Genomic DNA, 55125 nt, shown 5'->3' with positions numbered 1-55125 from the left:
GGTGTCGCCTGCCAACCTCTCTGCGGTGTACCGCGGCCGCCCCCTCTGCCCTCCCCGGCCCGGCGCGCCCCCTCTCCAGCCTCATGGCATGCCATCTCTCCAGCCTCATCCTGAGGCGCGTAGCCCGCAGGGCGGAGCCTCGAAGGACGGGGCTGGCCACCTTGCCGATGCCGTGGCATCCAAGCCACCCGCCCTCGTCCTTCGAGGCCCCTGCGGGGCACCTCAGGATGAGGGCTGATCGTTGTGCGTGTCGCCTGCCAACCTCTCTGCGGTGTGCGGTGGCCGCCCCCTCTGCCCTGCCGGGCATCTCCCCCACAGGTGGGGAGATTACGAGTGGCCGGACCTTCGCATCCCTCCACCGTTTCATCGAGCAGCAACGCCGGTTGTGGGGAAGCCCGTGAGCCCAGCCAATCTCCCCACCTGTGGGGGAGATGCCCGGCAGGGCAGAGGGGGCGGCACGGCACACCCTCGCTCCAGCCTCATTCTGAGGTGCGTAGCCCGCAGGGCGGAGCCTCGAAGGACGGGGCTGGCCACCGCAGCCACCCGCCCTCGCCCTTCGAGGCCCCTGCGGGGCGCCTCAGGATGAGGGCTGATCGTTGTGTGTGCCGCACCCTCCTACCTCATTCCTGTGCCTGTCACAGGAATCCAGCCACCGCGCGTCGGCGCGGTGATTGACTCTTACCAAGCTTGAAATGTCTCCCCCGCCCAAGGACTTGGGCGGACTGGATTCCTGTGACATCCCTCGGGCAACGCCCTGAGGACACAGGAATGAAGGAGGTTAGGTGGGTGAAACCACAGGTACGCCGAATTCGAGGCACCGTCAGCATGTTGAGCCTGCCGCACCCTCTCCCGGCCCTTCGCTTTGGCTCAGGGCGTTCGCCACTGCAATCGATTCACTGGATCGATTGCTGCCGCCTTTGGCGGCACCGCGGCTCACCCACCGGCAATCCCCAGCAGTTCGGCGTCCAGCGCCTTCAGATAATCGCCGGCGATCGCGGCGCTGAAGCCGAGGTCGTGTTGGCCGTAGCGGGAGGCGACGCGGATGTCGACGAAGGTGGTTTCGGCCTCTTCGCGGAGCCGAATGAGGATATCGAAGCGCAGGCCGAGGATCAGCGTGCGGTTGGTCGCCTGCAGCGTCACGCCGTTGGCGCCGCGGATCAGCTTGGCGACATCATCGTCATAGGGGCGCGGCGTCGGCACGGGGATCATGCCGGGCGCATCGGCAACGGCCTCGTCGCCGGCACCGGGCTTTGCCGGCCCGTCCTCCGGGTCGCGGTCCGGCTCGCTGGTGCCGGTGCTCCGGACGATGGTGAAGCCGCTCTGCTTGGCAACCTTGCGCACAGCTTCCAGCACGCGGTCGAGCGCGCCCTCATAGCGCCGGCCGGTCAGCTCGGGATAGGCGGCCAGCTGCTTTTCGCGATCCTCCGGCGTCACCGGATTGCGCTTCAGCCAGATCTGGTCGGCGTTCGGGGCCGACAGCCAGTCCGGCACCGAGACCGGATCGGTGGAGACGTCGTAGATATCCGGCAGGCTGAGATATTGCTCGGCGGCAAAGGCGCCGATCGTAAGCGGAAAGGCGGCATAGATCAGCGCGGCAAGGGCCGCCAGCCCGCCTTCGGCGCCCGATGTCCAGAGGCTGCGCAGACCGACGGCGGCCAACAGGGCGGCCAGCAGTCCGCAGCCGGCGGCGGCGATCAGGAGCAGCACGAGATAGGGGGTGGCCAGCCCGCCGAAACGATGGGCGATCAGCACCGCCAGCGCCAGCACCAGCGAAAACGCCCCGAGCAGCCGCGCAAAGCGGGCGGCGCTGGAAACGGGACGGTCGTAACGGATGGCCATCAAACTTACCGGTTGCTCGTCAGCGCCGCGCCTTCAACCACGCAAATCGCTATATCCCTGTTTAGAGCATGATGCCGAAAAGTGTGAAGCGGTTTTCGGACGACATTATCGTCTATTTCTTTGATTTGGATCCGGATTCAGATTTTAGGCCAGCCCGGCCTAAAATCATCCGGATCTGGGCAAGATTCGGCTGAATTGAAACTGTTGTCTTGGAATATCGGCCGGAATTCTCCCGAGACGGTCGAGGCGATGGCCGGGCCACTTCATGAGCCCTTGCTGATATGGCAAAAAGGGGCCATTCTGCCGCGGTTTCATCTCCGAATTCAAAGGCAAGGAGAGACGGGATGATTTCACCCGAGATAGCAGCGAGGCCGCAGGCGTCTGCGCTTGGCGGGATCGACCACGGCGAACCGATGCTGCCGATGGAGCTCGTCGAGCTCGAACTTTCGCTCGAAGGATATGCCGGCGGCGATGCCGGTTTCTGCGAGGCGGTGCGCCAGGCGGCGAACCGGGCGGGCGGCGAATTGCTGTTCGACCTGCCGGCCGGCGGCCTTATCGCCGATTGCCGGCGCATCGCGGTGCTGCGCATTCCCGATGGCGGCAGCGAGATGCGCGTCGTGCTGGCGCTGCTCGATTATGCCGGCACCGAAATCCGCATGCAGGCGCCGGATGAGGAGACCGCGCATCTGGTGCGCTTCGCCGACGCCTTCGTCGAGCTGCTGGAGCGGATCTGACGTTCTGAATTAACGCCGTTCCGCCGCAGCCTCCGCCAGGCTGCGGAAGGGAAACTTGCGGCCGCATTCGCATTTGAGCATGAAGCTCTCCTGATGGTTGGACGGGCGCTGCACGCCAAAACCGCGCGGCAGCTGATCGACCTTGAAATCCGGGTGCTTGCGCTTGGGATCGTCGATCTCCGAGGCCTCGGCAAAGCCCTCATTGCCGCATTGCGGGCAGTTCAGTTTTTTCGAAAATCGATCGCGGATCGCCATGCTCGTCCTCATGCTTGAGGCTCTCCTCATACAGAGGAATGCCGGCGCGTGAAAGTGGAACCATATGCCAGGGATGCCGTTCCTTTTTTGAAAAGGAGGCGATCATGCCGAACAGAGATCCCATCCCAACACCGACAACCGACACCCCGCGCGGCCCGACGCCGACGCCTGGCATTCCTGACCCCATCCAGCAAAAACCGCCGCTGACACCGGTGCAGGACCCTGGAGATACGAAGAACCCGCAGGATCCGCCGCTCGATCCGGCACTGCTGCCGATCGGGGATCCGGCCGGGGCGGCGTAGCCCTTTCTCCCTCTGGCGGCGAGTTTGGCGAAAACGCCAACCACATTCTCCGTCATCCCAGGCCTTGAGCCTGGGATCCATGCCACTGCCGCTGATGGATGCGGCGTGGATGCTCGGCTCAAGGCCGAGCATGACGGAGGCTGGGGTGGGCAGGAGAAACCATTCACAGGTAGACATCCCTGTCGGCCATCCGCCAGCGAAACCAGGGGCACGCCCGCGGCCCGGAGCTTGACGCCCGCGCCCGAATGGCATTTCCTCAGGGAAAAGCAAGGAATACCGCCATGCGCGTCCCTCTCCTCATCACCCTTCTCGCCACTATCGCCGGCCTATCCGCCTGCCAAACGATGACGCCGGAGGAGCGGCGGGCGGCGGATGAGCAGCGGTGTCTGAGTTATGGCTTCCGCCGCGGCACCGATGGTTTTGCCACCTGCCTGCAGCGCATCGATCTCGACCGTCGGGCCGAATCGCGGGCGCAGAGTGCGGAGATGATGCAGAGCATGGCCTGGGATCTGAACGGGCCCTATATCTACCGCGATCGCTGGCGGTATCATCATTGATCCCCGGCGCCCAACGGGCTGCCGCGGGCTGACTATTTCCCCCGGAGGTCTTTCAGACCGCCAGATATGACCGCCTGCGCCGCCGCCAATCGGGCGATCGGCACGCGGAACGGCGAGCAGGAGACATAATCCAGCCCGATCGTCTCGCAGAATCGGATCGAGGCCGGGTCGCCGCCATGTTCGCCGCAGATGCCGAGTTTCATGTCGTTGCGGGTGCGCCGGCCGCGTTCGGCGGCGATGCTGATCAATTCGCCGACCCCGTCGAAATCGAGCGAGATGAAGGGATCGTGCTCGATGATGCCCTTGCGCTGATAGGTGGGGATGAAGGCGGAGGCGTCGTCGCGCGAAATGCCGAAGGTGGTCTGCGTCAGGTCGTTGGTGCCGAAGGAGAAGAATTCGGCGGCTTCGGCGATCACATGGGCGCGCAGCGCGGCGCGCGGCAGCTCGATCATCGTGCCGACGAGATAATCGATCTTCATGCCGGCCTCGGCCATGACATCGCCGGCGACCTCGTCGATGCGGGCCTTGACGTAATCGAGCTCGGAGCGCAGGCCGACCAGCGGCACCATGATCTCGGGCACGACGGCGGCCCCGGTCTCCTTAGCTGCTTCAACCGCCGCCTCGAAGATGGCGCGGGCCTGCATCTCGACGATCTCAGGATAGGAGATCGCCAGCCGACAGCCGCGGTGGCCGAGCATCGGATTGAACTCGTGCAGGGCATCGACGCGCTGGCGCAAGGCCTGCGCCTCCATGCCCATGGCGAAGGCGACTTCGGCCACCTCGTCATCGGTCTTCGGCAGGAATTCGTGCAGCGGCGGGTCGAGCAGGCGGATCGTCACCGGCAGGCCGTGCATGACGGTGAAGAGGCCGGTGAAATCCAGGCGCTGCATCGGCAGCAGCCTGTCGAGCGCCAGCCGCCTGCCCTTCTCGTTCTCGGCCAGGATCATTTCGCGCATCACATGGATGCGCTCGCCCTCGAAGAACATGTGCTCGGTGCGGCAAAGGCCGATGCCCTCGGCGCCGAAGGAGCGGGCGGCGCGCGCATCGGCCGGCGTATCGGCATTGGTGCGCACCGTCATGCGCCTGGCGCGATCGGCCCAGCCCATGATGCGGCCGAAATCGCCTGACAGTTCCGGCTGGATCATCGGCACCTCGCCCTTCAGCACCTGGCCGGCCGAGCCGTCGATGGTGATGATATCGCCCTTCTTCAGGATGACGCCGACGCCGAGCAGCCGCTCGTTGCGCTGATCGATGCGCATGGTGCCGGCGCCGACGACACAGGGGATACCCATGCCGCGGGCAACGACCGCCGCATGGCTGGTCATGCCGCCGCGCGTCGTCAGGATGCCTTCGGCGGCATGCATGCCGTGAATATCCTCGGGGCTGGTCTCGACCCTGAGCAGAATGACCTTGCGGCCCTCGGCCTCGGCCTCCACCGCTTCCTCGGCGGTGAAGACGATGGCGCCGGTCGCGGCCCCCGGCGAGGCCGGCAGGCCGGTGCCGATCACCTGGCGGGTGACACGCGGATCGATCGTCGGATGCAGCAGCTGATCGAGGCTGGAAGGTTCGATGCGCAGCACCGCCTGCTCCTCGGTAATCACCTTCTCATCGACCATGTCGACGGCGATCTTCATCGCCGCCCGGGTCGAGCGCTTGCCGGCGCGGGTCTGCAGCATCCACAGCTTGCCGCGCTCGATGGTGAATTCGATATCCTGCATGTCGCGGTAATGGATCTCGAGCTCGCTGCAGATGCGGCAGAGCTCGCGAAACGCCTCCGGCATCAGCTTTTCCATCGAGGGTTTTTCCGAGCCGGAGGAAATACGCCCCTCCTCGGTGATGCTCTGCGGCGTGCGGATGCCGGCAACGACATCCTCGCCTTGCGCATTGACGAGGAATTCGCCGTAAAGCGCCTTTTCGCCAGTCGAAGGGTTGCGGGTGAAGGCGACGCCGGTGGCCGAGGCATTGCCGAGATTGCCGAAGACCATCGCCTGGATATTGACCGCCGTGCCCCAGGCTCCGGGAATATTGTGGAGCTGGCGGTAGGTGACGGCGCGCGCGCTCATCCAGCTTGAGAAGACCGCGCCGACCGCGCCCCAGAGCTGAACCTCGGGATCCTGCGGGAATTCCTGCTCCAGTTCCTCCTCGATCAGCCTTTTGTAGAGGGAAACGATATGCTGCCATTCGGTGGCGCTGAGTTCGGTATCGGTTTCATGGCCGAGCTTGGCCTTCTCGTCTTCGAGAATCTCTTCGAAGGCATCGTTGCCGAGGCCCATGACCACGTCGGCATACATCTGGATGAAGCGGCGGTAGCTGTCCCAGGCAAAACGCGCGTCGCCGGCATCATGGCCGAGCGCCTGCACGGTCTCGTCGTTGAGGCCGAGATTGAGCACCGTGTCCATCATCCCCGGCATGGAAACACGGGCGCCGGAGCGCACCGAAAGCAGCAGCGGCTGGCTGCCGGAGCCGAAGCGGCGGCCGGTGATCGCCTCTATGCCTGATATGCCGGCGCGCACCTCGGCCTTCAGCCCATCCTCGATATGGCGGCCGTTCCTGTAATAGGTGTTGCAGGCATCGCCGACGATCGTCAGCCCCGGCGGAACCGGCAATCCCAGCGCGCACATTTCCGCCAGATTGGCGCCCTTGCCACCCAGAATCTCGTGATCGCGCGCCCGGCCCTCAGCCTGCCCGTCGCCGAACGTATAGACCCACTTGGTCATCTTCCCCCCAACACCAAACCGGGATTAGCTTAATCCGTTGGTGTTGAAATGAAAATCGACAAATGCGGCGGAATGTTGCGTTGCACAATAAATCTTCGGCGCCGCGGCGTTCGAAACGATTGAAACATCGCCGGACAGCAAAGGCGGCATAAAAAAAGCTTTGCGGGACTGCAACAGGTCCCGCAAAGCCTTGTTTCCGTCCGGCCAGGAAAACCGGACGGGGGGTCCCTCAACCCAGGGCACTTTCCTCAAATAATGGAATGCCCTATCGCTTCATCTTCACGCAATTCCTGTGAAAGCCGCTTGGCGCGTTTCGCAGGAATTGCCCCAGATTTCCCGGTCCTTGCCCTCTGCCCGGAAAACCGCATGCAAATTCGACAATAAGCAACGTTGACCGCCCACGCTTGCGCTGAAGCATCAGGTTGCGTTGAAACAACTTCTAATGCAAGTCATCGCAAAGAGCATCACCCAAATGGGGTACAGAGCGCAAAGAAGCCGACCTTTTTTGGTGCTTACGCGAATTCCGGCGAAAAGTGCGGGCGTTTTCAGCCGGATCCGGTCTTCGGCCTGACCATTTCAGCCCATGATACAGGCAATTTTTCCGTGCCGGATATCACGCCTTATGGCGAGTTGTTACTGAATATGATCGCGCCCTCCCGCCAGCCGCCCTCATACGTTGCTCCGCCTCCTCCATCTTCGTCATTCGAGGCACCTGGGATCCATGGGCTGGTGCTGGTGGATGCCCATGGATCCTCGGGTCAAGCCCGAGGAGGACGGAGGGTGGGGTGGCCTCTGCGGCAAGATAGCAAGGGGTGGCCGGATACGAATGCAGTAGGCGCCTCATGCCTGCCCGCCCCTCCTGCAGTCCGCATCCTCAACTGCCCCCCGCCTCCTGCCTCCTGCCGATCCGCCCCCTCAAACTCTGTCATCCCAGGCCTTGAGCCTGGGATCCACGGTCTGGCGCCGGCGGATGCCGCATGGATCCTCGGGTCAAGCCCGAGGAGGACGGAGGGTGGGGTGACCTTTGCGGCCAAATGGTGAGGGGTGGCCGGATGCGAATGCGCTGGCGCCTCCTGCCTGCCCCCTGCCAGTCCGCGCCTCCTGGCCGTCCGACTACTGCCAGTTTGCGCCTCCTGCCCCGCTCGCCCCCCAATCTCCGTCATCCCAGGCCTTGAGCCTGGGATCCACGGTCTGGCGCTGGTGGATGCCGCATGGATCCTCGGGTCAAGCCCGAGGAGGACGGAGGATGGGGTGGCCTCTGCGGCAAAACAGCGATCGCCGGATAGGAATGCGCTGGCGTCTCCTTCAGTCCGCGCCTCCTGCCGGCACGCCCTCAAGCAAACCCTCAAGCGATCTCGCGCAGGCGTTCGGCGGTCTGCAGGTCGACGGAGACGAGGGTGGAGACGCCCTGTTCGGCCATGGTGACGCCGAAGAGGCGGTTCATGCGGGCCATGGTGATCGGGTTGTGGGTGATGATGACGAAGCGGGTTTCGGTGGAGGCCGCCATTTCATCCATCAGGTTGCAGTAGCGCTCGACATTGTGGTCGTCGAGCGGCGCGTCCACCTCGTCGAGCACGCAGATCGGCGCCGGATTGGTGAGGAAGACGGCGAAGATCAGCGCCATCGCCGTCAGCGCCTGCTCGCCGCCTGAGAGCAGCGTCATCGTCTGCGGCTTCTTGCCGGGCGGCCGGGCCAGGATCTCCAGGCCGGCTTCCAGCGGATCGTCGGATTCGATCAGCTGCAGTTCGGCGGTGCCGCCGCCGAAAAGATGGGTGAACAGCCGCTGGAACTGGGCGTTGACGATGTCGAAGGCGGCGATCAGCCGTTCGCGGCCCTCGCGGTTCAAGCTCTGGATGGCGCCGCGCAGCTTGCGGATCGCATCGATGACGTCGTCGCGCTCCTTGATCAGCGCTTCGAGCTTCTCGCTCAGCTCCTTCTGCTCCTCGTCGGCGCGCAGGTTGACGGCGCCGAGGCGCTCGCGCTCGATCCGCAGGCGCTCGAGCTCGCGCTCGACCTCGCGCGGGTCGGGAAGCGCCTGCATAGCCGGGCGCCCGGTCAGCTGCAGCGCCTCGTGCGGCGCGACGTTCAGCACTTCGCGGATGCGGCTTTCGCTTTCCTGCCGCTTCTCACGGGCCGAAACCAGCCGCTCCTCGGCGCGGCCGCGGCGTTCGCGGCATTCGGCAAGCTCCGACAGTGCAGTGGCCGCCTGGTGGTCGGCCTCGCGCTGGATGCGTTCGGCCTCGGCCAGGAGATCGCCGGCATTGCGGCGCGCCTCTTCGGCCTTCTGCAATTCGGAGAGCAGAGCGCGGCGCTTGTCGTCGAATTCATCCGGGGCCATTTCGAGTTCGGCCGCCTCTTCGCGCGCCTCTTCCTCGCGCTCGCGCAGCGTTGCGACCTGATCCTCGCCGCTGGCCGCCCGCTGGCGCCAGGTCTCGCGCTCCTGCCCGATCGCGACGATGCGGCGGCGGCGGGCCTCGTTTTCCCGCGCCAGGCTTTCGTGGCGGGCGCGGCTTTCGGCAAGCGCGCCGCGATCGGTCGCGACCTCCGCCTGCTGGAAGCGCAGCCGCTCGTCTATCGCGGTGAGATCCGGCGCATCCTCGAGCTCGATGCGGGCATTCTCTTCCTGGATGCCGATCTCCTCCAGCTGTGCGCCCAGCTGGCTGACCGCCTCGCTAACGACATCGCGGCGGCGGATCAGATCGCCGGAGGCACGCTCGGCCGCGACCAGCGCTTCGCGCGCCTCAGCGAGATGACGGGCCGACAGCCGGCTCATGTCACGGGCTTCAGCAAGCCGGCGCTCTTCCACCCGGATCGCATCAGTGGCGGCGGCCTGCCGCTCCTCGGCTTCGGCAAGCACGTCGCGGGCAATAGCCGCCTCGCCTTCGAGTTCGGTGAGGCGGTTCTTCTGGGCAAGGCGAAGCGCTGCAGCGCTCGGCGCGTCGGCGCCCGTCACGTGACCGTCCCAGCGATAGACGGCACCCGTTTTCGTCACCAGCCGCTGGCCGGGCTGCAGCGCCGCCATCAGCGCCTGCGCTTCGCCCTCACCGACCAGGCCGATCTGACGCAGACGGCGCGTCAGCGCTGCCGGCGCACGGACATGGGCAAGTAGCGGTGTGGCGCCTGCGGGAAGCGCAGCATCGCCGGCACCATCGCCATTCTCAGACCAATGGGCCGGCGCTTCGGCATCGAGCGGCGATTCCAGATCGTCGCCGAGGGCGGCACCGAGCGCGGTCTCGAAGCCGCGATCGACCTTCAATTCTTCGGCAACCGGGGAAAATTTGCCGGCCGCGGCACCGGCGGCAAGCATGCGGGAAATGGTGCGGGCCTCGGTTTCCAGCGCATTGAGCGCCGAGCGGGCCTGATCGACGGGCGCGCGCGACAGCACCTCGGTCTGGCGGGCCGATGCCAGCGCCTGCTCCACGACCTGGACGGCGGCTTCGGCATCGGCAAGGGCGATTTCGCCGGCCTCGACGATGGCGCGCTTTTCCTCGGGATCGGGCAGGCCGGCGATCTTGTCGCCGATGGCTGATAGTTCGTGGTTCGCCTCGTCCATCTGCCGCTCGAGGCGCATGCGCCGGTCGGCGAGATCCCGGATGGCGCGTTCCAGCTGGTTGCGGCCGGCCGCGGCCTCGGCGCGCTCGGCCGTCAGCTGGGTGAAGATGCGCTCGCTGTCGGCAAGTTTTGCCGCCGCTTCCTCGAAAGCTTCGCGGGTTTCCTCGGCATAACGGCCGGAATCGGCGAGCACTTCCGCAATCTCGGCCTCTTCGGCATCGAGCCTTGCCAGGATGACGGCATTGTCGGCCACCAGCCGCTCCTCGCGGCGAATATCTTCGCCAAGCTGGGCAAGACGGCGGGTCAGCTCGTCGCGGCGGCGCAGGATGCGGCCGGCATCCTCCTCCAGCTGGCTTCTGGCGATCTGCAGGCGCTGCAGGGCGGCGGCAGCGCGCGCCTCGCCTTCGCGCAGTTCCGGCAGCTTCAGGCTGGCGATGCCCTGATTCTTCGCCGCCTCCATCTGCATCTGCGCCTTTTCGGCAACGACTGATGTCGCCTGGTTCAGCGCGCTGTCGGCCTCGGCTTCGGCCTCCTTGGCCTGCACCCAGCGGATATGCAAGAGCATCGCTTCGCGGGCGCGGATATCGGCCGACAGCGTCTTGAAGCGGTTCGCCTGGCGGGCCTGGCGCTTCAGGCTCTCGATCTGGCTTTCGAGCTGCGAGGTGACGTCGTCCAGGCGCTCGAGATTGGTTTCGGCGGCGCGCAGCCGCAGTTCGGCCTCGTGGCGGCGCGAATGCAGGCCGGAAATGCCGGCCGCCTCTTCGAGCAGCTGGCGGCGGGCCTGCGGCTTTGCCTGGATCAGCTCGCCGATACGCCCCTGCCCGACCATCGAGGGCGAACGGGCGCCGGTGGAGGCATCGGCAAACAGCAGCTGCACGTCCTTGGCGCGGCTTTCCTTGCCGTTGATGCGATAGAGCGAACCCTGCTCGCGCTCGATGCGGCGGGTGACCTGGATCTCGTCGGCATCGTTGAAGGCGGCGGGCGCGGTGCGCGTCGCGTTGTCGAGATAGAGCGCCACTTCGGCGGTGTTGCGGGCCGGGCGGTTGCCGGAACCGGAGAAGATCACGTCGTCCATGCCGGAGGCGCGCATGTTCTTGTAGGAATTCTCGCCCATCACCCAGCGCAGCGCCTCGACGAGGTTGGACTTGCCGCAGCCGTTCGGGCCGACGACACCGGTCAATCCCCGCTCGATGATGAATTCCGTCGGCTCGACGAAGGATTTGAAGCCGACCAGGCGCAGCTTGTTGAACTTCATGCGGAAAAATCCACGGCAGGAAGCCCCCTCATCCGCCCTACGGGCACCGACCGGGGTTGAGCCACTGGTCTCAACCCGTCCTTCGGACCCCCGCTGGGGAGAAGAGGGAATCGAGACGTCGCGGCACATCCCCTTCTCCCCAGCGGGGAGAAGGTGCCGGCAGGCGGATGAGGGGGCCAGACCCGCAAACTGCGCTGAAAACAAAAAACGGGCGCACGGCTTTCGCCGTCGCCCGTCTTCGTCAAACGGTCCGGTTCAGATGAGGCTGTCGATGAGCTTCGACAAGGTTTCAACCGGCATGTCTCCAGAGTAGCGCTTGCCATTGATGAGGAAAGTCGGCGTGGCGTTGACGCCGAAATCCTTGGAGCCTCTTTCCCGCGTGGCGTTCACTTCATCCAGAAGCTTCTGGTTCGTCAAGCATTTCGTGAAGCTATCCTCAGTAAATCCGGCCAGCTTCGACATCTGCAGCAGCGCGGCGCGGCCGTCATCGGCGGCGGCCCAGACCTGCTGCTGCTTGAACAGCATCGAGACCATCGGGAAATACTGTTCCGGCGTGCTCAGTTGCTCCGGATTGGAGGCGCTGCAGCGGGCGAGCATGAAGGCGGCGGCAGCGCGCGGATCGAAGGGGAATTCGCGAATGATGAACTGCACCTTGCCGGCGTCGACATATTTCTGCTTGATCGCATCGAAGGTGGTGTTGTGGAAATGGGCGCAGTGCGGGCAGGTCATCGACATGTATTCGACGATCTTGACCGGGGCATCGGCCTTACCAAGCGCCATCTCCGGCAGCGCGCCGGGCTTCAGCACTTCGGCCATATCGACATCGCCATCCGACTGCGGCATTTCGGTGGCGGACGTCGCCGCCGTCTCAATGGTATCGACATTGGTGCCGTCGGCCATGGTCTTGCCGGACGAAGCATCGGCAGCGTCCTTGCTGTCGTTGCAGGCGGCAAGCGCTGCGGCAGCTGCGGCGATGGCGATGCCACCCAGGAGGCGGCGTTTCGTCAGTTGCATTTCGGACATCTGCATGGGTTCCCCATAGGAATGAGAGTGACGGCGTGACTGTGCGATATAACGGCTGACGGCCGCTCACAAGCCACGCTTCACCAACTTCCTTCAAAGAATTGTGACCGTGATGGGACCGCTAGGCAAAATTGCGAGCGGGCGGCTCGCGTTTCATCGGTAGATGTCACGGCGGTTGCCGATACGCACGATGAGGATTCGCACCGCCCCATCGTCGATGCTTGCGATCACGCGATAGTCCCCGACGCGATATTTCCAGAAATCACCGAGTTCGGACCCTTTGAGCGCCTCTCCGATGGATCGTGGATCGTCCAGCCTTGCAACGCGATCATTCAGAAATCGGAGGATTCGGCGAGCCGCCTCATGTCCGAGCTTCTCAAGCTCACGCTCGGCTGCCCTGTGAAACTCAATTCTCCACGCCATGACGCGTCATCAACTCGGCCAGCGAAACGGTATCACTCTCCCCTCCCCGAAGCTCTTCGAGGCGTTTTTCGGCGAGATAGATATCCTCGAGATCATCGAGATGTTCGAGGATGGCCTGACGGGCATAGAAGCTCTTGCTGCGGCCGGTCCGCCTGGCAAGCTCATCGAGTCGTGCTTCGATTTCGGGTGGCAACCGCAAGGCCAGCATGATCTTTCTCCTGTCTGCTATACAAATATAGCACCCGAAGCGCCCGGTCACCAGTAGCCTCGCGGATATGCATGCGTGTTTCCGGGACGCTCTGATCAAGCAGAGTGCTTGTAGACGCGCCAAACTCAGGCATCTTTCCCGTCACCGCCCACTCCCCCGCTTGCCCATCACCGCGGTCCCCAACCGCTGGATTGCCTGGCGCAGCTTGTCGCCCTCGATGCCTTCCATCATGCCTTCGAGCTTACGGGCGGCTTCGCCTTTCAGCGGCGGCGGGGTGCGGGAGCGGCGAGCTGCTTGGGAAACCGGCTTCTGAACGATGCGGATCTGGTGGACGGCGGAAAAGCCGAAGAAGCTGTTGATGCGCTGGATGAGTTCGCCCTGGGCATGGGTGAGGAAAAGCGCGCGCGCGCCTTCGCAGGCGATCGTCAGCACGCCGGGACGAAAGCTGCCGTCATCACCGCCGCCGCGCGCCCAGGCGATCTTTTCCGGGCGGGTGCAATCGGCGAAATCCTCGCCGGCGATTTCGCTCCAGGAGCCGAGCAGCGCGGTGTTGATGCCGGCGCGGCGCGCCAGGACGGGATCGATCAGCCCGTTCGCCAGCTCGGAAATCTGCTTTGCACCTTTGCGTGGAGAACTCATCGAAACCCTTGGACACCTCTGCCAATCGCACAGGCAATTCGCATCACCGGCTTGATCGCGCGGCATTGCTTCGCCAAGTATAGGCACTTCCCGCGATCCCGGCAAATCATGACGATCACCACACCCGACACGCCCTCCGCACAGCCCCTGCTCGACTGGTACGACCGCCATCACCGCGACCTGCCCTGGCGCGTTTCGCCCGGCATGGCGGCGCGTGGCGCCAAGCCCGATCCCTATCACATCTGGCTGTCGGAGGTGATGCTGCAGCAGACGACGGTGCAGGCGGTCAAACCCTATTTCTCCCGGTTTCTGCAGCGCTGGCCCGAGGTCACCGATCTTGCCGCGGCCGAGAACGACGCTGTTATGGCGGCCTGGGCCGGGCTCGGCTATTACGCGCGAGCCCGCAATCTGAAGAAATGCGCCGAGGCGGTGGCGCACCAGCATGGCGGCGTCTTTCCCGATACCGAAGAGGGGCTGAAGTCGCTCCCCGGCATCGGCGACTATACGGCAGCGGCCGTCGCTGCCATCGCCTTCAACCGGCAGGCGGCGGTGATGGACGGCAATGTCGAGCGGGTGATCTCCAGGCTCTATGCGATCGACACGCCGCTGCCGGCCGCCAAGCCGCTGATGAAGCAAAAGGTGGCGCTGCTGACGCCGGCGAGCCGGCCCGGCGATTTCGCCCAGGCGATGATGGATCTCGGCGCGACGATCTGCACCCCGAAGCGGCCGGCCTGTTCGCTCTGTCCGTTCCGTGGGGCCTGCCAGGCGCTGAAGCTTTCCGATCCCGAGCTCTTCCCCGTCAAGGCGGCAAAGAAGGAGAAGCCGGTGCGGCAGGGTGCTGCCTTCGTCGCCGTGACCGAGGATGGCGAGATCCTATTGCGGCGGCGCGCCGAAAGCGGCCTGCTCGGCGGCATGACCGAGGTGCCGACGACGGGGTGGACGGCGCGCATCGACGGCGAGACGTCTTCTGCGGCCGCGCCCTTCGAGGCGGCATGGCAGGCCTGCGGCACCGTCATCCATGTCTTCACCCATTTCGAGCTCAGGTTGTCAATCTGGCGGGCGGCGATTGATGGCAGGGCAAAAACGCAGGACGGCCCGAATGACGAATGGTGGGAGCCGGTTACAAATCTTGAGGCGCAGGCCTTGCCGACCGTCATGAAAAAAGCGATCGCAGCGGCTATTCCTCGCGCGTTCAAAACATCCAAGGGACGACCATGACCACCGACATAAAGCATATTGTTTTCGATATCGGCAAAGTCCTCATTCATTACGATCCGAATCTGCCCTTCAGCCGGCTCATTCCCGACGAGACCGAGCGCAACTGGTTCTTCGCCAACATCTGCACCCACGACTGGAACATCGAGCAGGACCGCGGCCGCACCTGGGAAGAGGCCGAAGCGCTGCTGATTGCGGAGCACCCTGCCCGCGAAGAGCATATCCGCGCCTTCCGCAAATACTGGCACGAAATGGTGCCGCACGCCTATGAGGACAGCGTCGCGATCCTGGAAGGGCTGATCGCCGAAGGCCGCGACGTGACGATGCTGACCAACTTCGCCTCCGACACTTTTCGCGAGGCGCAGGCGCGTTTTCCGTTCCTCACCAAACCGCGCGGCGTCACCGTTTCCGGCGATGTCGGCCTGATCAAGCCGGATATCGCGATCTACGAGACGCATACGAAAAACTTCGGCCTCGATCCCAAGGCAACGATCTTCATCGACGACGCGCCCGCCAATGTCGAAGGCGCCAAGGCCTTCGGCTGGAACGCCGTGCTGTTTTCCGGCGCCGAGAAGCTGCGCCGCGATCTTGCCGCCTACGGATTGAAGGTCTGAGAGCCATGGCTTTCGACCCGGCCGAGGAAATCGAACGCTTCCACGCCGCGATCAATGCGCTGGATTTCCCTGTTATCGAGGCCTATTTCGCCGAGGACGCCACCTATGTCTCGAACGGCGTCGGCAGCCTTGCCGGGCGGGGCGAGATCATGGCTGCCTTCCGGCGTTATTTCGACGATTATCCCGATCAGACGGCGGAGAATGCGCTGGTGGAGACACTGACGCCGCTGTCCGGCCGGGCCGTCTGGTCGCTGCGCGCCACCCACAGCAAATCAGGCAAGCCGCTGATCCGCGAGGGCGAGGAGACGATCACCTTCAATGCCGAGGGCCGCATCACCCGCGTCGACGTCACCGATTACAAGGATTTCTAAAATAGAAGACGCCCGGGGTTCGAGCCCCGGGCGCCTTGGCCTTCTTCCGCAACTGGAGGAAACCGGAAGAAGCTATTTCGATCTTGCGAAAGTGCTGCTCACTCCACCTTCGCCAGATCACTGCGGATGACGGACCTGAGATCGTCGATCGGGCGCAGGGACTGCCCGTCTTCGAAATGCCAGAAGGTCCATCCGTTGCATGCATCGAGACCCTGCACCTTGGCGCCGAGGCGATGAATGGAGCCGGCCTCGCCGCCTGAGGCCACCGTACCGTCGGCGCGCACAATGGCGCTGTAGCGGCGCTTGGCGTCGGTCAGCACCTGGCCGGGCTTGATGAGGCCGCTTTCGACGAGCACGTTGAAGGCGACGCGCACCTCGGCCTTCTTGCCGGTCATGACGGTCAGTTCCGCCTTCCCCAGCGGCTCGACGGCGGCGATGCGGGCGGACGCCGCATCGATATAATCCTGCTCGCGCTCGATGCCGACGAAGTGGCGGCCGAGACGCTTGGCGACGGCGCCCGTCGTTCCCGAACCGAAGAAGGGATCGAGCACGATATCGCCCGGTTTGGTCGAGGCCATAATGACGCGGGCGAGCAGCGCTTCCGGCTTCTGCGTCGGATGCACTTTCTTGCCGTCCTCGCCCTTCAGCCGCTCATTGCCGTTGCAGATCGGGAAAAGCCAGTCGGAGCGCATCTGCACGTCGTCATTGGCGGCCTTCATCGCATCGTAATTGAAGGTATAGCCCTTGGCCTTGGCGTTGGGGCTCGCCCAGATCATCGTCTCATGGGCGTTCTGGAAACGGCGGCCCTTGAAATTCGGCATCGGATTGGTCTTGCGCCAGATGATGTCGTTGAGGATCCAGAAGTTCAGATCCTGCAGCGTGGCGCCGACACGGAAGATGTTGTGGTAGGAGCCGATCACCCAGATCGAGCCCGTCGGCTTCAAGACGCGGCGGCAGGCGAGCAGCCAGGCGCGGGTGAAGGCGTCATAGGCCTCGAAGGAGGCGAACTGATCCCATTCGTCATCGACGGCATCGACCAGCGACTGATCGGGACGATGCAGCGATCCGCCGAGCTGAAGATTATACGGCGGATCGGCAAAGATGACATCGACGGAGTGGTTGGGCAAAGCTTCAAGCGCGCTGACGCAATCGCCCTTGATGATCGTGTCGACCCAAGAATCCGGCCGGGAACCTGACCTGATCGAAGCCTTGAGGTCGGCAAGCGGAAAAACTGATGCCATTCTGATACTCACTCATACGCTTGACGCTTAACTCTCCGTTATGGTTACGCAACTTAGTTACCAAAGCCTGAAGGGGTGGCCGATTTCGGGAATTTATTCGGGCGACAATCTATGGAATGAGTAAGCAGGGCCACGCCTGAGAACGGGTTGACCGTCTTGCTTTGGCCCAAGCATTTCTTAGGAATGCTTTGCTTTCGACACCGCCTACAGTTGACCGCGGATCATCCTTAGGGAGCTCTCGATTTTGCTAAAGTTCTAACACCTTTGCCAACGGGCCGTCCTTGACGGCGAGGCGTGACTTACCCGGCACCATACCATGCTGTAGTATTGCAAATAGCTGTCCTCGCACCCAAAGGTGCGCCTCGATGGGCCGATCAGCATATTGCTTCCACTGGACGAGCAGCTCCGAGTCGCTACTAACTGGCTCGAAAGCAACATCGCTTGCGAATTCTGCCGGGTTCGAAAAAGGTAGCTTTGAAGGGTCGCTCCAATCGGTCGTCTCAGGAGCGGGACCGCGATTATACAACCACACATCGCTGACCATCACCCCTGCGGCATCCAAGAGGTAGGCATAGGCCTTCCCGCCGTCATCTTCGATAATGACTGAATACCCTGCGCTTTGATCCGACAGCTGCGCCCAAAAATTCTCCGGTTGTCCCAACCTGATCTCCAATATCCGTTGCGCCACATCAGCAGATACCTTCACGGAGAGGCGGCTTGTCAACCGCACACAGCATCTCCCGCAGAAACGAATCGGGGAGACAGCATGATTTTCAGGACGTTATACTCTGAAAGCTGCGATGCTACCGGGGTAGAAACGCCGCAGTCCCGATCACGCAGCATCATGCACCCTGCGGCTATCCGCCGGCGCCTCGTCGCGTTCGAACATGCCGTAATCGCGCAGCACGCTGGCGATGCGCAGGCGGTAATCGGCGAAGATGCCGCCGCGGCCGGCTTGCTGGGCGGCGCGATGGGCTTCGACGTTGCGCCAGCTTCTGACGGCCTCCTCGTCGCGGAAGAAGGAGAGCGACAGCAGCTTGCCGCGGTTGGTCAGGCTCTCGAAACGCTCGATCGAGATGAAGCCGTCGATCTTTTCGAGCTCGGATCGCAATTCGCCGGCGAGATCGAGATATTTGTGGCGCTCGCCCATATAGGGCACGACTTCGAAGATGACGGCGATCATGGCAGCACCAGCCTGGCGTGAGGAGCGGAGACGTTTTTGAGGAAGATGCGGTCCTCCTTGCGGATGAAGCCTTCGCGCCTGGCGAATTCGTAATTGTCGCGGCCAAGCGGATCGGCGGCCAGCCTGGCGCGATAGGCTTCGTAGGCGGCGAGGCTTTCGATGTTGTAGACGCCGTAGGCGGTCGTCGCCGATCCCTCGTGCGGGCCGAAATAGCCGATCAGGTCGGCGCCGTTCCGAGGGATGGCCTGGCCCCAGTTGCGAGCATATTCGGCAAAAGCCTCTTTCTTGAAGGGGTCGATCTGATAACGGATGAAGCAGGTGATCATCGGGTTCTCCTTTGTGCCTGTCCGTTTTCGCACATTGCCTGACGGCGATGCTTCGGTTACGATCGAAGTATGAAGGAAGGTCCTGACATTGCGCAGATCGGCGCGCTGATCGGCGATCCCGCCCGCGCCAACATGCTGGCGGCGCTGACCGGCGGCCGGGCGCTGACGGCGACCGAGCTTGCCGGCGTCGGCGGCATCACGGTGCAGACGGCGAGCACGCATCTCTCCAAGCTTGAAGCGGGCGGCCTGCTTGCGCAGCGCAAGCAGGGGCGCCACCGCTATTTCACGCTCGCCGACGAAGCCGTCGCCCGACTGATCGAAAGCATGATGGGCTTTGCCGCCGGGCGCGGGCATCTGCGCCACCGACCGGGGCCGAAGGAGCCGGCGCTGCGCAAGGCGCGCATCTGCTACGATCATCTGGCCGGCGATTACGGCGTGCGCATGCTCGACAGCCTGATTGCCACGGGCGCGATCGACGCGGTCGGCGACGGGCTGTCGCTGACCGAAAAGGGCGAAAGCGATCTCAAATGCATCGGTATCGATGCCGGCGCGCTGCGATCGTCGCGCCGCCCGCTCTGCCGCTCCTGCCTCGACTGGAGCGAAAGGCGGGCGCATCTCGCCGGCAGCCTCGGCAAGGCGCTGCTGTCAAATTTCCTCGACAAGGGCTGGGCGCGACGCACGGCCGAAAGCCGCTCGATCCTCTTCTCCCCCGAAGGCGACCGGCAGTTTCTAATGCTTTTTCCGGTCGATGCGTAGACTTGCTGCGGATCTTCAATAGCCTGCCACACGGGCCGGCGCGCCGTTACGCCCCTGCCATCTTTTCACTTTCCTGCCGCACATGCGCCCGCAGCGCCGCAAGCGTCAGCGCCAGTGCAGCGTGATTGCTCTCGGCTTCACCGAGCACGCTTTCGCCGCCATTGATCGCGCGCAGCTGGGCACCGTAGAGGCAATCATCCGAAGTCTGGCGGCCGCGGGCGAGGTGCCAGACCGCATCCGGCCGGACTTCCCGGCAGAGATCGATGGCGTCATTGACGTCATGGGTGAAAGGCCGCGCCATCAGGAAGCCGTGCTGCGACTTGATGCTGCTCGGCATGTAATCGTGGGGACCGTCGAAATCCTTCGGCTCGGCAGGCCGGAGCTGCTTCAACAAGAAGGCGCAGGTGATGAAGGCGTCGATCCGGCCGTCGGGCATATCCGTCTTTTCCAAGGTCTCGATGATGTCCTCGATCGTCATGCAGTCTTCCTCTTCGTCCATTTTTCGGCGTGCCGCTTCTCCCTCCATGGCGGCGGTGGCTTCCTCTTCCCCGAGCGCCATCTAGTGCATGAAAATTCCAAAGGTAGTCCTGGGAATGCGGCTCACCGGCGATCAAGCGGAATTCATCGCTTTCGCACTCGCGTCGATCGAGTTTGGCGCCGCTATGCACACGCGCTGATAGAGCGACGTTGGCAGGCTTTGCCTCCACTGCGAAACTGTCGGCGGCTTCGTCGGCGCCTAACAGCCTTTCTTCCTCATCTTCCTTTCGATCTTTGCCCTTTTCTCGGGCCCGTCGCCGGCATGTTTACCGCCGGTCAGGCCATGATCCTTCATCGCCTGCAGCTCCGCACAGCTTCTGTGATGCTTGCCGCCCTTGGCGGTGACGTCGGTGGATGTGAAGACAAAAAGCAGCGCTACGGCTGCGGCCGATCGAACAAGAGCTGACAGCCTCATGGTCCCTCTCCTATTGCCTTGCATCGTACGCCCAAGCCGGTGAGCCCGCAATGAGAACGGTGGCGCGCCAGACGGGAGCCGGTGTTCCGCCGGGACCGGACCAAGGTCCGGCGCCTATCCGACTGAATGCCCAGGACAGGAACAGTGGGATGTAACCGAAGTTTGTCAGGCAGCTATCCATCCGCTCGGGATGGGATGGCAGCTCAAAAACAAACGGAGGAATACCCCATGATGAAGGTAACCCATCTCGCCTTGGCTGCGGCCTTGCTGGCCGGCACGACCGTTTCCGGCTTCGCGCAATCGTCAAGCACGGTCGGCACCGGCGGTTCGTCGGCCGGCGGCGGAACTGCGAGCAGCACGGTCGGTACTGGTGGCAGCTCTGCCGGGGGCACCTGCCCCGCCGGCGCAACCAATTGCAATTCTGGCTCGTCCTCGACGATCGGCACCGGCGGCTCGTCGGCTGGTGGCGGCACCTCGAGCAGCACGGTCGGCACCGGCGGCTCGGCCGCGGGCTCCGGATCCGGTTCGGGTTCTGCCTCGACGCTCGGCACGGGCGGTTCCTCGGCCGGCGGCGGCACGTCCAGCAGCTCGGTCGGCACCGGCGGTTCCGCCGCAGGCTCGGGCGATGCGAACTCCGCCTCGAGTGTCGGAACCGGCGCTTCCTCTGCGGACGGCGACAAGACGGGCAGCACCGTCGGCACCGGCGGCAGTGCTGCCGGAACCTCGCACGACAGCAAGGGCAAGAAGGGCTGCGCGCCGGGCCAAGTCAAGAAGGACGCCGCCGGCACCAAGGGCTGCTGACGCTATCGGCCGGCGCCTTTGCGGCGTCGGCCAAACCCTTGGAGATAGGACAATGACCCAACTTTCCACAATCGCACTGAGCGCCTCGCTGGTGCTGGTCTTCGGGCATGCGATGGCCGAGGAAATCAAGCTCGACGACGGAACGACATGCACGATCGTCCAATCGCAGGCAGGCGATATGTCGACCACCGTGACGGCCGGCAACGGGCACGTGTCTTCGTCGACCACATCAGGCAGCGGCGCGGCCGGCTCCTCGTCGTCATCCGCCTCCGCCGGCTCCTCGGCGGGGTCCGGAAGCGTCGACAGTTTTTCGACGGCAAGCATCACAAGGCCTGACGGCACCGTCATCACCAAACGTTCCGACGGAACCTGCTCGGTGACGAAACCGACGAAATAGGAGAGGACAATGAAACATCTCAACCTTATCGCAGCCGCCTCGATCGCGCTGCTGGCGTCGAGTTCGGCGGTTCTTGCAGAGGATTGCATTGCGGCCGGGACGGTGGGGTCGGGCGGAAGCGCTTCGGCCGGCGGCACCTCGGCAAGCTCAGTCGGAACCGCAGGCACCTGCCGGACCGATGGCGGCACCACCTCCTCGATCGGATCGGGGGGAAGTGCCGCGACCATTGACGGCAAGGCTCAAAGCAAAACCCATGTCAACGACAATGGCGACAAGCTCAAGGCGCAAACCAAGGCCCAGGCCGTCGACAAAGGCACGTTCAGCAAGTCCCGCACCAAGACCAGCACCGATGGCAGCGCGCTGGAAAGCACGACCCGGATCATGTCGCATGTCCCCGGCGAAAAGCCGGTCAAGAATACCACCAATCAGAAGATCATTCTGCCGGAGCAGTAGGTTAGATGGGCTCGCCGGCGAATACCGGCGAGCCCTTTTCTTCGCCGGCCGCCTTGCGAGAGGTCGCTACGAAATCATTAGGCATGTTTCGATACTATCACGCCTCAAATTCAACGTGAGAAGCCGACATGCCGTCGATCCAGCATAAGATTATCATTGCAAGTATCGCAATTTTCGGGTTGGCGGGCGGCGCGACCGGCGTCGGCATCTGGTCTGCCTCCACCCTTTCGGCAAACAGCGCCGATGTCGCCCAGTCGGCGCAAATTCTGCGCAACCACATGCAGGCCGATATGATGCATGATGCGCTGCGCGCCGACGTGCTCGCATCCTTGCTGGCATCGAACCCGGCAGCAGGCATAGACGCCGCCGCGGTGAAGGCGGATCTGGCGGAGCACGAGACATCGTTCCGAGAGATGATCGACGCCAACAAGGCCCTCGTCTCCGACGCAAAAACGAAAGCGGTCCTTGCCGACATTGAGCGTCCGCTGCTCGTTTATGTCGAAAGCGCCACGAAGATGGTCGATCTTGCGGGCAAGGATCCGGCGGCGGCGTTGAAGGCGCTGCCGGAATTCATGCAGCAGTTCTCGACATTGGAAACCGCCATGGAACAGGCCGGGGATCAGATCACCGCCGTATCGGACGATATTTCCAAGCATAACGCCGACATCAAAGCCTCGGTCGATATCACTCTCAAAGCCCTTCTGGCCGCGGCCGCGCTGTTCGCCTTCGGCCTCTATTTCCTGACGCGAATGAGCGTCACCAAGCCGATCCTGTCGCTTTCCAACGATATGCAAAGGCTCGCCGGCGGCGACACGGCGATTGCCTGCGCTGGCATCGGCCGCACCGATGAAATCGGCACGATGGCATCGGCTGTCGAGGTCTTCCGGCAGGCGGCAATCGCCAACAAGCAACTCGAGCAGGACGCCGAGACTGCCCGCTTGCAGGGCGAAAGCGAGCGGGTCACCGCCCGCAAACAGGCCGACGAGGATGCCGCCGCACGGCTGCGGGCGGCGACATCCGGCCTTGCCGCAGGCCTGAAGCGGCTTGCCTCGGGCGATCTCGCCTTCCAGATCGAGGAGCCTTTCGCGGCTGATTTCGAGAGCCTCCGGCATGATTTCAACATGTCGATCCGCCAGCTCGACCAGACGCTCGGCGCCATCGCGACGGCCATTGCCGCAATCGACGAAGGCACGAGGGAAATTGCATCCGGGGCCGGCGATCTGTCGAAACGCACCGAACAGCAGGCCGCCGCTCTCGAAGAAACCGCCGCGGCGCTCGATCAGATCACCGCCAATGTCTCGAATTCCAGCAAGCGCACCGACGAGGCGCGCACCGAGGCGACGGACGCCAACCGCAATGCCGCCAAATCCGCGGAGGTGGTCTCGCATGCCGAAGAAGCCATGCGCCGCATCGAGGCCTCGTCGCAGCAGATTTCCAGCATCATCGGCGTGATCGACGAAATCGCCTTCCAGACCAATCTGCTGGCGCTGAACGCCGGCGTCGAAGCGGCGCGCGCCGGAGAAGCAGGCAAGGGCTTTGCGGTGGTCGCCCAGGAAGTGCGCGAGCTCGCCCAGCGCTCGGCTCAGGCGGCAAAGGAAATCAAAGGCCACATCCAGAAATCCTCGGTGGAAGTGGAAAGCGGCGTCAAGCTGGTTCTCGACACCAGCCAGGTGCTGAGCGCCATCAGCGAACAGATCGCCCGCATCAACCAGCACATGGATGCCATCGCCGTATCGGCAAGGGAGCAGTCGACCGGCCTTGCCGAAGTCAATACCGCCGTCAATTCCATGGACCAGGTGACCCAGCAGAACGCGGCCATGGTCGAGCAGTCGACCGCCGCATCCGGCCATCTGGCTGAGGAAGCCGCCAAGCTGCGCGAACTCGTTTCCCGCTTCAAGCTGCGCGCGACGGCGTCGGCGCAATTCGCACGACGGGCGGCTTGACGGCAGCGATCCGGCAGCGACCACGGAGCCGCTCGCTTGCCGCATCGCAGCCATGCTTGAGATCAGGTTGAGCTTTGGGCGGGCATCGTGTAAAGCCGCTGCATCCCCGGACAAGACCCAGATTTCCAGCCCAGACTTGCAGCAAGGCGTGAACATATGAACGGCTTCGATCTCATCATCTTCGATTGCGACGGCGTTCTCGTCGATTCCGAAATCATCGCCGCGGAAGTCGAATCCGCGCTTCTGACGGAGGCCGGATATCCGATCAGCGTCGAGGAAATGGGCGAACGTTTCGCCGGCATGACATGGCGCAACATCCTGCTGCAGATCGAGCGCGAAGCGAGCATCCCGTTTTCAGCCTCGCTGCTCGAAAAGTCCGAGCAGCTGCTCGACACCAGGCTGGCGAATGACGTCAAGGCTATTCCAGGCGTCGAATTCGCCGTCTCAAGGCTCTCGATGAAGCGCTGCATCTGCTCGAATTCGAGCACGAAACGGCTCGACATGATGCTCTCCAAGGTGGGGCTGAAGCCGCTGTTTGCCCCGAATATCTTTTCCGCCAAGGATCTCGGTCCCGACCGGGCCAAGCCGAAGCCCGACATCTTCCTGCACGGCGCAAGCCAGATGGGAGTGTCGCCCGACAAGGTGGTGGTGGTCGAGGATTCGGTGCACGGCGTGCATGCGGCGCGCGCCGCCGGCATGCGCGTCATCGGCTTCACCGGCGCCTCGCACAGCTATCCCGCCCATGCCGACAAATTGACGGATGCCGGCGCCGAAACGGCGATCTCCCGCATGAACGACCTGCCCGGCGTCGTCGCCGCGCTGGCCGCCTGGGAAGGCGTGCTTTAGGGCTTAGGCGCTGAGCCCGCCTCGCGGGGCGATGCAGGCGAGCTGTTGACGGCCGCCGAACAAATTCAGCGGAGTGCTTGCGGCGTGGATACTCGGGTCAAGCCCGAGTATGACGGAGAGTGGGGAGATCGACCGGCAAGAGGCGAAATGCCTGGAGGAATTCCAGCAGAATGCGCGGGCGGTTTTGCGTGCGGATCGGGCAAAATAACGGTCACCAATTCCGCTAAACCGCTGCGCCTGCGGTCCTTGCCACATGCATTCCTCCACCCTCCGTCGTCCTCGGACCCGAGGACCCATGCGGGCGGGCACTTCTTTCCTCAGCTGTTCTTCTTGGTCTTGGCCGGCTGGGTGTCGAAGCCGACATTGACGCGGACCAGGGCGCCGGAGCCGACCGGCATCTTGATGCCGTCCTTACGGAAGATCACCTGGGTGCCCGGGGCGCCGGCCGGGATCTCGGTCGGGAATTTGGTGACCTCGGAATAGAGCACGGTCTCGCCGTCGAGGATGGTGACGCGGATCGGCAGGGTCACCGGGCCGGGGGCGCCGGCCGGGCCGGTGATCAGGCGCAGCTGGGCGACGACGGTCATCGTCAGGTTGGTGTCGCTCAGCGAGCACTGGCGGGTGTAATCGCCGAAGGAGGCCTGGAAGACGATCTGCTGCGGATCGTCCTTTTTGCCCTTGGCATAGGTGCGGAAGATCGCATCCTGGTCGCGCATGAAGATCTGCGGGCAGGCGCCCTGGACGACGGGGGCGACGGTGCCCTGTGCCGTCTTGGCGGTGCCGATCGAAGGATTGCTCGAGGACGGGTTGGCGGGTGCCAGCGGCATGATCTGGGCGGTGCCGTTCGGCTGCGCCGGCGCCGCCGACTTGCTGTCGCCGCCGATGCCGAGCGTATCGCAACTGGCGAGCAGGGCAAGAAGAGAAGCGGAGACGATGAGACGCGAGACCTTGCCGAGCACTATGTTCCACCCTTTGCACAAGCGTTTCTTGGAGGCCCCATGTCTTTTGCGCGGGGCCTTTCATGACGGTTTGCGATGGTCTATATCAGCGGCGCAAACAAAAATCGATTGGGTACGCGCCGTTTTGATGCACTTTTCGCCGCCGGATGCGGGCAACTTCAACAAGATAACGGCGATGGTATGGCCGCAAGCGCAGCCCCTTCTCGATTCCGGGGCCGGTTTCCGGCAGTGCGGGCCACGGCTCAGCCCGACCGGATTTCCTCCAGCGATAGATCAAGGATGATGAACGTGGACTATATCTCGACCCGCGGCGAGGCCCCTGCCCTCGGCTTTTGCGACGCCCTGCTGACCGGGCTGGCGCGCGACGGCGGGCTCTACGTTCCGCGGGAGTGGCCGCAGTTTTCGAAGAAAGAAATCCGGGCGCTGCGCGGCAAGAGCTACCAGGAGATCGCCTTCACCATCCTGTCGCCCTTCACCAATGGCGAGATTCCCGAAGCGACCTTCCGGGCGATGATCGACGAGGCCTACGGCACCTTCCGCCATCCGGCGATCGCGCCGCTTGTGCAGACCGGGCCGAACAGCTTCGTCATGGAGCTGTTCCACGGCACGACGCTCGCCTTCAAGGACGTGGCGATGCAGTTGCTCGCCCGGCTGATGGATTATGCGCTGGAGAAGCGCGGCAAGCGGGCGACGATCGTCGGCGCCACTTCGGGCGATACCGGCGGGGCGGCGATCGACGCCTTTGCGGGGCGCGAGCGCACCGATATCTTCATTCTCTTCCCGCACGGCAAAGTCTCGCCGGTGCAGCAGCGGCAGATGACGACCTCCAAAGCCGGCAACGTGCATGCGCTGGCCGTCGAGGGCAATTTCGACGATTGCCAGAACCTCGTCAAAGCGATGTTCAACGACGCGGCGTTCCGCGACAAGGTCGGCCTCTCCGGCGTCAACTCGATCAACTGGGCGCGCATCATGGCCCAGATCGTCTATTATTTCACTACCGCGGTGGCGCTCGGCGGGCCGGACCGTAAGATCTCGTTCACGGTGCCGACCGGCAATTTCGGCGATATCTTCGCCGGCTACGGCGCCAAGCGCATGGGCCTGCCGATCGACCGGCTGGTCATCGCCACCAATGAGAACGACATCCTGGAGCGGACGCTGAAGACCGGCCGCTACGACATGAAGGCGGTCAAGGCGACGAGCTCGCCGTCGATGGACATCCAGATCTCCTCGAATTTCGAGCGGCTGCTGTTCGAAGCCTATGGACGCGACGCCTCGAAGGTGCGCGCGGCGATGGAAAGCCTCAAGCAATCCAACGGCTTCGAGATCGGCGAGCAAGCGCTGAAGGCGATCCGCCGCGACTTCCGCGCCGGCCGCGCCAGCGAAAAGCAGGTGGCCGAGACGATCCGCACGACCCATGCCGAGACCGGCTATCTGCTCGATCCGCATTCGGCGATCGGCGTCTTCGTCGCCAGGAAGAAGGAAAAGCCGAATACGCCGATGGTGACGCTTTCGACCGCGCATCCGGCGAAATTCCCGGCCGCCGTAAAATCGGCCTGCGGTATTGACCCGGCGCTTCCGACGTGGCTTGCTGATCTGATGCACAGGGAGGAGCGCTTCCAGATCATCGAACCGGAGCTGAAAGCCGTAGAGACCTTTATCGGCAAACACGCCCGCGGCAAGACGACGGCAGGCGCAGAAAGATAGCCAATGACAGTTGAGTGCACCCGGCTGAAATCCGGGCTGACAGTAGTGACAGAAACCATGCCGCACCTTGAAAGCGTTGCGCTCGGAGTCTGGATCAAATCGGGATCGCGTAACGAGACGGCAGACGAGCACGGCATCGCCCACCTGCTCGAACACATGGCCTTCAAGGGAACGGGACGCCGCTCGGCCCGCCAGATCGCCGAGGAAATCGAAGATGTCGGCGGCGAGGTCAATGCCGCCACGTCGACCGAGACCACCTCCTACTACGCCCGCGTGCTGAAAGACCACGTACCGCTCGCCGTCGATATCCTCGCCGACATCCTGACGGAATCGGCCTTCGAGGAAGAAGAGCTGGAGCGCGAGAAGCAGGTGATCCTGCAGGAGATCAACGCCGCCAACGACACGCCCGACGACGTGGTGTTCGACCGGTTCTCCGAGGTCGCCTATCGCGACCAGACGCTCGGCCGGGCGATCCTCGGCACGCCGGAGACCGTCGTCTCCTTCACGCCGCAGCAGATCCGCGCCTATCTCGGCCGCAACTACACGACCGACCGCATGTTCGTGGTCGCTACCGGCGCCGTCGAGCATGACGAGTTCGTGCGCATGGTCGAGGACCGTTTCGCCAGCCTGCCGAGCGAGCCTTCGGCGCCGCCGGTGATGGAAGCGGCGCGTTATATCGGCGGCAGCGTGCGCGAGCCGCGCGACCTGATGGATGCGCAGATCCTGCTCGGCTTCGAGGGCAAGCCCTACCATGCCCGCGATTTCTACTGCTCGCAGATCCTCGCCAACATCCTCGGCGGCGGCATGTCCTCCAGGCTGTTCCAGGAAGTGCGCGAGTTCCGCGGCCTCTGTTATTCGGTCTATGCTTTCCATTGGGGCTTTTCCGACACCGGCATCTTCGGCATTCATGCCGCGACCGGCGGCGAGAACCTGCCGGAGCTGGTGCCCGTCATCATCGACGAGCTGCACAAATCCGCCAACGAGATCCACCAGAAGGAAATCGAGCGCGCCCGCGCCCAGATCCGCGCCCAGCTGCTGATGGGCCAGGAAAGCCCGGCCTCGCGCGCCGGCCAGATCGCCAGGCAGATGATGCTTTACGGCCGGCCGATCTCCAATCCGGAGATGATGGAGCGGCTCGAGGGCATCACCATCGAGCGGCTGACGGATCTCGCCGGCCGGCTGTTCTACGACACGGTGCCGACGCTTTCGGCGATCGGGCCGCTGGAGCAGCTTGCGCCGATGGAAGACATCACCGCTTCGCTTTCGGTCCCGGCACCGAAGACGATGCAGGCCGGCCGCTGAGCCGGCGTTCGTCCTGCCGGGAGTGATCGATGCCAAAATCGGTGTTTCGGTTCCTGTCGCGGCAGCCGGATGCGGTCGAGCTGGAAAACGACCGATATCTCTTGCGCCTGCCGCGCTACCAGGATTTCAACCAGTGGCACCGGCTGCGCGCCGAAAGCCGCAAGTTCCTCGAACCCTGGGAGCCGACCTGGCGGCGCGACGAGCTGACGGAGGGCGCCTATCGCGCCCGCGTCATCCGCGGCAAGCAGGAATATGCCTCGGGCCAGGCAATCCCGCTGTTCATCTTCCTCAAGGAAAACCACACGCTCGTCGGCGGCATCACCATCGGCTATATCAGGCGGGGTGCGGCACAAAGCTGCATGATCGGCTATTGGATGGGCGAACGCCATGCCGGCCAAGGGCATATGTTTGCCGCTCTGCAATTGGTTATTCCTTACATCTTCACCGGGCTTGAGTTGCACCGTATCGAAGCAGCCTGTATTCCAGATAACGCGCGCAGCATCCGCCTGCTTGAAAAGGCCGGGTTTCAGCAGGAAGGCTATCTGCGCGGATATTTGAAGATCAACGGTCAGTGGCATGACCATGTGATGTTTTCACGTCTCGCCACCGATACGGATAAAGGCAGGAAAACCGACAGCCGATGACCAGAGACCGCATGCTGCCCAAGTCACCGTCCGGACGTTTGATCGCGGTGATCGCAGCCTTTTTGCTGGCGGTGTTCGCCCTTTCGGCGGGCGCTGCCCAGGCGGCCGAACCGGTGAAGATTTCCCGTGACGACACCGCGCTCGACCTGACCGCGACGACCGAAATCTACGTCAACCAGGGCGAGGCCTTCCAGGTCTCGACGGCTGCCGGCGCCGACGGTATCCGTCGCCGCATCGAGGTCAGGGCAAGCTCTGAAAATCACCAGGGCGACTGGGCGGTGTTCGCGCTCGCCAATGTCTCGGAGGAACAGCTGGAGCGGGTCATCGTCGCGCCGCATTTCCGTCTGGTCAATTCCAAGCTGTTCTGGCCGGATCTCGGCTCGCAGCGCATCAGCGCGATTACGCCGAGCGAAGGGTTCGCGCTCGACCGGCAGCCGAGCGACGAGGCCGATGTCTTCCGCATCACGCTGAACCCCGGCGCCGTCATCACCTTCGTCGCCGAGCTGTCGACGCCGGAGCTGCCGCAGATTTACCTCTGGGAACCGAACGCCTACAAGGACACGATCAACGCCTTCACGCTCTATCGCGGCATCGTGCTCGGCATTGCCGGCCTGCTGGCGGTGTTCCTGACCATCCTCTTCGTCGTCAAGGGCACCTCGATGCTGCCGGCGACGGCGGCGCTGGCCTGGGCGGTGCTCGGCTATATCTGCGTCGACTTCGGCTTTCTCGGCAAGCTGATCAGCGTGGCCTCGGCCGACCAGCGAATATGGCGCGCCTGCGCGGAAGTGGCGCTCGCCTCCAGTTTCGTCATCTTCCTGTTCACCTATTTGAACCTCAACCGTTGGCATGCCCATCTGGGCTACGCGACGCTCGCCTGGGTGCTCGGCCTTGCCCTGCTCTTCGGCGTGGCGATCTACGATCCGTCGATTGCCGCCGGCATCGCCCGGCTTTCCTTCGCGCTGACGGCGGCGACCGGGCTCTTACTGATCGTCTATCTCGGCTTCAACCGCTACGACCGCGCCATCCTCTTGGTGCCGGCCTGGGCGCTGACGCTCGTCTGGCTGTTCGGCGCATGGCTGACGGTCACCGGGCGGCTCGACAACGACATCATCCAGCCGGCCCTCGGCGGCGGCCTGGTGCTCATCGTGCTTCTGATCGGCTTCACCGTCATGCAGCACGCCTTTGCCGGCGGCGCCTTCCAGCAGGGGCTGTTTTCCGATCTCGAGCGGCAATCGCTGGCGCTGACCGGATCCGGCGACATGGTGTGGGATTGGGACGTGGCGCGCGACCGCGTCGTCACCATTCCCGACGTTTCGACCAAGCTCGGCCTGTCCCCCGGCACCATGCATGGGGCGGCGCGCAACTGGCTGCCGCGGCTGCATCCTGACGATCGCGACCGCTTCCGCGCCACGCTCGACGTGCTGCTCGAACACCGGCGCGGGCGGCTGAACCACGAATTCCGCATCCGCGCCGAGGATGGGCATTTTCACTGGCTGCTGATCCGCGCCCGGCCGGTGCTCGGCTCGAACGGCGAGATCATCCGTTGCGTCGGCACGATCGTCGACGTCACCGAGCAGAAGAACTCCGTCGAGCGGCTGCTGCACGATGCGCTGCACGACAATCTGACCGGCCTGCCGAACCGGCAGGTGTTCCTCGACCGGCTGCAGGCGGTGCTGGCGCTGGCGCCTGGCGGCGATACGCTGAAGCCGACGGTGATGGTGATCGACATCGACCGCTACAAGCTGGTCAACGATGCGCTCGGGGTCGCGGCCGGCGACAATATCCTGATCGCGCTGACGCGGCGCCTGCGCCGGCTGTTGAAGCCGCAGGACACGCTGGCGCGGCTTGCCGGCGACCAGTTCGGCCTCATCCTGGTGTCCGAGCACAATCCCGCCAAGGTCGCCGATTTCGCCGATGCGATCAGCAAGGCGATCATGGTGCCCATCAACTTCGCCAATCGCGAAATCATCCTGACCGCATCGATCGGCCTGACCTCCTGGGTCGATCGGCAGGAGAGCGCCAGCGGCCTGCTCAGCGATGCCGAGCTTGCCATGTACCGGGCAAAACGGGCCGGCGGCAACCGCGTCGAGCCGTTCCAGCCGGCCTTCCGCGACTTCGGCACCGACCGGCTGCAGCTCGAAACAGACCTGCGCCGCGCCATCGAGCGCAAGGAATTGTCGATGGTCTATCAGCCGATCGCAAGGCTCGAAGATGTCGAGGTCGCCGGTTTCGAGGCGCTGATGCGTTGGGAACATCCCAAACGCGGCAATATTCCGCCGTCCGAATTCATCCCGATCGCCGAGGCCTCCGATCTCATCGGTCCGCTCGGCATGTTCGCGCTGGAACAGGCGACCAACGATCTGATGGGCTGGCAGAACCAGACCGGCGAATTGCCGATCTTCGTGTCGATCAACCTGTCGAGCGTGCAGTTGCTGAACAACGAACTCTATGATGACGTGCGCTCGGTTCTCGCCAAGACCCATTGCCAACCCGCCCGCCTCAAGCTCGAACTGACCGAATCCATGGTCATGGAAAATCCGGAACAGGCCCGGCTCGTGCTGCAGAAGCTGAAGGAAGCCGGCATCGGCCTGGCGCTCGACGATTTCGGCACCGGCTATTCCTCGCTCGCCTATCTCACCCGCTTCCCCTTCGACATGATCAAGCTCGACAAGGCGCTGGTGCGCGACGGCAGCGACAAGAAGGCGACCGTGCTCCGCTCGGTCATCGCAATGGCGCGCGAACTTGAAATGAAGGTGGTGGCCGAAGGGATCGAATCCAACGAGGATGCGATCGAACTCGCCAAGATGGGCTGCAACTACGGGCAAAGCTATCTGTTCGGCCCGCCGATCGCCTCGGAATCGGTGCTGCGGCTGCTGCGGGAGCGGTTTCCGCTGACCAAGCGGGCGTGAGCGGGGCGGCCGGTTTCAGCGTTGCGGGTCTCGGCGGCAAAGGCCACCTTTGGCCGCTATACCAACCACATGGTCGTTTTGCTTTCTCACATTTGAGGGGCCACGCATGAATGTGCAGGCCGAAGTCGATCTTCCAACTCAGAAACAAAAGTGGGCTTGGGCATCGGCTACGTTGCTTTGTGTTCTGGCGTCGCCAGTTTTCCTCGTTCTGAAAACACTCGCTTTTATGATGGACCTGAAGTCGTTCCTGTTTCTATTCGGGGCATTCCTCGTCGTCTCTGTCGTGGGGTTTCTCCTTGCTCCGATATCGGTGGTTCGGAGTGGGTATATAGCGGTGACCGAGGTCATTCTTGGGCTTTCGGAAGACCACAAATACTTCTTGTGCTGTTCGTCGAAAAACCGAGCTGAAGCAGAATTTGGTTCATTCGTGCCAGTTTTGATGTTTCAGGCAGGAATGACGAGCTGCCTACTTCTAGCTCGGTTTATGTTTTGGAAATCCCTCACGCTCCGACAGATGATATTGGTTGTCGCGGTCTCGACCGTGATCACGCAAGGTCTGTTGTGGTACTACGAATGGCAAGAGGTGATTGTGAAATGTTCGGCCGTTCAGTGTAATTTCTGAAATGATTTGCGCTTACCAGGCGGCCTGAGCCGCCGCTCTCAGCGCTCGACGGGAACACTGAGACCGACCTTCACCCGATCCATCGCGACGAATGTTCGGAAGCGTTTTACGTTGTTGTTGCCGAAGAACAGCCGCCGTGTCAGTGCCTCGTAGTCGGCCATTGCAGGGACGACGATGACCAGGATGAAATCGGCCTCGCCGGTGACGTAGTAGCACTGCTGGATTTCGGGCGCGGCGGCGAACTGGCTCTTTGCCTCTTCGATCTGTTTTGCCGTTTCGCTGATAACCTCCACCTCCACGAAGATGGTGATCGATTGACCAAGTGCAGCGGGGTCGAGAACGGCGACATTTGCCCGGATGACCCCATCCTCCGTCATCCGCTTGATCCGGCGCTGGACGGCAGGCGCGGACAGGCCGACGGCTTCGCCGATCGTGCGCTGCGGCGTCATATTGTCCCTCTGCAGGATCGCCAGGATCTTGTGGTCGAACGCATCTAGAGGAGATTTTAACGGCCGGCTCAAAACAGGGCTCCAACGAAACAAAATTGCAAAACAAACCCCGAAATACAGCGCCTTTTTCGTAGCCCTTGCAATATGTTTTAGCCGAGCAACCGAAGCGAGGCGCGCATGTTTCTGCTGAACAGCACTTCCGACTACCGTCAGCCGCTCGACCCGCGGGACGCCGAAACTCTCGGGATGGAAGCCGCGGATGCCGTCGAGCGTCATCTGGCGTTCCGGGAAAACCATGCGGAAACGCCGCTCGTTGCGCTGCCGGCGCTGGCGGCCGGGATCGGTGTCGCCGCAATTCACATCAAGGACGAAGCCCACCGGCTCGGCCTTGGCAGCTTCAAGGCGCTTGGCGGCGCCTATGCGGTGATCCGGCTGGTCCTCGATGAGGCGGCACACAGGCTCGGGCGCGCCGTCGATGTCTCGGAATTGCATTCTTCTCCTGTCCGGGCGGTGGCCGGGACGATGACCGTCGCCTGCGCCACCGACGGCAATCACGGCCGGTCGGTGGCGCAGGGCGCGCAGCTTGTGGGAGCCCGGGCGGCGATTTTCGTGCATGCCGGCGTCAGCGACGAACGCGTCGCCGCCATCGCCCGCTTCGGCGCCGAGATCATCCGCGTGGACGGCACCTATGACGATTCCGTTCGGGAGGCGGCGCGCATCGCCGAGGAAAGAGGCTGGACGATCGTGTCGGACACCTCATGGGCGGGTTATGAGCGCATTCCCGGGCTGGTGATGCAGGGCTACACCGCGCTTGTGCGGGAAGCGCTGCGGGCAATGCCGCAGCCGCCCACCCATGTCTTCGTCCAGGCAGGCGTCGGCGGGATCGCCGCCACCGTCGCGGGCCACATGGCCATCGCCTTCGGCGAGGAACGCCCGACCTTCACAGTCGTCGATCCCGCCCGCGCCGCCTGCCTGTTCGAAACGGCGCGGGCCGGGCATCCGGTGACCGTTGCCCATGGCGCGCCGACCGTCATGGCGATGCTCGAATGTTACGAACCGTCCCTCGTTGCCTGGCGTATCCTCTCCCGCGTCGCCGACGCGTTCATGACCGTTGACGAAGACGAGGCGATCGCAGTGATGAAGCGGCTTGCCGATCCGGCTGGAAGCGACCCGGCGATTGTCGCCGGCGAAAGCGGCGGCGTCGGGCTTGCCGGGCTGATCCGCGCTGCCGGCGATCCCGCGATCAAGCAAGCCCTGTCTCTCGACGGCCATTCGCGCATCTTGCTGGTGAACACAGAAGGCGCGACCGACCCCGGCAAATATCAAGAGATCGTCGGGCGATCACCGGCCGCGGTCGCCGCGAAATACAAGACCGGAGTTTCAGCATGAGCCGCCGTTCGATCGATCCGGCGCGTCTGCTCGGGCGCATCTCCACGCTTGGCGAGATCGGCCGCGATGCGGAGGGACGGCTTGTCCGACTGGCGGCTTCCGATAGCGAAAAGCTGGGGCGCGATCAGTTTGTCGCCTGGCTAGAGGAAGTCGGGCTGGAGGTCGCCGTCGACCGTATCGGCAACATCTTCGGCATCTGGAATGGCGCGGGGGAGGAAAAGCCGCTCATGATCGGCTCCCACATCGACACGGTGATCAATGCCGGCATCTATGACGGATGTTACGGCGTGCTGGCCGGCCTCGAAGTGATCCAGACGCTAAAAGACGAAGGGTTCGAACCGTCGCGCCCGATTGTCGTTGCCGCCTTCACCAATGAGGAAGGGGTGCGCTATGCGCCCGACATGATGGGTTCACTTGTTTATTCCGGAGGCCTCGATGTCGCCGCTGCGCTGAAGACGGTGGGCACCGACGGCACTGTGCTCGGCGATGAACTGGCGCGGATCGGCTATGCCGGCACCGATGCGCCCGGCTTCCTAAGGCCGCACGCCTATGTCGAACTGCATATCGAGCAGGGTCCTGTTCTTGAAAGGGAGGGCGTGTCGGTCGGCGCGGTCGAGAACCTGCAGGGCATTTCCTGGCAGAGGGTGACCATCGACGGCGATGCCAACCATGCCGGCACGACGCCGATCTCGATGCGCCGGGACGCCGGCTATGCGGCGGCGCGCGTCATCGCCTTTCTGCGGGACCGGGCGAAAGCCTCGAACACCCCGACTGTCGCGACCGTCGGCTGCATCGCCTTTGAGCCGAACGCCATCAATGTCATTCCTTCGCGCGCGACGTTTACCATCGATCTGCGTGATCCTGACGAGGACCGCCTGAAGGAAGAGGAAGCCGCGCTCGCTGCCTTCCTCGAGCTGCTTTCGGCCGAGGAAAGGGTCGGCATTTCAGTCGAGCGGCTGGCGCGGTTCGAGCCGGTCAAGTTCGATCCGGCGATCGTTCGGCTGATCGAGGCGGCCGCCGGGGATCGCGGCCTGGCATGCAGGCGCATGACATCGGGCGCCGGCCATGACGCGCAGATGGTCGCCCGCATCGCGCCAAGCGCGATGATCTTCGTTCCCAGCCGCGGCGGCATCAGTCACAATCCGAAGGAGTTCACGACAGACGTAGACCTCGTCGCCGGAGCGAATATCCTCCTCGACGTCGTTTGCGGACTTGCAACAGGGGAACGGCCCGAATGAGCACGGACAGCCGGACGCTGGAACAGGACATGACCGCCTGGAGGCGGGCGCTTCACAGCCATCCCGAATTCGGCTTCGAGGAGAAGCGGACGGCGGCTTTCGTCGCCCGGAAATTGCGGGAGTTCGGCCTCGACGAGGTTGTCGAAGGTGTCGGCGGCACCGGGGTCGTCGGAACGCTCCGGCGCGGCGGCGGCAACCGCTCCATCGCGCTGCGCGCCGACATGGATGCGCTGAGGATTACCGAACAGGGCGATCGGCCCTATCGCTCGCAGACCGAAGGCCTGATGCATGCCTGCGGCCATGACGGGCATACGGCGATGCTGCTTGGCGCCGCCAGGATGCTGGCGGAGGACGGCGATTTCGACGGCACCGTCCGGTTCATTTTTCAGCCGGCCGAGGAGTGGGGCAAAGGCGCCCTGGCGATGCTCGGCGATGGCCTGATGACGCGTTTTCCCTTCGACGAAATCTACGGCCTGCACAACATGCCGGGTCTTCCGGTCGGCGTTTTCCAGACCCGCCCCGGCGCGATCATGTCGGCGGAGGATAATTTCGAGATCGTGCTGAAGGGCGTCGGCGGACACGCCGCGCGTCCGCATTCCGGCAACGAAGTCCTGGTCGCCGCCTGCGCATTGGTGACGAACCTGCAGACCATCGTTTCCCGGCGGCTCGACCCGACCGATATCGGCGTCGTCTCGGTGACCGAACTTCTGACAGACGGCACCCGCAACGCCCTGCCCGGGCTGGCGCGTATCCTGGGCGATGCCCGCAGCTTCCGTCCCGAGGTCAGCGCGGCGATCGAGACGCAGATGCGCCTGATCGCCGAGGGGACGGCGCTCGCCCACAATGTCGCGGCCGAGGTGAATTATACCCGGGAATTCGCCCCCCTGCTCAACGATGCCGCCCTGGTCGAGGAAGCCTTCGCCGCCGCCGGCAGCGTCTTCCCGCCCGAGAACGTCAAGCTCCGGCGCGAGCCGATGACCGGATCGGAAGACTTCGCGCGGTTCCTCGACCATGTCCCCGGCTGCTTCGTCTTCCTGGGCAATGGCGAAGACTCCGCGCCGCTCCACAATCCGAATTACGATTTCAACGACGACGGGCTGATCCACGGCGCCAACTTCCACGCGGGCATTGTCCGCCGGCGCCTGAACGCAAGCTGACATCCGCCGTCCTTCACCCCAGCAGGGAGCAATATCATGGCCCATTCACTGAACACCTCCTCCGTTTCGAGTTCGGCCGGCGCCAATCAGCCAAGGCTGGAAACCGAAGAAATCTGGCGTGCGCGCGTCGATCTCGCCGCCTGTTTCCGCATGGCGGCGCACTACGGAATGGAGGAAGGCATCTGCAATCACTTCTCCGCCGTCGTGCCGGGCTATGACGACCTGTTCCTCGTCAATCCTTACGGCTACGCGTTCAGCGAGCTGACCGCATCCATGCTGCTCGTCTGCGATTTTCATGGTCACGTCGTTGCCGGAGAGGGAAAGCCGGAAGCGACCGCCTTTTACATTCACGCCCGCATTCACAAGAACATTCCCAGGGCAAAGGCTGCTTTTCATACGCACATGCCCTATGCCACCGCGCTTTCGATGACGGAGGGCGAGCCGCTCATCTTCGCCGGCCAGACCGCCCTGAAATTCTACGGGCGCACCGCGGTCGATGCGAACTATAACGGCCTCGCATTGGACGAGCGCGAAGGCGATCGCATCGCCTCGGCGATAGGCGATGCCGACATCGTCTTCATGAAGCATCATGGCGTCATGGTCTGCGGCCCGACCATAGCGGAAGCCTGGGACGACCTCTATTATCTCGAAAGAGCCTGCGAAGTTCAGACCCTTGCCCTGTCGACCGGGCGAAAGGTCCTGCCTGTCGCTCCGGAGATCGCCGAGGCGGCCTATCTGCAGATGCGTGAAGGCGATCCGGAGTCCGCACGCCTCCATTTCGAATCGATCAAGCGCACGCTCGACCGGACGCAGCCCGAATTCAAAAACTGACGGCCGGTCTCTCCAGCGTGTGAGGTTGCAGCCGCGCGTTGCGGAGGGCTCGATCGCCAATCAATTCCCGCGCGAGGGCGGCTTGACGACCCGCCGCGGGCGCGTCTTCCCCTCCAATGATGGCCATTGACCTGTGGCCTGCGATGTGCGCCTCTCATGGCTTGCACAAGGAAAATTCGATGCTCAAGTTTCTGCTCACCCTCTCCTTGGGTGTTGTTTGCGTCTCGCCGCTTCAGGCCGGCGAACTCACTCCCGCCACCAAGAGCTGCCTGTCGGGAGAAAAACCGGCGCACTGCGAGCGCTGGGTCAAGGATTACAGGACGGCCATGGAGCTGGCGCAAAAAGGCGATCACGGCGCCCAGGTAACCGTCGCCTTCTGCCTGTCCACCGGCTGCCATGGCGCCGTTCCCATCGACAAGGTCGCCTCCTGCAGCTGGCATCTGGTGATTGCCAATTCGGGTGCCGCGACAGTGCTCGACGGTTCCAATCTCAGGATCACCTGCCGGACAATGACGCCCACGGAGAAAGACCAGGCCCGCGCCTTGTCCGCCGATCTGGTCCGCAAGATCTACAAGCGCCCCATGAACACGACCGACCAGATGTAGTGTTGTTGCCAAGCTTGCTAGACGGCTTGGTTGATGGATTTGAGTAATCGGTGGGCGAGTTTCATTTCGTTTTCGCCTTCCGACTGCAAAGCACTGCGCGGTTTTGCTGCAATTGGCTTATGCCCTTAAGCTTATATTCACCGACTGCTGGTCTTCTGTTGCCTGCAAATGAAGATCGTCATCGCGATGCGGGGAAATTGCCGCCTTCGATGACGATCCGCAGGGCGTGCGGTGATATCTCCGTCTGCCCCTTCGGGATGAGCCCGCCAAAATTCCAAATCGCCTGGTTTCGAAGACAGAGACGCGTGCCTGACCGCACGCATGCATGGCTCGCCTAACCCCCATTCAGCGTTGCCGGCCTTCCTCGATAACCTCGCACGTCCGAAGAGAATTCATCAGCCGAAGTGAAGGGCTTGAAGATGATCAGAACCGTTTCAGCGAAACTTATCCTTGCGACCGGCACTGCGATCGCAGGCGTCCTGATCGCCTACACCGCCTTCAATGCGGTGAGTGCCAAGAACAATACCGAGCGCGAGGTCATGGCGCTTGCGACCGAAAAGGCGGCCATGGTCAGCCAGCAGGTGGCGACCAATATCACCGAGGCGACCTCGGCCGGTGCGGCGCTTGCCGCAAGCCTCTCCGGTTTCGTCGAGGGCGGATCGAAAAGCCGGGCCGACATCGTTGCGATGATCAAAACACTGGCGCCGCAATATCCGAGCGTGTTCGGCGCCTGGATGTGCGAGCTGATCGACGGTCCCCACCCCACAACCGGCACCGACGCCTTGAACAAGGAAGGCATTTTCACGCCCTATTGGACCAAGGGCGACGACGGCAAGATGGAGTTCTCGACATGGACCATCAAGCCTGAGGACGAATATTACAGCGCGCCGCTGAAGAGCGGAAAGGCGATCATCACCTCCCCCTATCTCACCAATATGAAAAAGCTAGTCACCTCGGTTTCGGTGCCGATGCGGGTGAACGGCGCTGTCGTCGGCCTCGCCGGCGTCGACATCAAGCTCGACGATCTCACCGCGGCGCTGACGCAGATGCACCCCTTCGACGGCGGCCGGGTCATGCTGCTTGCCAATGACGGCAAGTGGCTCGCCCATCCCGACAAAGACAATCTGATGAAGGACTATGCCGATACTGGTGCTGCCGACGTCAAGCAGGCGCTCGCCGACGGCAAGATGCGGGTGATTTCGGGCTTGCCGGATGGCGCCGTGCGCCTCGTCTATCCCTTCACCGCCCGCGGCATGAACACCACCTGGGCTGCGGTTCTCGATGTGCCGGCCGCGACCTTCTCGGCGCCGGTCTGGCAGCAGATCTACAACACTGTCATCGGCGGCCTTGTCATTCTGGCGGTGATGCTCGGCGTCATCCTGACGGCGAGCCGCATGCTGATCGGCAAGCCGCTGCAGGGCATTCTGGGTGCCGTCCAGAAAATGGCGGGCGGGAATTATCGCGAGCCGATCGACCATCATGGCGGCGCCGACGAACTCGGCAGCCTGAAGGGCGCGCTCGAGAAATTCCGCCACCAGCTCGCCCGCGGCGAGGCGCTCAAGGACGAGCAGGAGGCGCTTCAGGCCCAGGTCGAGACCGACCGCAAACGCCAGGGCGACCTCGAGCAGGCCAAAGCGGAGGATCTGCGTCATTTCGTCGAAGTCGTGCAGAGCCGCTTCGACCTTCTGGCTTCGGGTGATCTCACCGTGCGGATGAACGAGAAGGTGGCGCCGGAGTTCGAGACGATCCGGGCCAACTTCAACACGTCGGTTTCCGCTCTGGAAGATACCATCCGCAACGTTGTCCATGCCGTCTACACCATCCGCTCCGGCCTCGGCGAGATTTCGACGGCGTCGAACGATCTGGCGCGGCGCACCGAACAGCAGGCCGCCTCGCTGGAGGAAACGGTCGCCGCCCTGGGTGATGTCACCCGCGGCGTCAACGATACCTCCGACGGCGCCAACAGCGCGCAGCAGACGATGAAGCTTGCCCGGACCGACGCCGAAAAGGGCGGCGAAGTCGTTGCCCGCGCGATCGAGGCGATGACCGAAATCCAGGGCTCCTCCATCAAGATCGGCAATATCATCCGCGTGATCGACGAAATCGCCTTCCAGACCAACCTGCTTGCGCTCAATGCCGGTGTCGAGGCCGCGCGCGCCGGTGAAGCCGGCAAGGGCTTTGCCGTCGTCGCCCAGGAGGTCCGGGAACTGGCGCAACGCTCCGCCCAGGCGGCAAAGGAAATCAGCGGGCTGATCTCGATGTCCTCCTCGCAGGTCCAGACCGGCGTCAACCTGGTCGAGGAGACCGGCGTGGCACTCTCCAAGATCGTCGATCGCGTCGTCGGCATGAGCGACACGGTCAATGAAATCGCCACCAGCGCCCAGGCGCAGGCAACCAGCCTGCGGGAAGTCTCGGCCGCCGCCGACCTGATGGACAAGGTCACCCAGCAGAACGCCGCCATGGTCGAAGAGACGACGGCCGCCGCACAGGGGCTTGCCCAGGAAACGGAAAACCTCGCCGCCGTCGTCGGCCGCTTCGGCCTCGGCGGCGCCATGGCGCGCGGCAGCGGGTCGCCGGCAGCAATGAAGCTGGCGAGTTGATCAAATGCATGTCGCCCGGAACTGCGCAGCGGTTCCGGGATAACGGCAGACGCCGCAACGCCCGCGTGAAAATAAACCCCATTGCCCTCCCGGCTTTCGCGGCTATTCTGCCGGCACAGAAAATCGGGAGGCTTACTGATGATCCTGCACTGCGTATTCCTGCGGCTGAAGACCGCGGTGACTGGAGACGAGAAGCAATCGCTATTTGCGGCGATCGCCGCCCTGAAGCAGGTCATTCCCGGCATTCTGGATATCAAATACGGGCCGAACGTTTCGCCCGAGGGCCTGCATGGCGGCTTCGTCGACGGTTTTGCCGTGACCTTTGAAAGCCCCGAGGCGCGCGACGCCTATCTCATCCATCCCGAGCATGTCGCCGTCGGCGAGCGCATCGTCTCGTCGACGGACGGAGGCCTGGCCGGCATCCTGGTCTTCGACCTCAATATCTAAAGCGCTTCGGACGCCTGGCCTAGCAAGACGTAGTTTCTCGCTCGAAACTCGATCTTGATAAAAGCTGCAGATTGACCGCTTGCGCAGTCATGGGAAGCAAAATCCTTTGGCAACATCTCCTCGACCGAGGACGAAACCTCATGCTCTGCCAGGACATCGAGCTTCCGAGAACGTTGGAAGGCTGCAATCTCGATTGCCTCCTTGCCGATCAGCACAAATGCAAAATGCCCCTCGTCAGCCACGTAGTTGCTCGCGGCCAGATATTCGTTCACCCGGACGGCCAATGCATCGCTGGAAGGCAATCGATTCTGGTAGGGGTGGAGCAGGCAAACCGCCTGAGCATCGAAGGACGATATCCGAGAAAACTTCGTGGCCTTGCCCAGCGGCATGTTTCCGAAAGCGTCTTCGTCCAAGGCACCAGCCTCGGCCAACGGCCCGCAGGCCATCGATGCCACCATCGCCAAAAACGCAATAACCCTGATGAAGCGCATTCTCGTCTCTACCTTTCGCAAAGAGACCGAATACAGCCTTGCGTTGCTTCCGGTGTCAACACAGCATATCCAGACGATGGCGGCTGTACGCAACCCCATTAAAGCGGCGCGGCACTTTTTCTGGGATTGCGTTGAGGGCCGCGACCGAAGCCGCAGCCCCCGCTCCTCAGCTCGATTTCGCCATGGCGGCGGCGAGCTGGTCGACATTGTAGCGGAACATCTTCTCATAGGTCGGCGCCGGTCCTTTGGCGTCGGAGAGGGACTCGACATAGAGCTCGCCGCCGGGCTCCGCACCCGTTGCCTTGGCAACCTGTTTGACCAGGCGGGGATCGTTGGAATTCTCGAAGAAATAGGCCTTCACATGCTCGCCCTTGATCTGCTCGATCAGCTTGGCGACGTCGGCGGCGGAGGCCTCGCTTTCGGTGGAGAGGCCGAGCGGCGCCAGGAAGGTGACATTATATTCGCGGCCGAAATAGCCGAAGGCATCGTGGCTGGTCAGCACCTTGCGGCGGTCGTCGGCGACCTTGTCGAATTTCGCATGGGCGTAGGCGTTCAATTCGTCCAGCGTCCTGGTGTACTTCTCGGCATTGGCCTTGAAGGCGGCGGCATCGGCGGGATCGGCCGAAGACAGCGCCTTTTCGATATTGGCGACCCAGATCTTGACGTTGACGGGGCTGTTCCAGACATGCGGATCGGTAATCTCCGCGCCGTCCTCTTCCATGGTGCTGACGTCGATGCCTTCGGAGACGGTCACCGGCTTGCCCTTGTAACCCGAGGCGGTGATCAGCCGGTCCATCCAGCCTTCCAGCCCTTCGCCGCTGACGAAGGTCACTTCGGCCGCGTTCAGATTTTTGGCGTCGGCCGGCGACGGCTCGAATTCATGGGGATCGCCGTTCGGCCCGACGAGACTCGTCACCTTTACATGGTCGCCGCCGACTTGTTTGACGACGTCGGCAAGCACGGTGAAGGAGGCCACGACCTTCAGCGTCTCGGCGGAAGCCGGCACGGCCGACAGCGTCATCAAAGCGGGGATTGCTGCGGAAAGAAGCAGTCTGTGCGGTGTCATCGAAGTCTCCTTGGGATCAGCCCTTCAGATGCGGGCGGGGAAAGAAGCGCCGGGCAATGCCCGAGGGCGCGAAAAGGATGGAGAAGGCGTAAATCACAGCCGCCGTCATGATGATCGTCGGGCCGGAGGCAAGTTCGAGATGGTATGAGGCGATCAGCCCGAGATAGCCGGAGGCGGCGGCACTTGCGGCCGCGATCGCCATCATCACGGCCAGGCTGCGCGACCAGAGCTGGGCGACGGCCGCCGGCAGCATCATCAGGCCGACCGCCATCAGCGTGCCGAGCGCCTGGAAGCTGGCGACGAGGTTCAGGACCACCAGCAGCAGGAAGAGGACGTGATAGACCGGCCCGCGCCCGCCGACGGCGCGCAGAAAGCCGGGATCGAAACATTCGGCCACCAGCGGCCGGTAGATGAAGGCGAGGACGACAAGGGTCAGCGAGGTGATCGCGCCGATGAGATAAAGCGCCGAGGCATCGATCGCCAGGATGGTGCCGAAGAGCACGTGCAGCAGATCGATATTCGAGCCGCGCAGCGAGACGATCAGCACGCCGAGCGCCAGCGATGCGAGATAGAAGCTGGCAAAGCTCGCATCCTCCTGCAGCACGGTCATCCGGCTGACGGCGCCCGAAAGCAGCGCCACCGACAGGCCGGCGACGAGGCCGCCGAGCCCCATCGCCGTCAGCGACAAGGAGCCCGCGACGAGATAGCCGATCGCCGCCCCCGGCAGCACGGCATGGCTCATGGCGTCGCCCATCAGGCTCATGCGTCGCAGCATCAGGAAGACGCCGATCGGCCCGGAGCCGAGCCCGAGGCAGAGGCAGGCGACGAGCGCCCGACGCATGAAACCGAAATCGGCAAAGGGCGCGAGGAAAAGATCGTAAGCCGTCATGCCGCCGGCACCTGTTCGGGGCCGCAGGCCTCGGCATCCTCGTCCCAGCGCTCGGCCATGGCGCGGGCTTTCAGTAGATTGGCTGACGACATGACCTCGACGGTCGGCCCCCATCCGACGAGCTCGCGGGCAAGCAGCAGGGTCTCGGGGAAATGTGCCCGCACGAGCTCGAAATCATGCAGCACGGCGATGACGGTGCGGCCCTCGCCATGCCAGCGGATGACGATATCGATGAGATCCTTGGTGGTGCGGGCATCGATTGCGGTAAACGGCTCGTCGAGCAGGATGATGCCGGCGTCCTGCAACAGCAGCCGGGCAAACAGCACACGCTGGAACTGTCCGGCCGACAGCGATCCGACATGGCGTTTTCCAAAACCTTCAAGGCCGACGGCGGACAGCGCCTCGCCTGCCCTCTTGATCTCGCCGGGCGCGATGCGGCCGAAGGCGCCTGCCGCCTTCCAGGAGCCGAGCATGACGGTGTCGATGACCGATATCGGGAAGCGCCGGTCGATCTCGGCCGCCTGCGGGAGATAACCGAACTCCGCCCGCCCCAGCCGATGCTCGACCCTGCCTTCGGCCGGTCGAAGCTCGCCCATGATCGCCTTCAACAGCGTCGACTTCCCCGCTCCGTTCGGCCCGGCAATCGCCGTCAGGCTGCCTCTGGCAAAGGCGCCGGAAACGTGATGGATGGCGGGATGGCGGTTATAGGCAACCGTCAGATTGTCGATCCGGATCACCGGCGTCATGGCAGCAGAACCGCCCAATGGATCGCCAGCCAGAGGACGGCGACGACAAGCGAGATGCCGATCCCCCTGGAGAGAGCCGACTGTCCCAGCAGGCTGACGGAGGGGCGGTCGGGGCTCGGGGGCATTGGCTGATCCTACAATGTAATAACATTACGGTTATGTTATAACGATTGCGGCGAGATTGAGGCGGAACTTCTTGGCGAGATTGTTATTGCGGGGATAAGAGGTGCGGCCATTTGACAGTGAGGCGCTGCACGGCCAGACTTGCTCCATGATCAGGCCATGGCACCTCATTGTTGACCATATTCGCAGCGTGCGGGAAAATTCGGCCGACGAAAAGTTTTCCTCTGCCTTGCGGGGCGTTGAGCAGCTTGCCGATTTCATCGCTCATAATTCGCTTCGACACGCGCTGTTTGGATGGACCTCAATGGCTGATCTATGCATTCAGCAAACCGGGCACGCCCCGCCCTCGGTCGCCCATCTACGGATTTCAGCGCAAGCATCGGGCCTGATCGAATTCCGCTATATCGATACGCATGTGGAACCCAGGCAATGGACGCGGACGGAAACGCCAGAACGAGCCGTTCATAGGCTCACGACCTTCTTAGACCAACTTCATTGGGTTTCCGGTCCCGTGACAATTTTTTCGGAGCCGCAAATTGGCGAGTTCACGGGGTAAGCGGAGCTCCCAAGGTCAGGCCTGAGCTGAAGCGCGGTAAGGAGTGGGATCAACGGAAGCGCAATGCACCCCTATCCGGCCAAACATCGCTGTCTTGCTCCAAGAGCTCCCCACCCTCCGTCCTCCTCGGGCTTGACCAGAGGATCTACCCTGCCCTCGATCGGCAGTGGGCGTGGATCCCAGGCTCGTAGGCCTGGGATGACGGAGATTGGGGGCGCGATTCTGGCAAACTCGCCGTCGGCGTGCGCCCCTCATCCGGCTGCCGCCACCGACCGGGGTCGAGCCGCGGGTCTCGACCCGTCCTTCGGACCCCCGCTTGCGGGGCGAAGGGCGTGTGCCGCGACCTCTCCGTTCCTCGCTGACGTCTCGCGGGGTACGTCCCCTCGCCCCGTTTTTACGGGGAGAGGGTTAGGGTGAGGGGCAGATTTATTCAAACTCACAGCAATTCCAACATCGCCGCAGCACCCGAAACCGTTGCCTGGCCGGGGCTTTCCTCGACGTTCAAGGCTTTCACCACGCCGTCTTCCACCAGCATCGAATAGCGCTTGGAGCGCAGGCCGAGACCGCCGGCGGAGAGGTCGGCTTCGAGGCCGGCGGCCTTGGTGAAGGCGGCGTCCCAATCGGCGAGGAAGTGGATCTTGCCCATGCCGCCGGAGGATTGCGCCCAGGCGCCCATGACGTGCCAGTCGTTGACGGATATGACGGCGATATCGTCGACACCCTTGCCGAGGATGGTGTCGCGGTTTTCGAGATAGCCCGGCAGGTGGTTCAGCGAGCAGGTGGGCGTGAAGGCGCCCGGCACCGCAAAGAGCACGACGCGCTTGCCGGAGAAGAGCTGTTCGGTGGTGATTTCGACCGGGCCGTCGGCGGTCTTTTCCTTGAAGGTGGCGGCAGGAAGCTTGTCGCCGATCGCGATGGTCATGGTTTTCTCCTTGATTCCGGCTGTTGGGTTTTGGCCTTTTCAGCGGCGGGCGCCGCAGGGGTCGAGGCGACTATAGGTCCCGGTCACTCAAAGGCAAGCGTGGTCTCCATCGCCTTGCCGCCATCGATGACCAGCACACCCCAGCGTTTGCCCGATAGATCGTAATCCTTCGGCAGCTTGCCGATGGCGACATCGGTCTTGAAGGTGGCGCCATCGCGTTTGCCGCCGATCTGCTTGGTGAAGGCATAGCCGCTCGGGCCGGTGACGATGATATCGGGCGCGCCCTTTCCCCCGCCTGGCCCCTCGCCCGGCAAAACCAGTGTCAGCGCCAGCGTCTTGCGATCGGGCGACATCGCATGCGCGGTCACGCCGAAATCGGCCGATGGCGGCTGCGGCAGCGTCGCATCGGCCGCCGCAAGGATCGCCTCCTCCTGTGGGTGGGACTGGATGGCCGGGCCGAGCTTCAGCTGAAAATTCGCCTGGAAGGGAATGCAGATATCCTTGCAGATACCGATGAAGGCGACGCCGTCGATCTCGACCGGGGCTTTGCCCGCCGCATGGAGCGACAGCGGCAGCGTCACCGGCGCGTCATAGGCGATATCCTCGACCGCGCCGTTGAAGAAATGTTTCGGGACGGGATAGGCCATCGCATCGAGCGTGACGCCACTGCCCGCCGCGATGGTGAACTGGGGCGGAATGCCGCTGTTTCCGGGCTCTTTCCAATAGGTTATCCAGCCGGGTTTCGGCTCGATCTGCAGCGCGGCGCGGATTTTGCCGGCGGCATCGGGCGCCAGTGCCACGAGGCGCATGCGGCCGCCTTCGTTCTCCGCCCAGGCGCTCATTTCCGCGTGAGCCGAACAATGGGCGGCAAGGGCTGCGCCCATCGAGATGACCGCCATGAAAAGCCGGCGCGGTACTGAGGAAATAATCATCATGGAACAACGGTTTACCGAAACCGAGGTTTCGCCGCCAGAAGTCACGGCGATTTAAATCTTCATTTTTGGTTGATTGATGTGTGACATTGGCCCATGTTTCTCTTGTCAAGGCCTCAATGCGGTTGGCAGCAGGAGGAACGATGTCCTTATCGACGCTGAAGAACAGACGGGAACGTGGCTTCTTCGATGGCCAGTTCCTCATCGCCATGCCCGGCATCGAGGACCGCAATTTTGCGCGCACGGTGATTTATATCTGCGCGCATTCCGATGCCGGCGCCATGGGCTTCGTCATCAACCGCCCGCAAAGCCTGACCTTCACCGATGTGCTGCTGCATCTCGACATGATCAAGCAGGAAGATCAGATCGTGCTGCCGCAGCGGGCGCGCGATTTCCCGATCCAGACCGGCGGCCCGGTGGAAAGCGGCCGCGGCTTCGTGCTGCATTCGGATGATTATTCCAGCGACTCCTCGATCCCCGTCAGCGACGACATCTGCCTGACGGCGACGCTCGACATCGTGCGCGCCATCTCCAAGGGCGATGGTCCGACGCGCGCGACGATGCTGCTCGGCTATTCCTCCTGGGGCGCCGGCCAGCTGGAAAACGAGGTCGTCAACAATGGCTGGCTCACCTGCCCGGCCAATGAGGAACTGATCTTCGATCGCAGCCTCGACGACAAATACGAGCGGGCGCTCGCCGGCATGGGCGTGACCGCCGCCATGCTTTCCAAAGAAGCCGGGCATGCTTGATAAGGCCGGCCTGATATAGCTGGAACGAATTGCGCCGGCTGACGTTTCATTTCGGCAAACACGGGCACGAGGCCCATGCTTGACGAAGGAGACATCACATATGGGTAGCACCAGCGACAAGATCTCAGGCAAGGCAAATGAAATTGCCGGCAAGACCAAGCAGGCCGTCGGCAAGGCCGCGGACAATCGCGAAATGCAGGCCAAGGGCGCCGTTCAGGAAGCCAAAGGCAAGGGCCAGGTCGCAACCGGCAAAGTCAAGGACAAGCTCAAGGGCGCCGTCGACCGGCTCTGAGCCATCCGCTCATCCGTCATGAACCATGCCTGCTGCGCCCTCGCGCGGCAGGCATTTTTAATCCGCCGCTGCTTTGCTGAGATCAAGACGATGAAGCTTTTCGCCTGCGACAACTGCGATCAGGTCGTCCACTTCGACAACCGCCACTGCGTGCGCTGCAACCATCGGCTCGGTTTCCGGCCGGGCGATCTCGCCATGCATGCGCTGGAGCCGCGCGACGAAACGCTCTGGCAGCTCGTTTCCAATCCCGATCGCGACGTGCGCTTCTGCGCCAATGCCGGCCTCGACATCTGCAACTGGCTGGTGGACGGCGATAGCGACAGCGAATTCTGCGTCGCCTGCCGCCACAACCGGCTGGTTCCGAACACCGATACCCAGAACGGCATCGATCGCTGGCGGCGCATCGGCCAGGCGCAGCGTCATCTTTTCTATTCGCTGTTGCGCTGGAGGCTGCCGCATCCCGATCGGGTGCAGGATCCGGAAGGTGGCCTGGTCTTCGATTTCCTCGAGGATGCGATCGAGAGCAACGGCTATGTCGTGCCGGCGATGACCGGCCACGAGGAAGGGCTGATCACCATCCGCGCCGCAGAGGCCGACGATGCGACGCGCGAACAGGCGCGCAGCTCGATGAACGAACCCTATCGCACCCTGCTCGGCCATTTCCGCCATGAGACCGGCCATTTCATCTGGAACAAGCTGGTGCGCGACCGCGACGGCCTTGCGGACTTCCGCGCCGTCTTCGGCGACGAACGTCAGGATTATGCGGCCGCCCTGCAGAAACACTATGCCGGCGGCGCGCCCCTGGGATGGCAGGACAGTTTCATCAGCGCCTATGCGGCCTCCCACCCCTGGGAGGATTTCGCCGAATGTTTCGCCCATTACCTGCATATCGTCGACACGCTCGAAACTGCCCGCGCCTTCGGCATCGCCATCGATCCGCGCGGCCACGAGGAAATCGCCGGCGAAGTGGATTTCCTCCCCTACCGGGCAAGCAGCGCCGAACAGCTGGTCAGCGCCTGGGTGCCGCTCAGCCTGGCGATCAACGCCATCCAGCGCAGCATGGGCCAACCGGACTCCTACCCCTTCGTGCTGTCCTCACCCGTCGTGGCCAAGCTCGAATATCTGCACCAGCTGATCCAGGGGGCGGCGACGGCGCGGCAATAGGTGGGATGAGAGCATTTCGGGCGCTGTTTTGATACGCATGATTTCATGCAGTGGGCCGTTATGGGATACGAAGGTCGCTGCTGGCTCCCTCTTCCCCCCAGCGGGGAGAAGGTGGCCCGAAGGGTCGGATGAGGGGACCGCACGGCACACCATTCATTGCCCTTCGCTTGCCGCTCAGTGCCTCGCTCCTGTCGTCGCTCGCCCCCTCATCTGCCTGCCGGCATCTTCTCCCCGCTGGGGCGAAGGGGAATCGTGGCATCGCCTCGTCCATCTTTGACCCGCCAAAAGCCTGGCGGAGCAAGAAGGTGCGATCTTGCCCATTGTCGGCTTTCGAAACCCGAGATAAGCCATTTGCCGACGCCCCTGGAGGACACTGACCATGGACGACGCCGGGCGAACCATGATCGTGCTGGATGCCAGCAATTCCCGCTTCCAATTGCGGGCCGGTGCATTGATCCGATCCCATGGCCACATCCTCATCCATCGCGTCATCGGCGACACTTTCTGGGTCCTGCCCGGCGGCCGCGTGGAGTTTCACGAGGCGGGCGCAGAAACGCTGGCCCGCGAAATAGAAGAGGAGATCGGCTGCCAGGCCACGGTCGGGCCGCTGCGCTTCATCATCGAGAATTTTTTCGAGTTCGCGGGACGAAAGATCCATGAAGTCGGCTTCTATTATCAAGCGGAACTCCTGAGCGCCCTGCCCTTCCATGAAACCGATATCGTCCACCGTATCCGCGACGGTGACGCCGACCTGGAATTTTGCTGGGCTTTGCCAAGCCGGGCCGTGCTCGATCGTTTCAATCTGCAACCGATGCCGCTGCGTGACCTTATCGAGACGGTGCCGGACGGGGTCCAGCACGTGGTGCGGCGTGATGTGTCCCAGGGTTAGCGCTCTGGGCGCGTCGATGTCATCGTGAATCGGTGCCCGCCCCTCATCCGCCTGCCGGCACCTTCTCCCCGCTTGCGGGGCGAAGGGGGTATGCCGCAACCTTTCTGTCCCTCGCCAACGCCTCGCGTGGCACGTCCCCTCGCCCCGTTTTTACGGGGAGAGGGTTAGGGTGAGGGGCAGCCTTCAGGCACAAGCCAACCCTAAAATCGTCGCGACACGCTAAAACGAAACCGCCTTGCCCTTCTTGAACGGCTCCATGCCCCGGCGCGCAAGTTCATCGGCGCGTTCGTTTTCCGGGTGGCCGGCGTGGCCCTTGACCCAGTGCAGCGTCACCTTGTGGCGGTTGCGGGCTTCTTCGAGCACCTGCCAGAGCTCCGCGTTCTTCACCGGCTTCTTGTCTGCTGTCTTCCAGCCGTTTTTCTTCCAGCCGAAAATCCACTTGGAGATGCCGTCCTTGACGTAGGCGCTGTCGGTATAAAGATCGACCTCGCAAGGGCTTTTCAGCGCCTGCAGCGCCGAGATTGCCGCCAGCAGCTCCATGCGGTTGTTGGTCGTATCCGCCTCGCCGCCGCAAAGCTCCTTTTCGACGTCGCCATAGCGCAGCACGGCGCCCCAGCCGCCGGGGCCGGGATTGCCGGAGCAGGCGCCGTCGGTGAAGATATCGACGTGTTTCATAGGCTCAATCCGTATTCGGCGGCCGAGCCGATCTGGCGGTGGAAGCGCAGTTTGCGCAGATATTCGAGCGGGTCCTTCTTGGTGACCATGGCGCCTTCGGGCGTCGTCAGCCAGTCATAGAGCCGGGTCAGGAAGAAGCGCAGCGCCGAACCGCGCGACAGCACCGGCAAGGCGGCGATCTCTTCGCCGCTCAGGGGGCGCACGCTCTGGTAACCCTCGAGCATCGCCGTGCCCTTGGTGATGTTGTAGGCGCCGTCCTTTTCGAAGCACCAGGCATTCAGGCAGATCGAGACGTCATAGGCGAGCAGGTCGTTACAGGCGAAATAGAAATCGATCAGGCCGGAGAGCTGATCGCCGAGGAAGAAGACGTTGTCGGGGAAGAGGTCGGCATGGATGACGCCGGCCGGCAGGGTTTTCGGCCAGGCGGCGGAGAGGAAATCAAGTTCGCCGCGGATCTCGTTCTGCAGGCCGGCCTCGACCTCGCCGGCGCGCGCCTCGGATTTTTCCCAGAGCGTTTGCCAGCCGTCGATCGAGAGCGCGTTCGCCCGTGTCAGTTCGAAACCGTGGCCGGCCACGTGCATCTCGGCCAGCGCCCTGCCGACTTCGCGGCAATGTTTGGCCTCCGGCTTCCGCAGCCACATGCCTTCGAGGAAGGAGATCAGTGCGGCCGGCCGGCCGGAGAGCGAGCCGAGCAGCGCGCCGTCGCGGCGCGGCAGCGGCAGCGGGCAGGACAGGCCGCGGGCCGAGAGATGCTGCATCAGGCCGAGGAAGAACGGCAGATCGGTCTTTTCCACCCGCTTCTCGTAGAGCGTCAGGATCAGCGGATCCTTGGAGGTGTGCAGCAGGAAATTGGAATTTTCGACACCCTCGGCGATCCCTTTGTAGGAGAGCAGCGTGCCCGCGTCATATTCCGTCAGGAACCATTTCAGATCGTCTTCGGCGATATCGGTATAGACTGCCAAGTGAGGTCTCGCCTTCATGCATTGCTGTTATTCGGCCGCCGGATCGACCATCCGGCGTCGATAAGGTTTCAATATGGGGATCAGCCGTTGACGAAGGCCATGTCGGCCGCCGTCAGCTCGATGCTGCGCAATTCGCGGTTGACCAGGAAATTCTCGGTTTCCTGCACCGTCTCGGCCAGTTCGACGCGGGCGTCGAAGCGGGCGCGGAAGGCCTCGATGATCTCGTTGACGATGACCTCGGGGGCGGAAGCGCCGGCGGAAAGGCCGAGCGTCGAGATCGCGCCGATCTCGTCCCAGTCGAGTTCGGCGGCGCGCTGCACGAGGATCGATTTCGTCGCCCCTGCCCTCAGCGCCACTTCGACGAGGCGCTTGGAATTGGAGGAATTCGGCGCGCCGACGATGATGAAGAGATCGCAGCCGGGGGCCGCCTGCTTCACCACTTCCTGGCGATTGGTCGTCGCATAACAGATCGAATCGGCGGCCGGGGCGGTCAGGTTGGGAAAACGCTGCTGCAGGCGGGCGATGACGCCGGCCGTGTCGTCGACCGACAGCGTCGTCTGGGTGACATAGCCGAGATTGTCCGGATCGGCGGGCGCATAGGCATCGGCATCCTCGATCGTCTCGATCAGCGAAACCGATCCCTCCGGCAGCTGTCCCATGGTGCCGATCACCTCGGGGTGGCCGGCATGGCCGATCAGGACGACATGGCGGCCGAGGCGATTGTGGCGCATCGCCTGCTTGTGGACCTTGGAAACCAGCGGGCAGGTGGCGTCGAGATAGAACAGGTTGCGGCTTGCCGCATCCTCCGGCACGGATTTCGGCACGCCATGGGCGGAGAAGACGACCGGCTGGGCGCGATGTTCGGCCGGGATCTCGTCCAGTTCCTCGACGAAGACGGCGCCCTTGGCCTCCAGCCCCTCGACGACATAACGATTGTGAACGATCTCATGGCGTACATAGACCGGCGCGCCATAGGATTTCAGCGCCAGCACGACGATCTGGATAGCGCGGTCGACGCCGGCGCAGAAGCCGCGCGGCCCGCAGAGCCTGATCGTCAAGGGAGGTTTCGCTGCAATATTCATGTCTGTTCCGTCAAGAATTCTTCAGTCCTGTGCCCGTCACAGGTCCCGCGAGGGGCAATCGACCTCTAGCCCAATATAGTCGAGAATTGAAGCGATACTATTGCCGAGGCTGCTTGCCGGGCTTGCGAAACCAGGAGATGGCCACCACCGCGACAAGCACGGCGGCCAGTCCATACCAGGTGAAGGCATATTGCAGATGGTCGTTCGGCAGATCGACCTGGGTAACGCCGCCGATCGGCAGGCCGGCCGGATTGGGGGTGGAATCGGCATCGACGAAAAACGGAATGACGCGCGCCTTCTCCAGCCCGACGCTTTCGGCCATGACGTCGAGATCCTTCCAATAGAAGATGTTCTTGGCGACGTCGTTGTCGGGCACCACCCAGGAAGGTTTGCCGGGCAGTTTTTCGCGAGCGAGGCCGGTGACGGTCTGCTGATCCGTCAGTTGGCCCTGCATGCGCATTTCCGGCTCCTTGTTCTCATAGGGAACGAAGCCGCGATTGACCAGGAGCACGCGCCCGTCGGCAAGCTCCAGGGGCGTATAGACATAAAAGCCGGTCTGGCCGCGCCAGGTGGCGAAGAAGTGGCGCTCCTTGTTGTTGATATAGCGGCCGGTGGCGGTGACCTTGCGATATTCGATATCGCCGCCGGTTGCCGCCATCGCCTCGATATCGGCGAGCGGCACGGGGGCAGCCACTTGCCGCGCCGCGATATCGGCGAGCAGGCCCTCTTTCCAATGGAGGCGTTCGACCTGCCAGGTGCCGAGCGAAATCAGGATGGCAAGGGCGATCAGCACCAGGATGCCGGTGATGACAGGCAGCCGGCGGCGCGGCAGGACAGGCTCCATTTCAGTCACTCAGGCGTCCTTCGCGGGCATTGTGGCGGTATTGCATGGCGATCAGGATGCCCTTGAACCAGCGGAGCGTCATGAGCGACAGGGCGATCGTCAGCGGGCCGAAGAGCAGGATGTGCACCCAGATCGGCGGCCCGTAATTCACCTGCAGCCACAGCACCAGGCCGATGACGATGAAGCCGACGATGAGGATGACGAAGACGGCCGGCCCGTCGCCGGAATCGGCGAAGGAATAATCGAGGCCGCAAGAAGCGCAATGCGGCTTGACCCCGAGCAGGCCGTCGAACAGCTTGCCCTGGCCGCAGCGCGGGCAGCAGCCCTTGATGCCGGTTCTGACCGGATCGACGGGGGGATAATGGGCGCTATCTTCGCTCATACCATTCCTTCTGGCCATTCCTTCTCGGCAGCCCATGCTGCCTTAACTCTCCCATAAAGTATTCGCATCCCGAATGGAAATGCCTGCGCGGTTTCGTCTCAGTGATTCGCGCCAAACAGAAGAAGAAGCTGATGACCAACGACAGCCATGCCGGACAGATCATTATTTTGAACGGTGCGCCCAGAAGCGGCAAATCCAGCATTGCCCGCGCGATCCAGGAGGAATTCGAGGGGCCGTGGATCAACCTCGGCGTCGACAGCTACAATGCCATGACGCCGAAGCGCTATCTGCCTGGCATCGGCCTCAGGCCCGGCGGCGAGCGGCCGGAACTCGAAGAGCTGGTGCCCTTCCTCTATGCGGCCCTTTACGAATCGATCGCCATCCATGCCGGATTGGGGCTCAATGTGGTCGCCGATCTCGGCCATCATGACAGCTACTCGCAGCCGCTCGGCATTCTCGGCGACTGCGCCAGGCGCCTGGACGGCTTTTCCGTGCTGTTCGTCGGCGTGCGCTGTCCGATCGGGACGATCATGCAGCGCCGGGAATTCAAGCAGCAAGGCCGCGAGACGCTGTATGTAAGAGCCACCGAGGAGGTGCCGATCCCCGAACCGGTGCAGCGCTGGCAGGATGAAGTGCACCGGCCCGGCATTTATGACATGGAGGTCGATACGTCGGTGCTCACCGCACTCGAATGCGCCGAGGCGATCCGCCAGCGCCTCGATCTCGGCATTCCCGAGCCTTCGGCCTTCGAACGGATTGCGGGTGGGCGTTGAGATCTGCCCCTCATCCGCCTGCCGGCACCTTTGTAACTTCCCTTTACCCGCTATTGGCGTAGTACTGCCTATTGCGGTGGCGGATGGAAGACCGTTGCACCTTTGGGACACCAAGCCCGTGGGAGAGCCT

58 protein-coding genes are annotated in these 55125 nt (G+C 63.3%); 29 read left to right on the top strand and 29 right to left on the bottom strand.

Features of this window, described 5'->3' with window-relative positions:
* Nucleotides 1–933: 933 nt before the first annotated feature.
* Complete coding sequence (locus ATY75_RS14990; RefSeq protein ID WP_088938166.1) at nt 934–1839, bottom strand: DUF1499 domain-containing protein; 906 nt, start codon at nt 1837–1839, stop codon at nt 934–936.
* Nucleotides 1840–2183: 344 nt separating this feature from the next.
* On the opposite strand from ATY75_RS14990, the gene ATY75_RS14985 reads away from it, so the two are divergent.
* Nucleotides 2184–2573 carry a hypothetical protein gene (locus ATY75_RS14985; RefSeq protein WP_088938165.1) on the top strand — a complete coding sequence of 130 codons (390 nt, stop codon included), beginning with the start codon at nt 2184–2186 and terminating at the stop codon, nt 2571–2573.
* 9 nt (nt 2574–2582) lie between these two features.
* Here ATY75_RS14985 and ATY75_RS14980 read toward each other — a convergent pair whose 3' ends face one another.
* Nucleotides 2583–2828 (bottom strand): hypothetical protein, encoded by a 246-nt coding sequence (locus ATY75_RS14980; protein WP_037073946.1) that lies wholly within the window; start codon nt 2826–2828, stop codon nt 2583–2585.
* 104 nt (nt 2829–2932) lie between these two features.
* On the opposite strand from ATY75_RS14980, the gene ATY75_RS14975 reads away from it, so the two are divergent.
* The gene (locus ATY75_RS14975; protein ID WP_049735343.1) at nt 2933–3130 is read left to right on the top strand and encodes a hypothetical protein; all 198 of its coding nucleotides are present in this window, start codon (nt 2933–2935) and stop codon (nt 3128–3130) included.
* Between the two features lie 281 nt (nt 3131–3411).
* The gene (locus tag ATY75_RS14970; RefSeq protein ID WP_088938164.1) at nt 3412–3687 is read left to right on the top strand and encodes a hypothetical protein; all 276 of its coding nucleotides are present in this window, start codon (nt 3412–3414) and stop codon (nt 3685–3687) included.
* Between the two features lie 32 nt (nt 3688–3719).
* Here the strand turns inward: ATY75_RS14970 and ppdK are convergent, their stop codons facing one another.
* The 6 genes from ppdK to ATY75_RS14940 all read right to left on the bottom strand — a co-directional run bounded on the left by ppdK (nt 3720) and on the right by ATY75_RS14940 (nt 13504).
* A complete protein-coding gene (gene ppdK, locus ATY75_RS14965; protein ID WP_088938163.1) occupies nt 3720–6404 on the bottom strand; it encodes a pyruvate, phosphate dikinase in 2685 nt (894 codons plus the stop codon).
* A gap of 1345 nt (nt 6405–7749) precedes the next feature.
* Complete coding sequence (locus ATY75_RS14960; protein WP_088938162.1) at nt 7750–11211, bottom strand: chromosome segregation SMC family protein; 3462 nt, start codon at nt 11209–11211, stop codon at nt 7750–7752.
* 255 nt (nt 11212–11466) lie between these two features.
* Nucleotides 11467–12240, bottom strand: coding sequence for a DsbA family protein (locus tag ATY75_RS14955; RefSeq protein WP_064837228.1), 774 nt, complete (start codon nt 12238–12240; stop codon nt 11467–11469).
* A 147-nt stretch (nt 12241–12387) separates the two neighbouring features.
* On the bottom strand, nt 12388–12657 hold the full coding sequence (locus tag ATY75_RS14950; protein WP_088938161.1) for a type II toxin-antitoxin system RelE/ParE family toxin: 270 nt from the start codon (nt 12655–12657) through the stop codon (nt 12388–12390).
* Nucleotides 12641–12865, bottom strand: coding sequence for a DUF6290 family protein (locus ATY75_RS14945; protein ID WP_088938160.1), 225 nt, complete (start codon nt 12863–12865; stop codon nt 12641–12643). The genes ATY75_RS14950 and ATY75_RS14945 overlap by 17 nt, the downstream gene beginning before the upstream one ends.
* Before the next feature lie 141 nt (nt 12866–13006).
* A complete protein-coding gene (locus ATY75_RS14940) occupies nt 13007–13504 on the bottom strand; it encodes a DUF721 domain-containing protein (RefSeq protein WP_088938159.1) in 498 nt (165 codons plus the stop codon).
* A gap of 108 nt (nt 13505–13612) precedes the next feature.
* Here ATY75_RS14940 and mutY point away from each other — a divergent pair, with 108 nt between their 5' ends.
* The 3 genes from mutY to ATY75_RS14925 are packed head-to-tail and all read left to right on the top strand — an operon-like array spanning nt 13613 to nt 15704.
* Nucleotides 13613–14722: an A/G-specific adenine glycosylase gene (mutY, locus tag ATY75_RS14935; RefSeq protein WP_088938158.1), complete on the top strand. Its 1110-nt coding sequence runs from the start codon at nt 13613–13615 to the stop codon at nt 14720–14722.
* Nucleotides 14719–15333, top strand: a complete 615-nt coding sequence (locus ATY75_RS14930) for an HAD family phosphatase (RefSeq protein WP_088938157.1) — start codon at nt 14719–14721, stop codon at nt 15331–15333. Before mutY ends, ATY75_RS14930 begins: the two co-directional genes overlap by 4 nt.
* 5 nt (nt 15334–15338) lie before the next feature.
* Nucleotides 15339–15704 (top strand): nuclear transport factor 2 family protein, encoded by a 366-nt coding sequence (locus ATY75_RS14925; protein WP_088938156.1) that lies wholly within the window; start codon nt 15339–15341, stop codon nt 15702–15704.
* A 98-nt stretch (nt 15705–15802) separates the two neighbouring features.
* On the opposite strand, the gene ATY75_RS14920 is transcribed toward ATY75_RS14925, so the two are convergent.
* From ATY75_RS14920 to ATY75_RS14905, 4 genes are all read right to left on the bottom strand, one after another.
* The gene (locus tag ATY75_RS14920; RefSeq protein WP_071087383.1) at nt 15803–16945 is read right to left on the bottom strand and encodes a site-specific DNA-methyltransferase; all 1143 of its coding nucleotides are present in this window, start codon (nt 16943–16945) and stop codon (nt 15803–15805) included.
* Nucleotides 16946–17192: 247 nt separating this feature from the next.
* Complete coding sequence (locus ATY75_RS14915) at nt 17193–17675, bottom strand: hypothetical protein (RefSeq protein ID WP_088938155.1); 483 nt, start codon at nt 17673–17675, stop codon at nt 17193–17195.
* Nucleotides 17676–17777: 102 nt separating this feature from the next.
* The gene (locus tag ATY75_RS14910) at nt 17778–18128 is read right to left on the bottom strand and encodes an antibiotic biosynthesis monooxygenase (protein WP_088938154.1); all 351 of its coding nucleotides are present in this window, start codon (nt 18126–18128) and stop codon (nt 17778–17780) included.
* On the bottom strand, nt 18125–18454 hold the full coding sequence (locus tag ATY75_RS14905; RefSeq protein WP_012482957.1) for an NIPSNAP family protein: 330 nt from the start codon (nt 18452–18454) through the stop codon (nt 18125–18127). The genes ATY75_RS14910 and ATY75_RS14905 overlap by 4 nt, the downstream gene beginning before the upstream one ends.
* A 69-nt stretch (nt 18455–18523) precedes the next feature.
* Here ATY75_RS14905 and ATY75_RS14900 point away from each other — a divergent pair, with 69 nt between their 5' ends.
* Complete coding sequence (locus tag ATY75_RS14900; protein ID WP_088938153.1) at nt 18524–19210, top strand: metalloregulator ArsR/SmtB family transcription factor; 687 nt, start codon at nt 18524–18526, stop codon at nt 19208–19210.
* Nucleotides 19211–19256: 46 nt separating this feature from the next.
* Here the strand turns inward: ATY75_RS14900 and ATY75_RS14895 are convergent, their stop codons facing one another.
* Together ATY75_RS14895 and ATY75_RS14890 are read right to left on the bottom strand one after the other, a co-directional pair.
* On the bottom strand, nt 19257–19709 hold the full coding sequence (locus ATY75_RS14895) for a hypothetical protein (RefSeq protein WP_088938152.1): 453 nt from the start codon (nt 19707–19709) through the stop codon (nt 19257–19259).
* Nucleotides 19710–19946: 237 nt separating this feature from the next.
* The gene (locus ATY75_RS14890; protein ID WP_064837193.1) at nt 19947–20162 is read right to left on the bottom strand and encodes a hypothetical protein; all 216 of its coding nucleotides are present in this window, start codon (nt 20160–20162) and stop codon (nt 19947–19949) included.
* 228 nt (nt 20163–20390) lie between these two features.
* Here ATY75_RS14890 and ATY75_RS14885 point away from each other — a divergent pair, with 228 nt between their 5' ends.
* The 5 genes from ATY75_RS14885 (at nt 20391) to ATY75_RS14865 (ending at nt 24602) form a co-directional block, all read left to right on the top strand.
* Complete coding sequence (locus ATY75_RS14885) at nt 20391–20963, top strand: hypothetical protein (RefSeq protein ID WP_064837191.1); 573 nt, start codon at nt 20391–20393, stop codon at nt 20961–20963.
* Nucleotides 20964–21015: 52 nt separating this feature from the next.
* Nucleotides 21016–21360 carry a hypothetical protein gene (locus ATY75_RS14880; RefSeq protein ID WP_088938151.1) on the top strand — a complete coding sequence of 115 codons (345 nt, stop codon included), beginning with the start codon at nt 21016–21018 and terminating at the stop codon, nt 21358–21360.
* Between the two features lie 9 nt (nt 21361–21369).
* On the top strand, nt 21370–21813 hold the full coding sequence (locus ATY75_RS14875; protein WP_088938150.1) for a hypothetical protein: 444 nt from the start codon (nt 21370–21372) through the stop codon (nt 21811–21813).
* A gap of 128 nt (nt 21814–21941) precedes the next feature.
* Nucleotides 21942–23756 (top strand): methyl-accepting chemotaxis protein, encoded by a 1815-nt coding sequence (locus ATY75_RS14870; RefSeq protein ID WP_088938149.1) that lies wholly within the window; start codon nt 21942–21944, stop codon nt 23754–23756.
* 156 nt (nt 23757–23912) lie between these two features.
* Nucleotides 23913–24602, top strand: coding sequence for an HAD family hydrolase (locus tag ATY75_RS14865; protein ID WP_064837183.1), 690 nt, complete (start codon nt 23913–23915; stop codon nt 24600–24602).
* A 317-nt stretch (nt 24603–24919) separates the two neighbouring features.
* Here ATY75_RS14865 and ATY75_RS14860 read toward each other — a convergent pair whose 3' ends face one another.
* Nucleotides 24920–25564, bottom strand: a complete 645-nt coding sequence (locus ATY75_RS14860; RefSeq protein ID WP_190241360.1) for a hypothetical protein — start codon at nt 25562–25564, stop codon at nt 24920–24922.
* Nucleotides 25565–25840: 276 nt separating this feature from the next.
* Between ATY75_RS14860 and thrC the strand changes: the two genes are divergently transcribed.
* The 5 genes from thrC to ATY75_RS14830 all read left to right on the top strand — a co-directional run bounded on the left by thrC (nt 25841) and on the right by ATY75_RS14830 (nt 32742).
* Nucleotides 25841–27265, top strand: coding sequence for a threonine synthase (thrC, locus tag ATY75_RS14850; RefSeq protein ID WP_088938146.1), 1425 nt, complete (start codon nt 25841–25843; stop codon nt 27263–27265).
* 3 nt (nt 27266–27268) lie between these two features.
* On the top strand, nt 27269–28567 hold the full coding sequence (locus ATY75_RS14845) for a pitrilysin family protein (RefSeq protein ID WP_064837175.1): 1299 nt from the start codon (nt 27269–27271) through the stop codon (nt 28565–28567).
* Nucleotides 28568–28596: 29 nt separating this feature from the next.
* Entirely contained in the window at nt 28597–29211 is a 615-nt protein-coding gene (locus tag ATY75_RS14840) for a GNAT family protein (RefSeq protein ID WP_088938145.1), read from the top strand.
* Nucleotides 29208–32120: a sensor domain-containing phosphodiesterase gene (locus tag ATY75_RS14835; RefSeq protein ID WP_088938144.1), complete on the top strand. Its 2913-nt coding sequence runs from the start codon at nt 29208–29210 to the stop codon at nt 32118–32120. Before ATY75_RS14840 ends, ATY75_RS14835 begins: the two co-directional genes overlap by 4 nt.
* A 106-nt stretch (nt 32121–32226) precedes the next feature.
* Nucleotides 32227–32742 (top strand): hypothetical protein, encoded by a 516-nt coding sequence (locus ATY75_RS14830; protein WP_088938143.1) that lies wholly within the window; start codon nt 32227–32229, stop codon nt 32740–32742.
* Nucleotides 32743–32780: 38 nt separating this feature from the next.
* Here the strand turns inward: ATY75_RS14830 and ATY75_RS14825 are convergent, their stop codons facing one another.
* On the bottom strand, nt 32781–33263 hold the full coding sequence (locus ATY75_RS14825) for an Lrp/AsnC family transcriptional regulator (RefSeq protein WP_088938142.1): 483 nt from the start codon (nt 33261–33263) through the stop codon (nt 32781–32783).
* Nucleotides 33264–33368: 105 nt separating this feature from the next.
* Between ATY75_RS14825 and ATY75_RS14820 the strand changes: the two genes are divergently transcribed.
* The 7 genes from ATY75_RS14820 (at nt 33369) to ATY75_RS14790 (ending at nt 41458) form a co-directional block, all read left to right on the top strand.
* Nucleotides 33369–34580 carry a diaminopropionate ammonia-lyase gene (locus tag ATY75_RS14820; protein ID WP_088938141.1) on the top strand — a complete coding sequence of 404 codons (1212 nt, stop codon included), beginning with the start codon at nt 33369–33371 and terminating at the stop codon, nt 34578–34580.
* A complete protein-coding gene (locus ATY75_RS14815; RefSeq protein WP_088938140.1) occupies nt 34577–35818 on the top strand; it encodes a Zn-dependent hydrolase in 1242 nt (413 codons plus the stop codon). Before ATY75_RS14820 ends, ATY75_RS14815 begins: the two co-directional genes overlap by 4 nt.
* Nucleotides 35815–36975, top strand: coding sequence for a M20 aminoacylase family protein (locus tag ATY75_RS14810; protein ID WP_088938139.1), 1161 nt, complete (start codon nt 35815–35817; stop codon nt 36973–36975). Before ATY75_RS14815 ends, ATY75_RS14810 begins: the two co-directional genes overlap by 4 nt.
* Nucleotides 36976–37011: 36 nt before the next feature.
* On the top strand, nt 37012–37806 hold the full coding sequence (locus ATY75_RS14805) for an aldolase (RefSeq protein WP_088938138.1): 795 nt from the start codon (nt 37012–37014) through the stop codon (nt 37804–37806).
* A 179-nt stretch (nt 37807–37985) separates the two neighbouring features.
* Nucleotides 37986–38411, top strand: coding sequence for a hypothetical protein (locus ATY75_RS14800; RefSeq protein WP_088938137.1), 426 nt, complete (start codon nt 37986–37988; stop codon nt 38409–38411).
* Between the two features lie 419 nt (nt 38412–38830).
* Nucleotides 38831–41011 carry a methyl-accepting chemotaxis protein gene (locus ATY75_RS14795; RefSeq protein WP_088938136.1) on the top strand — a complete coding sequence of 727 codons (2181 nt, stop codon included), beginning with the start codon at nt 38831–38833 and terminating at the stop codon, nt 41009–41011.
* 138 nt (nt 41012–41149) lie between these two features.
* Nucleotides 41150–41458, top strand: a complete 309-nt coding sequence (locus ATY75_RS14790; RefSeq protein ID WP_088938135.1) for a Dabb family protein — start codon at nt 41150–41152, stop codon at nt 41456–41458.
* On the opposite strand, the gene ATY75_RS14785 is transcribed toward ATY75_RS14790, so the two are convergent.
* From ATY75_RS14785 to ATY75_RS14750, 8 genes are all read right to left on the bottom strand, one after another.
* Nucleotides 41455–41949: a hypothetical protein gene (locus tag ATY75_RS14785; RefSeq protein WP_088938134.1), complete on the bottom strand. Its 495-nt coding sequence runs from the start codon at nt 41947–41949 to the stop codon at nt 41455–41457. The two genes, ATY75_RS14790 and ATY75_RS14785, sit on opposite strands and share 4 nt — an antisense overlap.
* 166 nt (nt 41950–42115) lie before the next feature.
* Nucleotides 42116–43015 (bottom strand): zinc ABC transporter substrate-binding protein, encoded by a 900-nt coding sequence (locus tag ATY75_RS14780; protein WP_088938133.1) that lies wholly within the window; start codon nt 43013–43015, stop codon nt 42116–42118.
* Nucleotides 43016–43031: 16 nt separating this feature from the next.
* The gene (locus ATY75_RS14775; protein WP_088938132.1) at nt 43032–43904 is read right to left on the bottom strand and encodes a metal ABC transporter permease; all 873 of its coding nucleotides are present in this window, start codon (nt 43902–43904) and stop codon (nt 43032–43034) included.
* Nucleotides 43901–44650, bottom strand: a complete 750-nt coding sequence (locus ATY75_RS14770) for a metal ABC transporter ATP-binding protein (protein WP_088938131.1) — start codon at nt 44648–44650, stop codon at nt 43901–43903. The genes ATY75_RS14775 and ATY75_RS14770 overlap by 4 nt, the downstream gene beginning before the upstream one ends.
* Entirely contained in the window at nt 44647–44775 is a 129-nt protein-coding gene (locus tag ATY75_RS35460; protein ID WP_280950594.1) for a hypothetical protein, read from the bottom strand. The genes ATY75_RS14770 and ATY75_RS35460 overlap by 4 nt, the downstream gene beginning before the upstream one ends.
* Before the next feature lie 83 nt (nt 44776–44858).
* Nucleotides 44859–45041 (bottom strand): hypothetical protein, encoded by a 183-nt coding sequence (locus ATY75_RS34605; RefSeq protein WP_190241359.1) that lies wholly within the window; start codon nt 45039–45041, stop codon nt 44859–44861.
* A 724-nt stretch (nt 45042–45765) separates the two neighbouring features.
* Complete coding sequence (locus ATY75_RS14755) at nt 45766–46251, bottom strand: peroxiredoxin (RefSeq protein ID WP_049730843.1); 486 nt, start codon at nt 46249–46251, stop codon at nt 45766–45768.
* Nucleotides 46252–46334: 83 nt separating this feature from the next.
* Nucleotides 46335–47186, bottom strand: coding sequence for a protein-disulfide reductase DsbD domain-containing protein (locus tag ATY75_RS14750; protein ID WP_088938129.1), 852 nt, complete (start codon nt 47184–47186; stop codon nt 46335–46337).
* A gap of 140 nt (nt 47187–47326) precedes the next feature.
* Between ATY75_RS14750 and ATY75_RS14745 the strand changes: the two genes are divergently transcribed.
* The 4 genes from ATY75_RS14745 to ATY75_RS14730 all read left to right on the top strand — a co-directional run bounded on the left by ATY75_RS14745 (nt 47327) and on the right by ATY75_RS14730 (nt 50277).
* Nucleotides 47327–47932: a YqgE/AlgH family protein gene (locus ATY75_RS14745; protein WP_064837140.1), complete on the top strand. Its 606-nt coding sequence runs from the start codon at nt 47327–47329 to the stop codon at nt 47930–47932.
* 100 nt (nt 47933–48032) lie between these two features.
* Nucleotides 48033–48224 carry a CsbD family protein gene (locus ATY75_RS14740; RefSeq protein WP_003569831.1) on the top strand — a complete coding sequence of 64 codons (192 nt, stop codon included), beginning with the start codon at nt 48033–48035 and terminating at the stop codon, nt 48222–48224.
* Between the two features lie 90 nt (nt 48225–48314).
* Entirely contained in the window at nt 48315–49388 is a 1074-nt protein-coding gene (locus tag ATY75_RS14735) for a putative zinc-binding metallopeptidase (RefSeq protein ID WP_088938200.1), read from the top strand.
* A 379-nt stretch (nt 49389–49767) separates the two neighbouring features.
* A complete protein-coding gene (locus ATY75_RS14730; RefSeq protein WP_088938128.1) occupies nt 49768–50277 on the top strand; it encodes an NUDIX domain-containing protein in 510 nt (169 codons plus the stop codon).
* A 219-nt stretch (nt 50278–50496) separates the two neighbouring features.
* On the opposite strand, the gene rnhA is transcribed toward ATY75_RS14730, so the two are convergent.
* The 5 genes from rnhA to ATY75_RS14705 form a co-directional block, all read right to left on the bottom strand.
* On the bottom strand, nt 50497–50952 hold the full coding sequence (gene rnhA, locus ATY75_RS14725; RefSeq protein WP_088938127.1) for a ribonuclease HI: 456 nt from the start codon (nt 50950–50952) through the stop codon (nt 50497–50499).
* Entirely contained in the window at nt 50949–51914 is a 966-nt protein-coding gene (locus tag ATY75_RS14720; RefSeq protein ID WP_088938126.1) for a homoserine kinase, read from the bottom strand. The genes rnhA and ATY75_RS14720 overlap by 4 nt, the downstream gene beginning before the upstream one ends.
* Nucleotides 51915–51994: 80 nt before the next feature.
* Nucleotides 51995–52996 (bottom strand): 4-hydroxy-3-methylbut-2-enyl diphosphate reductase, encoded by a 1002-nt coding sequence (gene ispH, locus ATY75_RS14715; RefSeq protein ID WP_088938125.1) that lies wholly within the window; start codon nt 52994–52996, stop codon nt 51995–51997.
* A gap of 97 nt (nt 52997–53093) precedes the next feature.
* The gene (locus ATY75_RS14710) at nt 53094–53849 is read right to left on the bottom strand and encodes an SURF1 family protein (RefSeq protein ID WP_088938124.1); all 756 of its coding nucleotides are present in this window, start codon (nt 53847–53849) and stop codon (nt 53094–53096) included.
* Nucleotides 53842–54222 (bottom strand): DUF983 domain-containing protein, encoded by a 381-nt coding sequence (locus ATY75_RS14705; protein ID WP_088938123.1) that lies wholly within the window; start codon nt 54220–54222, stop codon nt 53842–53844. The genes ATY75_RS14710 and ATY75_RS14705 overlap by 8 nt, the downstream gene beginning before the upstream one ends.
* 131 nt (nt 54223–54353) lie before the next feature.
* On the opposite strand from ATY75_RS14705, the gene ATY75_RS14700 reads away from it, so the two are divergent.
* The gene (locus ATY75_RS14700; RefSeq protein ID WP_088938199.1) at nt 54354–54995 is read left to right on the top strand and encodes a chloramphenicol phosphotransferase; all 642 of its coding nucleotides are present in this window, start codon (nt 54354–54356) and stop codon (nt 54993–54995) included.
* Nucleotides 54996–55125 lie beyond the last annotated feature (130 nt).

It is taken from the genome of Rhizobium sp. N122, from assembly GCF_002211295.1.
Taxonomy (GTDB): Bacteria; Pseudomonadota; Alphaproteobacteria; order Rhizobiales; family Rhizobiaceae; genus Rhizobium.
The sequence above is the reverse complement of the archived record's forward strand: the minus strand, read 5'-3'. Positions and strand labels throughout refer to the sequence as shown.

Excerpts from the sequence above, each read along its gene's own strand:
- ATY75_RS14990 (WP_088938166.1), bottom strand. The coding sequence starts at position 1,839 with ATGGCCATCCGTTACGACCGTCCCGTTTCCAGCGCCGCCCGCTTTGCG.
- ATY75_RS14985 (WP_088938165.1), top strand. The coding sequence starts at position 2,184 with ATGATTTCACCCGAGATAGCAGCGAGGCCGCAGGCGTCTGCGCTTGGC.
- ATY75_RS14980 (WP_037073946.1), bottom strand. The coding sequence starts at position 2,828 with ATGGCGATCCGCGATCGATTTTCGAAAAAACTGAACTGCCCGCAATGC.
- ATY75_RS14975 (WP_049735343.1), top strand. The coding sequence starts at position 2,933 with ATGCCGAACAGAGATCCCATCCCAACACCGACAACCGACACCCCGCGC.
- ATY75_RS14970 (WP_088938164.1), top strand. The coding sequence starts at position 3,412 with ATGCGCGTCCCTCTCCTCATCACCCTTCTCGCCACTATCGCCGGCCTA.
- ppdK (WP_088938163.1), bottom strand. The coding sequence starts at position 6,404 with ATGACCAAGTGGGTCTATACGTTCGGCGACGGGCAGGCTGAGGGCCGG.
- ATY75_RS14960 (WP_088938162.1), bottom strand. The coding sequence starts at position 11,211 with ATGAAGTTCAACAAGCTGCGCCTGGTCGGCTTCAAATCCTTCGTCGAG.
- ATY75_RS14955 (WP_064837228.1), bottom strand. The coding sequence starts at position 12,240 with ATGCAGATGTCCGAAATGCAACTGACGAAACGCCGCCTCCTGGGTGGC.
- ATY75_RS14950 (WP_088938161.1), bottom strand. The coding sequence starts at position 12,657 with ATGGCGTGGAGAATTGAGTTTCACAGGGCAGCCGAGCGTGAGCTTGAG.
- ATY75_RS14945 (WP_088938160.1), bottom strand. The coding sequence starts at position 12,865 with ATGCTGGCCTTGCGGTTGCCACCCGAAATCGAAGCACGACTCGATGAG.
- ATY75_RS14940 (WP_088938159.1), bottom strand. The coding sequence starts at position 13,504 with ATGAGTTCTCCACGCAAAGGTGCAAAGCAGATTTCCGAGCTGGCGAAC.
- mutY (WP_088938158.1), top strand. The coding sequence starts at position 13,613 with ATGACGATCACCACACCCGACACGCCCTCCGCACAGCCCCTGCTCGAC.
- ATY75_RS14930 (WP_088938157.1), top strand. The coding sequence starts at position 14,719 with ATGACCACCGACATAAAGCATATTGTTTTCGATATCGGCAAAGTCCTC.
- ATY75_RS14925 (WP_088938156.1), top strand. The coding sequence starts at position 15,339 with ATGGCTTTCGACCCGGCCGAGGAAATCGAACGCTTCCACGCCGCGATC.
- ATY75_RS14920 (WP_071087383.1), bottom strand. The coding sequence starts at position 16,945 with ATGGCATCAGTTTTTCCGCTTGCCGACCTCAAGGCTTCGATCAGGTCA.
- ATY75_RS14910 (WP_088938154.1), bottom strand. The coding sequence starts at position 18,128 with ATGATCGCCGTCATCTTCGAAGTCGTGCCCTATATGGGCGAGCGCCAC.
- ATY75_RS14905 (WP_012482957.1), bottom strand. The coding sequence starts at position 18,454 with ATGATCACCTGCTTCATCCGTTATCAGATCGACCCCTTCAAGAAAGAG.
- ATY75_RS14900 (WP_088938153.1), top strand. The coding sequence starts at position 18,524 with ATGAAGGAAGGTCCTGACATTGCGCAGATCGGCGCGCTGATCGGCGAT.
- ATY75_RS14895 (WP_088938152.1), bottom strand. The coding sequence starts at position 19,709 with ATGGACGAAGAGGAAGACTGCATGACGATCGAGGACATCATCGAGACC.
- ATY75_RS14890 (WP_064837193.1), bottom strand. The coding sequence starts at position 20,162 with ATGAGGCTGTCAGCTCTTGTTCGATCGGCCGCAGCCGTAGCGCTGCTT.
- ATY75_RS14885 (WP_064837191.1), top strand. The coding sequence starts at position 20,391 with ATGATGAAGGTAACCCATCTCGCCTTGGCTGCGGCCTTGCTGGCCGGC.
- ATY75_RS14880 (WP_088938151.1), top strand. The coding sequence starts at position 21,016 with ATGACCCAACTTTCCACAATCGCACTGAGCGCCTCGCTGGTGCTGGTC.
- ATY75_RS14875 (WP_088938150.1), top strand. The coding sequence starts at position 21,370 with ATGAAACATCTCAACCTTATCGCAGCCGCCTCGATCGCGCTGCTGGCG.
- ATY75_RS14870 (WP_088938149.1), top strand. The coding sequence starts at position 21,942 with ATGCCGTCGATCCAGCATAAGATTATCATTGCAAGTATCGCAATTTTC.
- ATY75_RS14865 (WP_064837183.1), top strand. The coding sequence starts at position 23,913 with ATGAACGGCTTCGATCTCATCATCTTCGATTGCGACGGCGTTCTCGTC.
- thrC (WP_088938146.1), top strand. The coding sequence starts at position 25,841 with ATGATGAACGTGGACTATATCTCGACCCGCGGCGAGGCCCCTGCCCTC.
- ATY75_RS14845 (WP_064837175.1), top strand. The coding sequence starts at position 27,269 with ATGACAGTTGAGTGCACCCGGCTGAAATCCGGGCTGACAGTAGTGACA.
- ATY75_RS14840 (WP_088938145.1), top strand. The coding sequence starts at position 28,597 with ATGCCAAAATCGGTGTTTCGGTTCCTGTCGCGGCAGCCGGATGCGGTC.
- ATY75_RS14835 (WP_088938144.1), top strand. The coding sequence starts at position 29,208 with ATGACCAGAGACCGCATGCTGCCCAAGTCACCGTCCGGACGTTTGATC.
- ATY75_RS14830 (WP_088938143.1), top strand. The coding sequence starts at position 32,227 with ATGAATGTGCAGGCCGAAGTCGATCTTCCAACTCAGAAACAAAAGTGG.
- ATY75_RS14820 (WP_088938141.1), top strand. The coding sequence starts at position 33,369 with ATGTTTCTGCTGAACAGCACTTCCGACTACCGTCAGCCGCTCGACCCG.
- ATY75_RS14815 (WP_088938140.1), top strand. The coding sequence starts at position 34,577 with ATGAGCCGCCGTTCGATCGATCCGGCGCGTCTGCTCGGGCGCATCTCC.
- ATY75_RS14810 (WP_088938139.1), top strand. The coding sequence starts at position 35,815 with ATGAGCACGGACAGCCGGACGCTGGAACAGGACATGACCGCCTGGAGG.
- ATY75_RS14805 (WP_088938138.1), top strand. The coding sequence starts at position 37,012 with ATGGCCCATTCACTGAACACCTCCTCCGTTTCGAGTTCGGCCGGCGCC.
- ATY75_RS14800 (WP_088938137.1), top strand. The coding sequence starts at position 37,986 with ATGCTCAAGTTTCTGCTCACCCTCTCCTTGGGTGTTGTTTGCGTCTCG.
- ATY75_RS14795 (WP_088938136.1), top strand. The coding sequence starts at position 38,831 with ATGATCAGAACCGTTTCAGCGAAACTTATCCTTGCGACCGGCACTGCG.
- ATY75_RS14790 (WP_088938135.1), top strand. The coding sequence starts at position 41,150 with ATGATCCTGCACTGCGTATTCCTGCGGCTGAAGACCGCGGTGACTGGA.
- ATY75_RS14785 (WP_088938134.1), bottom strand. The coding sequence starts at position 41,949 with ATGCGCTTCATCAGGGTTATTGCGTTTTTGGCGATGGTGGCATCGATG.
- ATY75_RS14780 (WP_088938133.1), bottom strand. The coding sequence starts at position 43,015 with ATGACACCGCACAGACTGCTTCTTTCCGCAGCAATCCCCGCTTTGATG.
- ATY75_RS14775 (WP_088938132.1), bottom strand. The coding sequence starts at position 43,904 with ATGACGGCTTACGATCTTTTCCTCGCGCCCTTTGCCGATTTCGGTTTC.
- ATY75_RS14770 (WP_088938131.1), bottom strand. The coding sequence starts at position 44,650 with ATGACGCCGGTGATCCGGATCGACAATCTGACGGTTGCCTATAACCGC.
- ATY75_RS35460 (WP_280950594.1), bottom strand. The coding sequence starts at position 44,775 with ATGCCCCCGAGCCCCGACCGCCCCTCCGTCAGCCTGCTGGGACAGTCG.
- ATY75_RS34605 (WP_190241359.1), bottom strand. The coding sequence starts at position 45,041 with ATGAGCGATGAAATCGGCAAGCTGCTCAACGCCCCGCAAGGCAGAGGA.
- ATY75_RS14755 (WP_049730843.1), bottom strand. The coding sequence starts at position 46,251 with ATGACCATCGCGATCGGCGACAAGCTTCCTGCCGCCACCTTCAAGGAA.
- ATY75_RS14750 (WP_088938129.1), bottom strand. The coding sequence starts at position 47,186 with ATGATGATTATTTCCTCAGTACCGCGCCGGCTTTTCATGGCGGTCATC.
- ATY75_RS14745 (WP_064837140.1), top strand. The coding sequence starts at position 47,327 with ATGTCCTTATCGACGCTGAAGAACAGACGGGAACGTGGCTTCTTCGAT.
- ATY75_RS14740 (WP_003569831.1), top strand. The coding sequence starts at position 48,033 with ATGGGTAGCACCAGCGACAAGATCTCAGGCAAGGCAAATGAAATTGCC.
- ATY75_RS14735 (WP_088938200.1), top strand. The coding sequence starts at position 48,315 with ATGAAGCTTTTCGCCTGCGACAACTGCGATCAGGTCGTCCACTTCGAC.
- ATY75_RS14730 (WP_088938128.1), top strand. The coding sequence starts at position 49,768 with ATGGACGACGCCGGGCGAACCATGATCGTGCTGGATGCCAGCAATTCC.
- rnhA (WP_088938127.1), bottom strand. The coding sequence starts at position 50,952 with ATGAAACACGTCGATATCTTCACCGACGGCGCCTGCTCCGGCAATCCC.
- ispH (WP_088938125.1), bottom strand. The coding sequence starts at position 52,996 with ATGAATATTGCAGCGAAACCTCCCTTGACGATCAGGCTCTGCGGGCCG.
- ATY75_RS14705 (WP_088938123.1), bottom strand. The coding sequence starts at position 54,222 with ATGAGCGAAGATAGCGCCCATTATCCCCCCGTCGATCCGGTCAGAACC.
- ATY75_RS14700 (WP_088938199.1), top strand. The coding sequence starts at position 54,354 with ATGACCAACGACAGCCATGCCGGACAGATCATTATTTTGAACGGTGCG.